51 protein-coding genes (1 of these 51 cut by a window edge) are annotated in these 56,489 nt (G+C 60.6%); 26 read left to right on the forward strand and 25 right to left on the reverse strand.

Annotated features, from left to right (window positions below):
- A protein-coding gene (locus ACJ8HH_RS08420; protein WP_039565964.1) for a carboxypeptidase M32 crosses the window boundary here: on the forward strand, positions 1–738 show its 3' end. It extends 762 nt beyond the left edge of the window; only the last 738 of its 1,500 coding nucleotides appear in the window; its start codon lies beyond the left edge, outside the window; it ends in the stop codon at positions 736–738.
- A 169-nt stretch (positions 739–907) separates the two neighbouring features.
- On the opposite strand, the gene ACJ8HH_RS08425 is transcribed toward ACJ8HH_RS08420, so the two are convergent.
- Positions 908–1,813 carry an alpha/beta fold hydrolase gene (locus ACJ8HH_RS08425; RefSeq protein ID WP_197766209.1) on the reverse strand — a complete coding sequence of 302 codons (906 nt, stop codon included), beginning with the start codon at positions 1,811–1,813 and terminating at the stop codon, positions 908–910.
- Positions 1,814–1,998: 185 nt separating this feature from the next.
- On the opposite strand from ACJ8HH_RS08425, the gene asr reads away from it, so the two are divergent.
- Positions 1,999–2,274 carry an acid resistance repetitive basic protein Asr gene (gene asr / locus ACJ8HH_RS08430; RefSeq protein ID WP_033648431.1) on the forward strand — a complete coding sequence of 92 codons (276 nt, stop codon included), beginning with the start codon at positions 1,999–2,001 and terminating at the stop codon, positions 2,272–2,274.
- A gap of 293 nt (positions 2,275–2,567) precedes the next feature.
- Complete coding sequence (locus tag ACJ8HH_RS08435; protein WP_033634660.1) at positions 2,568–3,380, forward strand: trypsin-like serine peptidase; 813 nt, start codon at positions 2,568–2,570, stop codon at positions 3,378–3,380.
- Between the two features lie 96 nt (positions 3,381–3,476).
- Here the strand turns inward: ACJ8HH_RS08435 and hrpA are convergent, their stop codons facing one another.
- Positions 3,477–7,364 carry an ATP-dependent RNA helicase HrpA gene (hrpA, locus tag ACJ8HH_RS08440; RefSeq protein WP_072274564.1) on the reverse strand — a complete coding sequence of 1,296 codons (3,888 nt, stop codon included), beginning with the start codon at positions 7,362–7,364 and terminating at the stop codon, positions 3,477–3,479.
- 269 nt (positions 7,365–7,633) lie between these two features.
- Here hrpA and azoR point away from each other — a divergent pair, with 269 nt between their 5' ends.
- A complete protein-coding gene (gene azoR, locus ACJ8HH_RS08445; protein WP_033634661.1) occupies positions 7,634–8,239 on the forward strand; it encodes an FMN-dependent NADH-azoreductase in 606 nt (201 codons plus the stop codon).
- Between the two features lie 119 nt (positions 8,240–8,358).
- Here the strand turns inward: azoR and ACJ8HH_RS08450 are convergent, their stop codons facing one another.
- The 4 genes from ACJ8HH_RS08450 to ACJ8HH_RS08465 form a co-directional block, all read right to left on the reverse strand.
- Positions 8,359–8,682 carry a YdbL family protein gene (locus tag ACJ8HH_RS08450; RefSeq protein ID WP_033634662.1) on the reverse strand — a complete coding sequence of 108 codons (324 nt, stop codon included), beginning with the start codon at positions 8,680–8,682 and terminating at the stop codon, positions 8,359–8,361.
- Between the two features lie 8 nt (positions 8,683–8,690).
- Positions 8,691–8,888: a YnbE family lipoprotein gene (locus ACJ8HH_RS08455; protein WP_025302979.1), complete on the reverse strand. Its 198-nt coding sequence runs from the start codon at positions 8,886–8,888 to the stop codon at positions 8,691–8,693.
- Positions 8,888–11,497: a YdbH family protein gene (locus ACJ8HH_RS08460; RefSeq protein WP_060451605.1), complete on the reverse strand. Its 2,610-nt coding sequence runs from the start codon at positions 11,495–11,497 to the stop codon at positions 8,888–8,890. Before ACJ8HH_RS08460 ends, ACJ8HH_RS08455 begins: the two co-directional genes overlap by 1 nt.
- 317 nt (positions 11,498–11,814) lie before the next feature.
- On the reverse strand, positions 11,815–12,645 hold the full coding sequence (locus tag ACJ8HH_RS08465) for a LysR family transcriptional regulator (RefSeq protein ID WP_033648434.1): 831 nt from the start codon (positions 12,643–12,645) through the stop codon (positions 11,815–11,817).
- 139 nt (positions 12,646–12,784) lie between these two features.
- On the opposite strand from ACJ8HH_RS08465, the gene ACJ8HH_RS08470 reads away from it, so the two are divergent.
- The 3 genes from ACJ8HH_RS08470 to hslJ all read left to right on the forward strand — a co-directional run bounded on the left by ACJ8HH_RS08470 (position 12,785) and on the right by hslJ (position 14,686).
- The gene (locus ACJ8HH_RS08470) at positions 12,785–13,075 is read left to right on the forward strand and encodes a putative quinol monooxygenase (protein WP_033648435.1); all 291 of its coding nucleotides are present in this window, start codon (positions 12,785–12,787) and stop codon (positions 13,073–13,075) included.
- Positions 13,076–13,217: 142 nt separating this feature from the next.
- Complete coding sequence (locus ACJ8HH_RS08475; protein ID WP_016927571.1) at positions 13,218–14,210, forward strand: 2-hydroxyacid dehydrogenase; 993 nt, start codon at positions 13,218–13,220, stop codon at positions 14,208–14,210.
- Between the two features lie 47 nt (positions 14,211–14,257).
- Complete coding sequence (hslJ, locus tag ACJ8HH_RS08480) at positions 14,258–14,686, forward strand: heat shock protein HslJ (RefSeq protein ID WP_060451606.1); 429 nt, start codon at positions 14,258–14,260, stop codon at positions 14,684–14,686.
- A 29-nt stretch (positions 14,687–14,715) separates the two neighbouring features.
- On the opposite strand, the gene ACJ8HH_RS08485 is transcribed toward hslJ, so the two are convergent.
- A complete protein-coding gene (locus ACJ8HH_RS08485) occupies positions 14,716–14,970 on the reverse strand; it encodes a DUF333 domain-containing protein (RefSeq protein ID WP_015377999.1) in 255 nt (84 codons plus the stop codon).
- A 499-nt stretch (positions 14,971–15,469) separates the two neighbouring features.
- Positions 15,470–15,802, reverse strand: a complete 333-nt coding sequence (ssmE, locus tag ACJ8HH_RS08490) for a multidrug efflux SMR transporter SsmE (RefSeq protein WP_033634669.1) — start codon at positions 15,800–15,802, stop codon at positions 15,470–15,472.
- A 238-nt stretch (positions 15,803–16,040) separates the two neighbouring features.
- Between ssmE and nifJ the strand changes: the two genes are divergently transcribed.
- From nifJ to ACJ8HH_RS08505, 3 genes are all read left to right on the forward strand, one after another.
- Positions 16,041–19,574 carry a pyruvate:ferredoxin (flavodoxin) oxidoreductase gene (nifJ, locus tag ACJ8HH_RS08495; RefSeq protein WP_442520224.1) on the forward strand — a complete coding sequence of 1,178 codons (3,534 nt, stop codon included), beginning with the start codon at positions 16,041–16,043 and terminating at the stop codon, positions 19,572–19,574.
- 226 nt (positions 19,575–19,800) lie between these two features.
- A complete protein-coding gene (gene ttcA, locus ACJ8HH_RS08500) occupies positions 19,801–20,739 on the forward strand; it encodes a tRNA 2-thiocytidine(32) synthetase TtcA (RefSeq protein WP_033634672.1) in 939 nt (312 codons plus the stop codon).
- 146 nt (positions 20,740–20,885) lie between these two features.
- Positions 20,886–21,284 carry a VOC family protein gene (locus ACJ8HH_RS08505; protein ID WP_033634674.1) on the forward strand — a complete coding sequence of 133 codons (399 nt, stop codon included), beginning with the start codon at positions 20,886–20,888 and terminating at the stop codon, positions 21,282–21,284.
- A 219-nt stretch (positions 21,285–21,503) separates the two neighbouring features.
- Here the strand turns inward: ACJ8HH_RS08505 and zntB are convergent, their stop codons facing one another.
- Entirely contained in the window at positions 21,504–22,487 is a 984-nt protein-coding gene (gene zntB, locus ACJ8HH_RS08510) for a zinc transporter ZntB (RefSeq protein ID WP_033648440.1), read from the reverse strand.
- 155 nt (positions 22,488–22,642) lie between these two features.
- Between zntB and ACJ8HH_RS08515 the strand changes: the two genes are divergently transcribed.
- From ACJ8HH_RS08515 to ACJ8HH_RS08525, 3 genes are all read left to right on the forward strand, one after another.
- Positions 22,643–23,347 (forward strand): hypothetical protein, encoded by a 705-nt coding sequence (locus ACJ8HH_RS08515; RefSeq protein WP_039565944.1) that lies wholly within the window; start codon positions 22,643–22,645, stop codon positions 23,345–23,347.
- A gap of 5 nt (positions 23,348–23,352) precedes the next feature.
- Complete coding sequence (locus ACJ8HH_RS08520; protein WP_060427997.1) at positions 23,353–24,390, forward strand: hypothetical protein; 1,038 nt, start codon at positions 23,353–23,355, stop codon at positions 24,388–24,390.
- Between the two features lie 194 nt (positions 24,391–24,584).
- Positions 24,585–24,833, forward strand: coding sequence for a hypothetical protein (locus ACJ8HH_RS08525; protein ID WP_033648443.1), 249 nt, complete (start codon positions 24,585–24,587; stop codon positions 24,831–24,833).
- Between the two features lie 159 nt (positions 24,834–24,992).
- On the opposite strand, the gene ACJ8HH_RS08530 is transcribed toward ACJ8HH_RS08525, so the two are convergent.
- Complete coding sequence (locus ACJ8HH_RS08530; protein WP_033653056.1) at positions 24,993–26,627, reverse strand: peptide ABC transporter substrate-binding protein; 1,635 nt, start codon at positions 26,625–26,627, stop codon at positions 24,993–24,995.
- A gap of 158 nt (positions 26,628–26,785) precedes the next feature.
- Positions 26,786–27,136 carry a hypothetical protein gene (locus ACJ8HH_RS08535; protein WP_442520225.1) on the reverse strand — a complete coding sequence of 117 codons (351 nt, stop codon included), beginning with the start codon at positions 27,134–27,136 and terminating at the stop codon, positions 26,786–26,788.
- Positions 27,137–27,342: 206 nt separating this feature from the next.
- On the opposite strand from ACJ8HH_RS08535, the gene mpaA reads away from it, so the two are divergent.
- Positions 27,343–28,050, forward strand: a complete 708-nt coding sequence (gene mpaA, locus ACJ8HH_RS08540; protein ID WP_033648445.1) for a murein tripeptide amidase MpaA — start codon at positions 27,343–27,345, stop codon at positions 28,048–28,050.
- Positions 28,051–28,053: 3 nt separating this feature from the next.
- On the opposite strand, the gene ycjG is transcribed toward mpaA, so the two are convergent.
- Entirely contained in the window at positions 28,054–29,028 is a 975-nt protein-coding gene (gene ycjG / locus ACJ8HH_RS08545) for an L-Ala-D/L-Glu epimerase (RefSeq protein ID WP_049234352.1), read from the reverse strand.
- 225 nt (positions 29,029–29,253) lie between these two features.
- Between ycjG and tpx the strand changes: the two genes are divergently transcribed.
- A complete protein-coding gene (gene tpx, locus ACJ8HH_RS08550) occupies positions 29,254–29,757 on the forward strand; it encodes a thiol peroxidase (RefSeq protein ID WP_049234351.1) in 504 nt (167 codons plus the stop codon).
- A 57-nt stretch (positions 29,758–29,814) separates the two neighbouring features.
- On the opposite strand, the gene tyrR is transcribed toward tpx, so the two are convergent.
- From tyrR to pspA, 7 genes are all read right to left on the reverse strand, one after another.
- Positions 29,815–31,386 (reverse strand): transcriptional regulator TyrR, encoded by a 1,572-nt coding sequence (gene tyrR / locus ACJ8HH_RS08555; RefSeq protein WP_033648446.1) that lies wholly within the window; start codon positions 31,384–31,386, stop codon positions 29,815–29,817.
- A 312-nt stretch (positions 31,387–31,698) separates the two neighbouring features.
- A complete protein-coding gene (locus ACJ8HH_RS08560) occupies positions 31,699–32,760 on the reverse strand; it encodes a YcjF family protein (protein ID WP_004930545.1) in 1,062 nt (353 codons plus the stop codon).
- A complete protein-coding gene (locus ACJ8HH_RS08565) occupies positions 32,757–34,154 on the reverse strand; it encodes a YcjX family protein (protein WP_033653054.1) in 1,398 nt (465 codons plus the stop codon). The genes ACJ8HH_RS08560 and ACJ8HH_RS08565 overlap by 4 nt, the downstream gene beginning before the upstream one ends.
- Complete coding sequence (pspD, locus tag ACJ8HH_RS08570) at positions 34,135–34,401, reverse strand: phage shock protein PspD (protein WP_031299672.1); 267 nt, start codon at positions 34,399–34,401, stop codon at positions 34,135–34,137. Before pspD ends, ACJ8HH_RS08565 begins: the two co-directional genes overlap by 20 nt.
- Positions 34,402–34,498: 97 nt before the next feature.
- Positions 34,499–34,858: an envelope stress response membrane protein PspC gene (pspC, locus tag ACJ8HH_RS08575; RefSeq protein WP_033643233.1), complete on the reverse strand. Its 360-nt coding sequence runs from the start codon at positions 34,856–34,858 to the stop codon at positions 34,499–34,501.
- Entirely contained in the window at positions 34,858–35,085 is a 228-nt protein-coding gene (gene pspB / locus ACJ8HH_RS08580; RefSeq protein WP_004930553.1) for an envelope stress response membrane protein PspB, read from the reverse strand. Before pspB ends, pspC begins: the two co-directional genes overlap by 1 nt.
- Positions 35,086–35,148: 63 nt before the next feature.
- Complete coding sequence (gene pspA, locus ACJ8HH_RS08585; protein ID WP_048321633.1) at positions 35,149–35,814, reverse strand: phage shock protein PspA; 666 nt, start codon at positions 35,812–35,814, stop codon at positions 35,149–35,151.
- 184 nt (positions 35,815–35,998) lie between these two features.
- Here pspA and pspF point away from each other — a divergent pair, with 184 nt between their 5' ends.
- Positions 35,999–37,006 carry a phage shock protein operon transcriptional activator gene (gene pspF, locus ACJ8HH_RS08590; protein WP_048321634.1) on the forward strand — a complete coding sequence of 336 codons (1,008 nt, stop codon included), beginning with the start codon at positions 35,999–36,001 and terminating at the stop codon, positions 37,004–37,006.
- A 193-nt stretch (positions 37,007–37,199) separates the two neighbouring features.
- Here pspF and zigA read toward each other — a convergent pair whose 3' ends face one another.
- From zigA to folE2, 3 genes are read right to left on the reverse strand one after another with little or no spacing between them, the layout of a single operon-like run.
- Entirely contained in the window at positions 37,200–38,387 is a 1,188-nt protein-coding gene (gene zigA, locus ACJ8HH_RS08595) for a zinc metallochaperone GTPase ZigA (RefSeq protein WP_048321635.1), read from the reverse strand.
- 10 nt (positions 38,388–38,397) lie between these two features.
- Positions 38,398–38,958 (reverse strand): carbonate dehydratase, encoded by a 561-nt coding sequence (locus ACJ8HH_RS08600; protein WP_048321636.1) that lies wholly within the window; start codon positions 38,956–38,958, stop codon positions 38,398–38,400.
- Positions 38,948–39,874 carry a GTP cyclohydrolase FolE2 gene (gene folE2, locus ACJ8HH_RS08605; protein WP_060425807.1) on the reverse strand — a complete coding sequence of 309 codons (927 nt, stop codon included), beginning with the start codon at positions 39,872–39,874 and terminating at the stop codon, positions 38,948–38,950. Before folE2 ends, ACJ8HH_RS08600 begins: the two co-directional genes overlap by 11 nt.
- Positions 39,875–40,078: 204 nt before the next feature.
- Here folE2 and sapA point away from each other — a divergent pair, with 204 nt between their 5' ends.
- From sapA to ACJ8HH_RS08640, 7 genes are all read left to right on the forward strand, one after another.
- Entirely contained in the window at positions 40,079–41,728 is a 1,650-nt protein-coding gene (sapA, locus tag ACJ8HH_RS08610) for an ABC transporter substrate-binding protein SapA (RefSeq protein ID WP_048321637.1), read from the forward strand.
- Positions 41,725–42,690, forward strand: a complete 966-nt coding sequence (gene sapB / locus ACJ8HH_RS08615; RefSeq protein ID WP_004930575.1) for a putrescine export ABC transporter permease SapB — start codon at positions 41,725–41,727, stop codon at positions 42,688–42,690. The genes sapA and sapB overlap by 4 nt, the downstream gene beginning before the upstream one ends.
- Positions 42,677–43,567 (forward strand): putrescine export ABC transporter permease SapC, encoded by an 891-nt coding sequence (sapC, locus tag ACJ8HH_RS08620; protein ID WP_004930580.1) that lies wholly within the window; start codon positions 42,677–42,679, stop codon positions 43,565–43,567. Before sapB ends, sapC begins: the two co-directional genes overlap by 14 nt.
- Positions 43,567–44,559: a putrescine export ABC transporter ATP-binding protein SapD gene (gene sapD, locus ACJ8HH_RS08625; protein WP_004930587.1), complete on the forward strand. Its 993-nt coding sequence runs from the start codon at positions 43,567–43,569 to the stop codon at positions 44,557–44,559. Before sapC ends, sapD begins: the two co-directional genes overlap by 1 nt.
- A 1-nt stretch (position 44,560) precedes the next feature.
- Entirely contained in the window at positions 44,561–45,373 is an 813-nt protein-coding gene (gene sapF, locus ACJ8HH_RS08630; protein ID WP_033648455.1) for a putrescine export ABC transporter ATP-binding protein SapF, read from the forward strand.
- Between the two features lie 424 nt (positions 45,374–45,797).
- On the forward strand, positions 45,798–46,982 hold the full coding sequence (locus ACJ8HH_RS08635) for a CMD domain-containing protein (RefSeq protein WP_043147536.1): 1,185 nt from the start codon (positions 45,798–45,800) through the stop codon (positions 46,980–46,982).
- A 455-nt stretch (positions 46,983–47,437) separates the two neighbouring features.
- Positions 47,438–47,986, forward strand: coding sequence for an inclusion body family protein (locus ACJ8HH_RS08640; RefSeq protein ID WP_033634697.1), 549 nt, complete (start codon positions 47,438–47,440; stop codon positions 47,984–47,986).
- A gap of 88 nt (positions 47,987–48,074) precedes the next feature.
- On the opposite strand, the gene ACJ8HH_RS08645 is transcribed toward ACJ8HH_RS08640, so the two are convergent.
- Both ACJ8HH_RS08645 and dacD read right to left on the reverse strand, forming a co-directional pair.
- Positions 48,075–48,980, reverse strand: a complete 906-nt coding sequence (locus ACJ8HH_RS08645) for a LysR family transcriptional regulator (protein WP_033648461.1) — start codon at positions 48,978–48,980, stop codon at positions 48,075–48,077.
- Positions 48,981–49,044: 64 nt separating this feature from the next.
- Positions 49,045–50,214 (reverse strand): serine-type D-Ala-D-Ala carboxypeptidase DacD, encoded by a 1,170-nt coding sequence (gene dacD, locus ACJ8HH_RS08650; protein ID WP_048321639.1) that lies wholly within the window; start codon positions 50,212–50,214, stop codon positions 49,045–49,047.
- 282 nt (positions 50,215–50,496) lie between these two features.
- On the opposite strand from dacD, the gene ACJ8HH_RS08655 reads away from it, so the two are divergent.
- The gene (locus ACJ8HH_RS08655) at positions 50,497–52,803 is read left to right on the forward strand and encodes an FdhF/YdeP family oxidoreductase (protein WP_043147538.1); all 2,307 of its coding nucleotides are present in this window, start codon (positions 50,497–50,499) and stop codon (positions 52,801–52,803) included.
- 15 nt (positions 52,804–52,818) lie between these two features.
- Here the strand turns inward: ACJ8HH_RS08655 and ACJ8HH_RS08660 are convergent, their stop codons facing one another.
- Entirely contained in the window at positions 52,819–53,673 is an 855-nt protein-coding gene (locus ACJ8HH_RS08660; RefSeq protein WP_033648464.1) for a LysR family transcriptional regulator, read from the reverse strand.
- Between the two features lie 99 nt (positions 53,674–53,772).
- On the opposite strand from ACJ8HH_RS08660, the gene gloA reads away from it, so the two are divergent.
- Both gloA and ACJ8HH_RS08670 read left to right on the forward strand, forming a co-directional pair.
- Positions 53,773–54,300 carry a lactoylglutathione lyase gene (gene gloA, locus ACJ8HH_RS08665; protein ID WP_004930603.1) on the forward strand — a complete coding sequence of 176 codons (528 nt, stop codon included), beginning with the start codon at positions 53,773–53,775 and terminating at the stop codon, positions 54,298–54,300.
- 187 nt (positions 54,301–54,487) lie between these two features.
- The gene (locus tag ACJ8HH_RS08670) at positions 54,488–56,422 is read left to right on the forward strand and encodes an exoribonuclease II (RefSeq protein WP_060451608.1); all 1,935 of its coding nucleotides are present in this window, start codon (positions 54,488–54,490) and stop codon (positions 56,420–56,422) included.
- Positions 56,423–56,489: the final 67 nt, after the last annotated feature.

The raw sequence follows: 56,489 nt of genomic DNA on the forward strand, positions 1-56,489 counted from the left end.
AACGAGAAAGAGTTTTTGACCGCGCTGCTCGGCATCGTGCACGAAACCGGCCACGCCCGCTACGAGCAGAACCTGCCGCGCGATCTGCTCGGCCAGCCGGTCGCCCTGGCTCGTTCCACCGCTATCCACGAATCGCAAAGCCTGCTGTTCGAAATGCAGCTGGCGCGCGGCAATGAATTCCTGAAGATCTTGCGTCCGTTGGTCACCGCGCAGTTTGGCGAACAGCCGGCGCTGGAAGAGGCCAACTTTATTCGCCTCAACCAGCGCGTTAAACCGGGCCTGATCCGCGTCGACGCCGACGAGGTGAGCTATCCTGCCCACGTCATCCTGCGCTACGAAATTGAAAAAGCGCTGATCGAAGGCGATATCGAGGTGGAAGACATTCCGGCGCTGTGGAATGAGAAGATGCAGGCTTATCTCGGCCTCGACACCATCGGCAACTACCGCAACGGCTGCATGCAGGATATTCACTGGACCGACGGCGCCTTCGGCTACTTCCCGACGTACACCCTCGGCGCGATGTACGCCGCGCAGCTGTTCCAGAGCGTGCGTCAGGCCCTGCCTTCGCTGAGCGAAGATATCGCCGCCGGCAACCTGCAGCCGCTGTTCCACTGGTTGCAGCACAATATTTGGCGCCACGGCAGCCGTTTCCCGACCGAAACGCTGATCGCCAACGCGACCGGCGAAGCGCTCAATCCACGCTACTTCCGTCAGCATTTGGAAACCCGCTACCTGTAATCTCTCCTGGCGCGGCCCCGGCCGCGCCCTTTTCCCGCCTGCATGACCGGATAATGTTTCATAGCGCGCATTCCTTGCCGACAACGCCTTGGCTACAGAGTGGCGGCTGGCTACTCACCATAAGTATGTTGTAACTAAAATAGCAAAAAACGCCGGGCTTTCCGGCCTCTCATCCCAGCGCATGACGGGCGATCATCGCCGCCAGCTGCGGCCTCAATGGCGCGGGCAGGTCATGCCCAATGCCCGGCATGATATGCAATTTGGCGTTGGCGACCGCACGGGCGATCGCAACCCCAGCCGCCTTGCGCACCAGCCGATCGCGATCGCCGTGAATAACCAGCGTCGGCGCGGCTATGCGCCGGCTATAACGACGCAGATCGCCGCTGCCGAGCAACGCGGAAAGTTGCCGCTGCATGCCTTCCGGATCCACGCCCCGCTTCAGCAACCGCGTCACCAGAGTATCCAGCTCCGCCTCCTCCGGCGGATAAAATCGGGTGCCGAGCGCGCGCAGGAAGGTTTTCATCCCCTCGTGGCGCTGCTGCAGCGTCAAATCGGCCGCAGGCCGGCGCACCAACAGCCATAGCAGCGAAGGGGCCGGCGGCGGTAACAGCGGTTGATTGGTGCTGGAGAACAAGATGCATAACGAGGCGACGCGCTGCGGGTATTCGGCGGCCAGCACCTGGGCGATCATCCCCCCCATCGAAGCGCCCAGTACGTGAGCCTGCGGAATGCGTAAATGATCGAGCAGATGCGCCGCGTCCGCCGCCATGTCCGCCAGGGTATAAGGCACCGGCGTTTGCCAACCGAGCTGGGCGCGCAACATCAGCAGCCACAACGGCTGCGTACGTTGTGCCTGCGTTTTGCCGGAAAGGCCGACGTCTCGGTTGTCATAGCGGATCACCCGAAATCCCTTGGCCACCAGGGCGCGGCAGAAGTCGTCAGGCCACAGCAAAAGCTGTGCGCCGATACCCATGATGAGCAGCAGCGGCGGGTGCGCCTCATCGCCCCAGTCCTCATAGGCCAGCGGCACCTCGCCCTGTTCGGTCACGCCACAACGAATTGATATCTCGTTCATGTTAAATCCTTTTTGCTGTGCCTGGCGGTCATTATAACAGCAATCCCACTCCCCACCGCCGCCCTGTACATTAGGTTACATGCCGAAACCAATCACTCACGGAAAGGCGGACGCCGTTTGCCTACTATCATTTCAACGGCCCCGCAGTGGGGTTGATACCCAAAAGCCATATTGAGGATTCTGCGATGAAAAAAGTATTAGCTCTGGTTGTTGCCGCTGCAATGGGTCTGTCTTCCGTAGCTTTCGCTGCCGAGGCTGCCACCACCGCACCTGCGGCTAGCGCAACCACCGCCACCGCTGCGCCGGCTAAAGCCCAGGTGAAACACCACGGCAAGAAAGCCCCGGTTCAGAAAGCTCAGGCGGCCAAAAAGCATCACAAAAAAGCCGGTGCGAAAGCCCCGGCCCAAAAAGCCCAGGCGGCTAAAAAACACCACAAGAAAGCCAGCCACAAAAAGGCGTAACAACGTGAGGATCCCCTCACCGTTTCAGGCTTGACGTGTACAACACCCGGTTCGCCGGGTGTTTTTTCATCGGGGGTTCGCATTGATGCTGCGCCGCTACCTGTTCGAGATCGTTCTGACCGCCCTGATCCTTTGCGGCCTGATCGCCGTCTTTTTTTACCTGTAGCCTGCCGCATCGCCGGCGGGAAATTATTGAAAAATCAATTATTGCCCATCCACACGGATGCTAAATCAGTCTATAGTTAGCATTCAGTGTGTTTATGGATGATCCGTATTTGTCAGGCAAGAGATCTATGCGCAAATCCGTTTTACTGTTGCTGTGCTCACTCCCGCTCATCGCTGCTCAGGCGGCACGTGCCGACGGCCCGTCCAAGGCCGAGCAAACGCGTCTGTTTTTCGGCAAAGATGAACGCATCAAGGTCACGGATACCACCGCCCAGCCCTGGCAGGCCATCGGCCAGGTCGAAACCGCCAGCGGCAATCTGTGTACCGCCACGCTGATCTCCCCACACCTGGCGTTGACCGCCGGCCACTGTGTGCTGGCGCCGCCGGGGCAACTGGATAAAGCCATCGCCCTGCGCTTCGTGGCGGGTGATAAATCCTGGCGGTATCAAACCGACAATATCGAAACTCTGGTCGACAGCAAGCTGGGCAAAAAGCTGAAGCCGGACGGCGATGGCTGGATCGTGCCGCCCGCCGCCGCCGCTTATGACTTTGCGCTGATCCGTCTGAAAGACAAAAAGCCGCTGCCGATCGCACCGTTGCCGCTGTGGCAAGGCGACAGCAAGGCGCTGACCCAGGCCCTGAAACAGGCCAAGCGGTTGATTACTCAGGCGGGTTACCCGGAGGATCATCTGGATGACCTCTACAGCCACCAAAACTGCAAGGTCACCGGCTGGGCCCAGCAAGGCGTACTGTCGCACCAGTGTGATACCCTGCCCGGCGACAGCGGCTCACCGCTGCTGTTGAAAACCGCCGACGGCTGGCAGTTGATCGCCATCCAAAGCTCGGCGCCGGCGGCGAAAGATCGCTACCGCGCCGATAACCGCGCCCTGGCGGTGCCCGGCATCCGCGAAGCGCTAGACGCCCTAGCGGCGGGCAAATAGCTCTCGTAACGGCGCATCAAGCGCCGTTGCTGTTTCTCTGTTCTCTGAATTTCAACTTGCGCTGCGCCGGCCGTTTGCCGGCCGGCGCGCCCGAACTTAGCCCGAAAGCTGCTCGATAGTTTGCATAATGCGCTTGTCGGAGATCGGGTACGGCGTGCCCAGCTGCTGCGCGAACAGGCTGACGCGCAGCTCTTCGATCATCCAGCGCACCGCTTTCACCTCTTCCTCCTGCTGCCGCTTTGGCGGCAGCTTGTTCAGCCACTGCTGCCACGCCTGCTGCACCTGCTCAACCCGCAGCATCTGCGCGCGATCGCGATGCGGATCGATGGCCAGTTTTTCCAATCGGCGTTCGATCGCCTGCAGGTAGCGCAGCGTGTCCGGCAGGCGTTTCCAGCCGTTGCCGGTGACGAAACCGCGGTAAACCAGGCCGCCAAGCTGGGTTTTGATGTCCGACAACGCCAGCGCCAAGGACATGTCCACCCGGCCTTTCAGCCGTTTGTTGATGTTGAAGACCGCCGTCAGGATCTGCTCAACCTGCCTGGCCACCTCGACGACCGTGTCGTTCAGCTCGGCGCGGATCTGCTCCTGCAGGCGCGCAAAGCCTTCCTCTTGCCAGACCGGGCCGCCGTGTTCGGCGATCAGCTTGTCGATACCGCACGAAATGCAATCGTCAATCAGCTCAAGCACCTTGCCGTACGGGTTGAAGTAGAGCCCCAGCTTGGCCTTGTTCGGCAGCTTTTCATGCAGGTATTTGATCGGCGAAGGAATATTCAGCAACAGCAGGCGGCGCGTGCCCTGCCACATCGCCTGTTGCTGCTCGCTTTCGCTGTCGAACAGGCGGATCGCCACGCTGTCCTTTTCATCCACCAACGCCGGGTAAGCCTTCATCGAATAGCCGCCGCGCTTCTGCTCGTAAAACGCCGGCAGTTGGCCAAAGCTCCAGACATGCAGATTGCTCTGCTCAAGCCCATCGTCGGCCACCGCCGACAGCGTCTCCTGCACCTTCTCTTTCAGCTGCAGGCGCAACGCGGCCAGGTCTTTGCCTTCGCGCAGCGTCTGATTTTTCTCGCCCACCACGCGGAAGGTCATCTTCAGGTGATCGGGTACCTGATCCCACTGCCAGTCATCACGTGACACGGTCACGCCAGTCATGCGCCGCAGCTCGCGCTCCAGCGCGTCCAGCAGCGGCAATTCCAGCGCAGTGACGCGGCCAAGGAACGCCTCGGCGTAGTTCGGCGCCGGCACGAAGTTGCGGCGCACCGGTTTCGGCAACGATTTGATCAGCGCAATCACCAGCTCGCGGCGGATGCCGGGGATCTGCCATTCGAAGCCCTGCTCCTCCACCTGGTTGAGGATCGGCAGCGGAATGTGCACCGTCACGCCGTCGGCGTCGGTGCCCGGTTCAAACTGGTAGCTCAGCCGCAGCTTGAGGTTGCCCTGATGCCAAAAGTTCGGGTAATCGAGCGCGCTGATCTTATTGGCGCCGTCCTTGATCAGCATCTCTTTTTCGAAGTTCAGCAGATCCGGCTGCTGTTTGGCCGCGCTCTTCCACCAACTGTCGAAATGACGGCCGGAAACCACGTCGTTGGGGAGACGGCGATCGTAGAAGCCGAACAGCGTTTCGTCATCCACCAGGATGTCGCGGCGGCGTGATTTATGCTCCAGCTCCTCCACTTCGGCGCGCAGCTTTTGGTTGTCGCGGAAGAAGGCGTGGCGCGTCTGCCAGTCGCCCTCCACCAGCGCATGGCGAATAAACAGCTCACGGCACAGCAGCGGATCAATGGAGCCGTAATTGACCTGGCGCGCCGCGACGATCGGCAGGCCGAACAGCGTGACCTTTTCGCTGGCCATCACCGCCCCCTGCGACTTCGACCAGTGCGGTTCGCTGTAGCTGTGTTTCACCAGGTGCTGAGCCAGCGGTTCGATCCATTCCGGTTCGATGCGCGCAGCGATACGCCCCCACAGGCGGCTGGTTTCCACCAGTTCGGCCACCATGGTCCACTTCGGCGGCTTCTTGAACAGGCCGGAGCCGGGGAAGATGGAGAAGCGGGCGTTGCGTGCGCCGGTGTATTCCTGCTTGTCCGCATCCTTCTGACCAATGTGCGACAGCAGGCCGGTCAGCAGCGCGGTGTGCACGCTGCGGTAGTCGGAAGGCGTGCTGTTGATCGGCAGCCCCAGCTCTTTCACCACCTGGCGCAGCTGGGTGTAGATATCCTGCCACTCGCGCACCCGCAGGTAGTTGAGGAAATCGTTGCGGCATAGCCGGCGGAACTGGCTGGAGGAGTTCGCTTTTTGCTGCTCCTGCAGATAATCCCACAGGTTGACGAACGCCAGGAAGTCCGAGTCCTTGTCGGCGAAGCGGCGGTGTTTTTCATCCGAGGCCTGCTGCTTGTCCATCGGGCGCTCACGCGGATCCTGAATCGACAGCGCGGCGGTGATGATCATCACCTCGCGCACGCTGCCGCTCTTCTGCGCTTCCAGCACCATGCGCGCCAGACGCGGGTCGATCGGCAACTGCGCCAGCTGGCGGCCCTGCGGCGTCAGCTGATAGTGGCCGTTGTCGGCGGTGGCGATCGCCCCCAGCTCTTCCAGCAGGCGCACGCCATCCTGAATGTTGCGCTTGTCCGGCGCCTCGACGAACGGAAACGCGGCAATGTCGCCCAGCCCCAGCGAGGTCATCTGCAGAATGACCGAAGCCAGGTTGGTGCGCAGAATTTCCGGATCGGTAAACGCCGGCCGCGACAGGAAATCCTGCTCGGAGTACAGGCGGATGCACACCCCTTCCGATACGCGGCCGCAGCGCCCTTTACGCTGGTTGGCAGAAGCCTGCGACACCGGTTCGATCGGCAGGCGCTGCACCTTGGTGCGGAAGCTGTAGCGGCTGATGCGCGCGGTGCCCGGATCGATGACGTACTTGATGCCCGGCACCGTCAGCGAGGTTTCCGCCACGTTGGTGGCCAGCACGATGCGGCGGCCGTGGTGCGACTGGAACACCCGGTTCTGCTCGCTGTTCGACAGGCGCGCATACAGCGGCAGCACCTCGGTGTGCGGCAAATTGAGGCGGTTCAGGGCGTCGGCGGTATCGCGGATCTCGCGCTCGCCGCTCATGAAGATCAGAATGTCGCCCGGCCCTTCGCGGCCAAGCTCGTCCACCGCATCGAAAATCGCCTGCAGCTGGTCGCGATCGGTATCGTCGCCGTCGTCGACCACCGGGCGGTAGCGCACCTCCACCGGGTAGGTGCGGCCGGAAACCTCGATGATTGGCGCATTGTTGAAATGGCGCGAGAAGCGCTGCGGATCGATGGTCGCCGAGGTGATGATCACCTTGAGATCCGGGCGCTTCGGCAGCAGTTCGCGCAGGTAGCCAAGAATGAAGTCGATGTTGAGGCTGCGCTCGTGCGCTTCATCGATGATCAGCGTGTCGTACTGCATCAGCAGGCGATCCTGCTGAATTTCCGCCAGCAAGATACCGTCGGTCATCAGCTTGACCAGGGTATTTTCTCCTACCTGATCGTTGAAGCGCACCTTGTAGCCGACGCTGCCGCCGAGCGGGGTTTCCAGCTCGTCGGCGATGCGGTTGGCGACGGTGCGGGCCGCCAGGCGGCGCGGCTGGGTATGGCCGATCAGCCCTTTCACCCCGCGCCCCAGTTCCAGGCAGATCTTCGGCAGCTGGGTGGTTTTCCCCGAGCCGGTCTCCCCGGCGACAATCACCACCTGGTGATCGCGGACGGCGTTTAATATGTCCTGTTTTTTTTGGCTGACCGGCAGGCTTTCCGGATAGGTAATGCGCGGGCAAGACGCGGCGCGCGCCTGCACTTTTTGCCGCGCCGCCGCGATGTCGTTTTCTACTTCGGCGGCCACCGCCAGCTGGGCATCGGGATTTTTGATTTTTCGTGCGCCCTGCAGGCGACGACGCAGACGTTGTTGATCGCGGAGCATTAGCTCACCCAGTTGGGCCGGCAGTGCCTCGAGCGGAGATTTCACGTTCGGTGTTCCTTGTTTCTTCGCCGCCAAGGCCAGGCTTGGCAACGGTTTGATGTTTTTTTAGCGATTTTTTTGCTTTAGCCGCACAGCCTATCACAAACGGCTTTCTCCCCCTACTTCCGCGAGTAAAGCCTCGCCATGTCATTCAATAAAATCGAACGAAGATCTCGAAATATTGCGCTATCACTGTTGGAGGAATGTGAATAGCATGTACTCCATGCAAGGGACGCTGAGTCCTGATGTCACTGTCACAACGTAAGGAATTATCGATGAGCAACGTATTGGTTCTGAAATCAAGCATCCTGGCGACCTACTCTCAGTCTAACCAACTGGCCGATTTCTTCGTAGAGCAATGGAGCAACGCCCACAGCGGCGACACCATCACCGTGCGCGATCTGGCCGCACAGCCCATCCCGGTGCTGGACGGTGAACTGGTCGGCGCGCTGCGTCCTTCCGATGCTCCGTTGACCCCGCGTCAACAAGAAGCGCTGGCCCTGTCGGACGAGCTGATCGCCGAGCTGCAGGCCAACGACGTCATCGTGATTGCCGCGCCGATGTACAACTTCAACATCCCGACCCAGCTGAAAAACTATTTCGACCTGGTTGCCCGCGCCGGCGTGACCTTCCGTTACACCGAAAACGGTCCGGAAGGCCTGGTGAAAAACAAACGCGCGGTGATCCTGACCAGCCGCGGTGGCATTCATAAAGGCACCCCGACCGACCTGGTGGAACCTTACCTGCGTCTGTTCCTGGGCTTCATCGGCATCACCGACGTGGAGTTCGTCTTCGCGGAAGGCATCGCCTACGGCCCGGAAGTGGCGACCAAAGCACAGGAAGACGCCAAGGCGGCCCTGTCTCAGGTGGTGTCTGCCTAAGATCCAGCGCAGGGGCGCCGCGCCCCTGCCGGACAAGAAGCAAGTCCTGTCAAACCTGCACTACCCTCATAATAATCATCTATCCGTATCTCTTGGCGCGCCAGACGGCGCGCTTTTTTTTATTTCTTCAGCCACTGGCCGTTGATGCCGCGCACATACTCGCCGCTCTGCGCCCGCGTCACCAGCTTCTGCCCGGCCATGCGCGCCACTTCGTCGACGGCGATATGGTTGCCGTCCGCCACTTCCTGATACTTCTCGGCGCGGCCGGCGTTGATGCGCTTCACCAGCGCCAGCGTTTCCGCGTCCTGCTTCACCGGGGCGATATAGCCGCTCAGGGTTTCGCCCACCCGCCCTTGCTGCTTCGCCTCATCCAGCGTCAACGCCATCGCCACGCCGCTGAACAACCAGGCGGCGCCGGCCAGCCACAAATAACGTTTTTTCATGTCGGCTCCTAGAACAGACCGCTTTGGGTTTTCAGCAGGTTTTCGACGTCCTTATCCACCTTGATATGAATTTCATGCTCGATCTTGACGTTCATATTGATGGTGATCGGATCCTTCGGCGTCGCCACCTCGATGCGCGGCACGCAGCCGCTCAGCAGCGAAACGCACAGCACCGCTGCCAGCGTCGACACACTCATGATTTTCATTATTGCTCCCCAGGTTGTGAGAGGGCCTGCTCCAGCCACTCCTGTAAATTGTCGCCGAAGCGCAAACTGCGCCACAGCTGAAACACGTTTTCCTGATGCCGATAGTTCAGGATCACCTCGCGCTTGGCGTTCTTCTGCGGGTTGATGCCGTCGATACGCGCGCTCAGCGTCAGCTCGCCCAGGTTGTCGAGATCGACCCGGGCGTGCGAACGGTTGATTTCCATGTAGCGCAGCCAGTCGATCGCCGCGCCGGTCGCCAGATTGTTGCTGCCGATGGCGTCGGCCATGTCTTTGTCCAGCCGCAGCGTCAGGGTGCCGGCGTTGGCGATCCAGCCGTTTTGCACCAGCCATTTCGGGTGGTTCAGGAACAGCGGCAGCTCGCCGTCGACCCGGCCGGACATGGCGAACTGCTTCGGCTTCAGGGCGGTAAACAGCGCGCTGAGATCGACCTTGTCCAGCTTCAGCACCGCGGCGTCATGCTGCGGCAACCGCAGCGCCGACAAGCTGATATGCCCGTTGAGCATGTCCACGCCGACGTTGCTCAACGTCAGCGGCTGCCCTTCGCTATAAGGATAGGTGCCCTGCAGATCGGCGGAAATATTCTGCATCTCGAACAGGTTGCTGAAAGACTTGATGCGCAGCGACACCGGCTGTTTGGCCCCCAGCAGCCACTGATGCTGCTTGAACCGGTACGACAGGATAAAGTCCAGGCCGCTCATCTCGCCGTCTTTCAGCCACATGCCGCCGTTTTTCACCACCCAGTGGCCGCCGGCTTCGAAGCCCTGCTCGCGGGCGGCGGAAAACGCCGACTGCGCATAAAACTCGCCGTCGCGCAGCGTGAGATTGAGCTCCGGCGCGAGCAGCGGCTGGAAGACCTTCAGCGACTGTTTCGGCCACCAGGCTTCACCGCGCAGGCGTTCGCCGTCCCAACGGCCGCGCAGCGCGATCGGCCCGATCTGCTGTGCCTGCAGTTTGCCCTGCAGCTGGAAACTGTCCGGCGAAAGGCCGTTCACCTGCAGCGCCAGCACCGGCGCCGGCAGATGGCCGCCGTCGCTGAAGCTGACCTTATCCGCCGCCAGTTGCAGCTCGCCGTTGAACTGCGGGCTTTGTTCATCACGCCGCCAGCGCAGCGGCCGGTTGAGGCTCAGGCGCGGCGCGGCGACCGTCACCAAACCATACTTCAATTTATCGAAACCGGTGGAGAGCTTGTCGAGCACCAGCTCGCTATCCTGCCAGCGCCCGCTGCCGGCGACGTCCCAGGCGGCCTGCAGCGGCGGCAACCGGCCGTTGCCCCAGTAACGCCACTGCCAGTCGCCCTTGTCCGGCCAGAAATCCTGCGCCTGGCCGTCCAGGTGCAGCTTGAAGCGCCCCCAATAGCTGTCGCTGGCGTTCAGAATCGCCTGCAGGCGGCCGGTGATACCGGCGGCGGTCACCTTCACGCCCGCCAGCGGCAAACGCGCCTCTTCCAGCGTCATTTCCGGCGTCACCTTGCCCCACAGGCGCAACAGCGCCCCTGGCTGCAGCACCAGCGTCGGGTTGAGAATGCTGCCGCCGATCACGCCCGGAATCGACGCGGTGGCGGAGAAGTCGGCCAGATTGGCCTGACCGGTCAATTGGAAGCGCAGATCGCTGTCGGTCAACCCTACCTTGCCCGGCCCGAGGGTGAGCACCGCATTGCCCTTGCCGTTGTGGCCGGCGGTGATCACGTTCAGCCGCGCGCTGATCTCCGTTTCATCCCACCCTTTGCTCCAGTCGTGCAGCGCAACGCTCAGGCCGCCGTTCAACGGCTGCCCGCTGTACGGCCAACGCCACTCGCCCTGCCTGATGCTGACCCGCTGCGGCGCGACTTCCCACGGCAGCACCGCCAGCGGCCGATCGTCGCCTTTTTCGCTTACCGTCAACACGCCCTGCCGCTGTTGCCAGCGCATGTCCAGCAATACCGGTTTTTCCAGATAGGCGGTCTGCATTTCCCCCTGCAGCGCGCCCTGCGTCGGCAGGCTGGCCAGATCCAGCGGAATGGTTATCTTGCCGGCGAGACGCAGCGGTTGCGCGCTGTTGGGCGGGACGACGGTCAGGCTCTGCAACGTCAGCTGCTGTTTTTCATCCAGCTGCGCCTCGGCGCTGAGATTCGGCCCCTGATAATGCAGGCGTTGCCCGTCAGGGCCGGAGGAAAGCTGCAGCTTGCCGGCATAGCGCTGCCAGGGAACCAGCGTCAGGTCATTAATGGTGAGATCCAGCGGCGGCAGCTGTTGCTGCAGCTGATCGAGCGCCAGCGGCGCGCTGTTGGCGTCGCCGGCCGGCAGTTTTGACAAACAGGCGCTATCGACGCTGACCTTATCGCTCGACAGCTGCCAGCGGCCCTGGCGGTAAGCCAACCGCGTCGGCCCGACGTTGGCCAGCAGGCAATCTTGCGCGGTGAAACGCGCCCCCGCCAGCGCCAGGCCGCCCTGGCGCCAGTGCAATTTGCCCTGCAACTCCAGGCGGCTTCCCGCCGGCAACCAATGCGATAACACGCCCGGCAGCCAGCGCGGCAAAGTTTGCCACAACGCCAGCACCAGAATTGCGCAGCCCGCCACCGTCCCTATGAATACTTTTAATCGCCTGGTCATTAAATGATTGCTTCGTTCCTGAGTTAGGCATTGGTTAAGTCTATGCCTGAATTGACAATAATGATGGCATGAATTTGACATAGGGTGAAGCTGAGCAGGGTCGCAGCGGCGATTTGCACCTTTTTGGCGCAAACGTGTGCGGAGTTGTAGATTTTCGTTACATATGCATCACATAAACAGGACAGTTTTCAGACTTTTGTTATTGTCGTTGCCATTGATGATTAATAGTCTTGCAACCATTCTAATAAAAGTTCAGCTGCTAGCTAACTGTGTACTAGAGAAGCCATTCCCCACACCCCCGTGGGGATTTTTTTGCCTTAATGCCGAATCACGGCGTCAATAAAATCGTGCAATATGCGGCTGTCGCTCGCTTTACGCCAGATAGCATAAATATCGCTGCGCATTTCATTCCCGCATTCTATGTATGCAACCTTTCGCTGCCGCGCCAGGCTTTCGGGCACAAACGCATAGCCTAATCCCGCTGTTACGCAGGCAAATATCACGTCGTAGCATTCCACCTCCAGCAGCGCGGCGGGGATGACTTGCTGCTTCTGCAGCCAGGCGTCCACCAGATGGCGATAGTGGCATTGCCGCGAATAAACATAGAGATCGCTTTTTGCCAACAACGCCGGCCGACATGCCCCGCCAATGAAGACCAAACGCTCCTGGAAAGCACGCCGACTCTGCATCTGCGGATGTTCGATCGGCCCATCTGAAAACACCACGTCCAGCGCCCCTTTTTGCAGCTGAAACTCCAGATCCAGCGAATATCCCTGCACCACACTCAGCTGAACGCGGCGATTCTGCGCACGGTAATGGGCCAACTTTTGCGGCAAATGATGACTCAAGGCGATATCCAGCGCGCCAAGCCTCAGTTCGCCCTGCACCGGATCCTGTTCAAGCTGCGATCGCGCCCGCTCTTCGATAGCCAAAAAGCGCTTGGCCTTATGGTAAAGCGCCCGGCCTTCCGGCGTGAGCGACAGCCGATTGCGCTCACGCTCGAACAGCGTGACGCCGCACGCCATTTCCAGCTCTTTTAATTTCTTGGTCACGTTAGAGGGCACGCAAAACAGCCGCTCCGCCGCGGCCGTGAGACTCTCCGACTCCACCACCATGCAAAAGGCGGCTAACTGGGCACGTTTAAACATCTTAAGCCTTCACCAAAAGTGAACAATTCACGAACTTTATTTCACTTTTAGTCAGCCATCAAGTCCGTAAAATCCTCGCTGTCAGCACAATGCTGCCCCTGGAGATATCCAGTTTCATTACCGACCGAGGAAATCAATCATGATTACGCTCAACGTCTTTTTTCAGGTCAATCCGGCCAAGCGGCAAGCGTTTCTGAGCCTGCTCAACACCATGGTGCAGGAATCCAATAAAGAAACCGGCTGCTCTTTTTACCAGCTTTGGCAATGCCAGAGCGATGAGAACAGCTACGCGCTGATCGAAAACTGGGACGATAAGGCGGCGCTTTCAGCACACCAGAAAACGCCTCATTGGATCGCCTTTAACGATGTCGTTAACAGTTATTTGACCCATGATTACGATGAGCATCATTACACGGAAATCGCTCGTTAAAACCGCGTGAACCGGCCCAATGCGGGCCGGTTTCACTCCCCTGTCTGATAGAACAAGCCCCGCGCGGGACAAACTGCTAACCAATTGTCGAATTTACTAAAATCTGTTAAATTGATCACAAAATCACGGTGGAGAAACCACGATGAAATTGGCGATATACAGTACCAAACAGTATGACCGTAAATATCTCGAACTGGTGAATCAGCAGTTTGGCTATGAGCTGGAATTCTTCGACTTTTTACTCAGCAAAAAAACCGCCAAAACGGCCGCCGGTTGCAAGGCGGTGTGTATCTTCGTCAACGACGACGGCAGCCGTGAAGTGCTCGAAGAACTGGCGGCGCTGGGCGTCGAAATTCTCGCCCTGCGCTGCGCCGGTTTCAATAATGTCGATCTGGACGCCGCCAAAGAACTGGGCATCAAGGTAGTGCGCGTGCCGGCCTACTCACCGGAAGCCGTGGCGGAGCACGCGGTAGGCATGATGATGTGCCTGAACCGCCGTATTCACCGCGCCTATCAACGCACCCGCGACGCCAATTTCTCGCTGGAAGGGCTGATCGGCTTTAACATGCACAACCGCACCGCCGGCGTGATCGGCACCGGTAAAATCGGCGTGGCGACGATGCGCATTCTGAAAGGCTTCGGTATGAAGCTGCTGGCTTACGATCCGTTCCCGAGCGAACAGGCGCTGGAACTGGGCGCGGAGTATGTCGACCTGAAAACGCTGTACGCGCAGTCCGACGTGATCACCCTGCACTGCCCGCTGACGCCGGAAAACCACCATCTGCTGAATGCCGACGCCTTCGCGATGATGAAAAACGGCGTGATGGTGATCAACACCAGCCGCGGCGCGCTGATCGACTCCACCGCCGCCATCGACGCGCTGAAGCAGCAGAAAATCGGCGCGCTGGGAATGGACGTTTACGAGAACGAACGCGATCTGTTCTTTGAAGACAAGTCTAACGACGTGATTCAGGACGACGTGTTCCGCCGCCTCTCGGCCTGCCACAACGTGCTGTTTACCGGCCATCAGGCCTTCCTGACCGAAGAGGCGCTGACCAGCATTTCGCAAACCACGCTGCAGAACATCAGCCAGTTGGATCGCGGCGAAGCCTGCCCGAACCAGTTGAACGCCTGAGCGTCACCTCGGGGCGCCCCGGCGCCCTGTTTATTTGAGAGAACGCGATGAGAAAAACCACGGTAGCCGTCCTTGCGGCGCTGGCTTTAGCGGGGTGCAGCATGAAACCACATACGGCCGTCACGCCAGGCGATCTGCTGCATCACAACTTCGTGTTGCAGAGCGTGGATGGCGAAACGGCGAAGCCACCGGAGGGCGGCGGCCTGCTCAATCTGGAGTTCGGCGAGAACCTGCATGTCTCCGGTGCGATGTGCAACCGCTTCTTCGGCCAGGGGCAATTACGCGACGGCGTGCTGACGGTGAAACCGCTGGCCACGACGCGCAGACTGTGCCCTGATGAACAGCGCAACCGCTGGGATCAAGTGATCGGCACCGTGCTGGAAAACGGCGCCGAAGTGACGCTAAGCGCCCAGCAGCTGACGCTCAACGGCAGCGGCCACACGCTTATCTATACCCTGCGCGATTGGGTGTATTGATCCTGCACGCTGGGCCTGGCGCTGCGGGCTTACCCGGCGCAGCTGCCCAGGCCCAGCGTGCGTTCTTCGCACTGCTTGCCGTTCGGCATTTGGCACATGCGCAGCGCTTCACCGTTCAGGTTGTGCGCGATGGTGGTGACGCCGCCGACCGCCGCGCAACCGGCGCTGGTCTGCAACGTATTGATTCTGGCACTGTTGCCCTGCTGTACTGGTTCTTCGTTATTGCTGCTGCAGGCGGCTAAAAGCAGCACGGCGCTGGCAAGCAGCCATTTTGATGTCGTCATTATCCCACTCCTGAACCCGGAACTGCGCTGTGTAAAATCGCCATTGCTGATAACGCGCGTCACTTGGCGGACACGTTTCGCTATCTTTGATGCAAACTTGTTTAATCTAGCTCGATATATAAATAATGAAAATATATTCCAGCCATTATTTGTCGTTTTTTTGCGGCGGCCGGACATTTATTTTGTTTGCAGAATATTTCCGCACCGGAACGCGGTGCCAAACGTGACGGCGCCACCCGCTGCCAGGCTTCGGTCGCACGAAGAAAGTGATAACGTCACCGCTGCCGACCAGGAAGTTTTTCCGGCGATATCGCTATTCATTATCTTCGCGTGCTTTCAGTGAAACGACGCATTTTTTGCTACCGGAGAGGACGATATTTGCGTTTATGCTGGCGGCGCTAAGTAATTAGCATTCCACTATTTTCAGTGAGTGATGGCTGAATTCTTCAACCGGCGCGACTCGCTGTCGCGCCGGCCTTTTTTCACATTAAAATAACACTCAGTGCACCGTGGCTTTCGACAGTAAATTAATCACCAGCACGCCGGCAATAATTAATCCCATGCCGACGATCGCCGGCCAATCCAATTTTTGCTGATAAACAAATACCGCGGCGACCGACACCAGCACAATCCCCATGCCTGACCAAATCGCATACACGATGCCCAGCGGCATACTCTTGACCACCATCGACAGCCCCCAAAATGCCACGCCGTAGCCCAGCACCACCAGCAGCGACGGCCACAGGCGGGTAAAGCCCTCGGAGGCTTTCAACATGGTGGTGGCGATCACTTCCGCGACTATCGCCATCGTCAAATACATAAATGCGCTCATGATTTTCTTCTGTCAGTTTGCCGATGCGCAATTATGACGTGCCGGAAATAAATTGTCTTTAAACGGTGAAAACAATTTATTGCCGCCGGCCCCCAATCGACGAGGAAATAGGCCTTTGACGATTTGTCACCCGCCACACAAACACGATAAAGCCGCGTTCAAACCCTCTGTTAGACTTTTTTCCATTACTGCGAAAGTGCGCTTTCGCGGCTTTGAGAGCAATGAAAAGGTAACGCCGATGATAACTACAGATGGTAATAATGCAGTCGCTTCCGTGGCCTATCGCACCAACGAAGTGATTGCCATCTACCCTATCACGCCGAGTTCCACCATGGCGGAGCAGGCGGATGCCTGGTCCGGCGATGGCCGGCAAAACATCTGGGGCGATATCCCCCGGGTAGTGGAAATGCAGTCGGAAGGCGGCGCGATCGCCACCGTGCACGGCGCGTTGCAAACCGGCGCGCTGTCGACCTCGTTCACGTCATCGCAGGGTCTGCTGCTGATGATCCCGACGCTGTACAAACTGGCCGGCGAGCTGACGCCGTTTGTGCTGCACGTGGCCGCGCGCACCGTAGCCACGCACGCGCTGTCCATCTTCGGTGACCACTCGGACGTGATGGCGGTGCGCCAGACCGGCTGCGCCATGCTGTGCGCCGGCAGCGTGCAGGAGGCGCAGGACTTCGCGCTGATCTCGCAGACCGCCACCCTCAACGCGCGCGTGCCGTTTATCCATTTCTTCGACGGCTTCCGCACCTCGCACGAAATCAACAAGATCGTACCGCTCAGCGACGATACGCTGCGGCAAATGCTGCCGCAGGCGGCGATCGACGCTCACCGCAGCCGGGCGCTGTCGCCGGATCATCCGGTGGTGCGCGGCACTTCCGCCAACCCGGACACCTATTTCCAGTCGCGCGAAGCCACCAACCCGTGGTATGACGCCACCGGCCAGCACGTGATCGACGCCATGGCAGCCTTCGCCGCCCTCACCGGCCGCCACTATCGGCCGTTCGACTATTACGGCCACCCGCAGGCCGAACGCGTGGTGGTGGTGATGGGCTCCGCCGCCGGCACCTGCGAAGAGGTGATCGACACCCTGCTGGCCCGCGGCGAGAAAGTCGGCGTGCTGAAAGTCCGGCTGTTCCGGCCGTTCTCCGCCAAATACCTGCTCGACGCGCTGCCGGACAGCGTGCGCAGCGTCGCGGTGCTCGATCGCACCAAAGAACCGGGCGCGCTGGCCGAGCCGCTGTATCTGGACGTGATGACCGCGCTGGCGGAAGCCTACAGCCGGGGTGAGCGCGCCACGCTGCCGCGGGTGATCGGCGGCCGTTACGGCCTGTCGTCGAAAGAGTTCGGCCCCGACTGCGCGCTGGCGGTGTTCCGCGAGCTGGCCCAGCCGCAGCCGCGCCCGCGCTTTACCGTCGGCATCTTCGATGATGTCACCGGGCTTTCGCTGCCGCTGAGCGACGAAATCCTGCCGCAGCGCGCCTCGCTGGAAGCGCTGTTCTACGGTTTGGGCAGCGACGGCTCGGTCTCGGCCACCAAGAACAACATCAAGATCATCGGCAACGCCACGCCGCTGTATGCCCAGGGCTATTTCGTCTACGACTCCAAAAAGGCCGGCGGCCTGACGGTGTCGCACCTGCGCGTCAGCGAACAGCCGATCAACTCGGCCTACCTGGTCAGCCGCGCGGACTTCGTCGGCTGCCACCAGCTGCAGTTTATCGATAAGTACCAAATGGTCGAACGCCTGAAGCCCGGCGGCACCTTCCTGCTCAATACCCCTTACGGCGCCGACGAGGTCTGGTCGCGCCTGCCGCAGGAGGTTCAGGCGCTGTTGCACCAACGCCAGGCGCGTTTCTATATCATCAACGCCGCCAAGCTGGCGCGCGAATGCCGGCTCGGCGCGCGCATCAACACCGTGATGCAGATGGCGTTCTTCCACCTGACGCAGATCCTGCCGAGCGACGTGGCGCTGCAACAGCTGCAGGACGCCATCGCCCGCAGCTACAGCAGCAAGGGCCAGGAGATCGTCGAGCGCAACTGGCAGGCGCTGGGCGCCACCCGGGCCGCGCTGACCGAGATCCCGCTGCAGCCGGTCGACGTCAGCAGCCCGATGCGCCCGCCGGTGGTCTCGGACGCCGCGCCGGACTTCGTCAAAACCGTCACCGCCGCGATGCTGGCCGGGCTGGGCGATGCGCTGCCGGTTTCCGCCTTCCCACCGGACGGCACCTGGCCGGTGGGCACCACCCAATGGGAAAAGCGCAACATCGCCGAAGCGATCCCGATCTGGCAGCCCGACCTGTGTACCCAGTGCAACCACTGCGTCGCCGCCTGCCCGCACTCCGCCATTCGCGCCAAGGTGGTTCAGCCGGCGGAGATGGAGCACGCCCCCGCCTCCCTGCAGTCGCTGGATGTCAAAGCGCGCGATATGCGCGGCCAGAAATACGTGCTGCAGGTAGCGCCGGAGGATTGCACCGGCTGTAACCTGTGCGTCGAGGTCTGCCCGGCGAAAGATCGCCAGAACCCGGAGATCAAGGCCATCAACATGGCTTCGCGCCTCGATAATCTGACGGCGGAGAAAGACAACTACGACTTCTTCCTGCAGCTGCCGGAAATCGATCCGGCGCAGCTGGAGCGCATCGACATTCGCACTTCGCAGCTGATCACGCCGCTGTTCGAGTACTCCGGCGCCTGCTCCGGCTGCGGCGAAACGCCGTACATCAAGCTGTTGACCCAGCTCTATGGCGACCGCTTGCTGATCGCCAACGCCACCGGCTGCTCGTCGATCTACGGCGGCAACCTGCCGACCACGCCGTACACCACCAACGCCGAAGGGCGCGGCCCGGCGTGGGCCAACTCGCTGTTCGAAGACAACGCCGAATTCGGCCTGGGCTTCCGTTTAACGGTCGATCAACATCGCGCGCGAGTGCTGCGCCTGCTGAATGCTCTGGCGCCGCAGCTGCCGGAGCGGTTGGTCAATGCCCTGCAGATGGGCGACGTGGCGCCGGAGCCGCGCCGTAAGCAGATCGCCGAACTGCGCACGCTGTTGGCCAATCTCGAAGGCGAAGACGCGCGCCAGCTGGCGGCCGGCGCCGACTACCTGGTGGATAAATCCATCTGGCTGATCGGCGGTGACGGTTGGGCCTACGACATCGGCTTCGGCGGTTTGGATCACGTCCTCAGCCTGACGGAGAACGTCAACGTGCTGGTGCTCGACACCCAGTGCTACTCCAACACCGGCGGCCAGCAGTCGAAGGCCACGCCGCTCGGCGCGGTGACCAAGTTCGGCGAACACGGCAAGCGCAAGGCGCGCAAGGATTTGGGCGTCAGCATGATGATGTACGGCCATGTCTACGTGGCGCAGATCTCGCTGGGGGCGCAGCTCAACCAAACGGTGAAAGCAATTCAGGAGGCCGAGGCCTATCCGGGGCCGTCGCTGATCATCGCCTACAGCCCGTGCGAAGAGCACGGCTACGATCTGGCGCTCAGCCACGATCAGATGAAACAGCTGACCGCCACCTGCTTCTGGCCACTGTACCGCTTCGATCCGCGCCGCAGCGCCGAGGGCAAGGCCGCATTGGCGCTGGATTCGCGGCCGCCGAACAGCAGCCTGTCGGAAACGCTGCTGAAAGAACAGCGTTTCCGCCGCCTGAACGCGCAGCAGCCGGAAGTGGCCAGCGCGCTGTATCAGGCCGCCGAGAAAGAGCTGCAGGAGAAATACGATTTCCTCAGCCTGCTGGCCGGCAAGGCGGAAAAATCCGCCGCAGAGTAACCTCCCTCAGGGCGCGAGCGATTCGCGCCCTGTTCTTTTACCGCCGGCGTCAGCCGCAGCAAAAACCCGCTGGCATTCCTGCGCGCAATCCGTACCATACAGGCCTCGCGTCGGGCGCGTGGCAGCAGGATGATGAATAATGATCAAAAGCGGCCGGTTGAATGGTAAACTCGCGGCTACAACGCCATGCCCCTAGTGCCCCCCATTGAGAATGAGCACGATTTAAATGTCAGAAAAGCAATCCGTTAGCCAAAAAGAGCAGTACAACCTCAACAAATTGCAAAAGCGCCTGCGCCGCAACGTGGGCGAAGCGATCGCCGATTTCAATATGATTGAAGAAGGCGACCGCATCATGGTCTGTCTGTCCGGCGGTAAAGACAGCTACACCATGCTGGAGATCCTGCGCAATCTGCAGCAGAGCGCGCCGGTCAACTTCTCCCTGGTGGCGGTGAACCTCGATCAGAAGCAGCCCGGCTTCCCGGAGCATATTCTGCCCGCCTACCTGGAAAGCCTGGGGGTGGAGTACAAGATCGTCGAAGAGAACACCTACAGCATCGTTAAAGACAAGATCCCGGAAGGCAAAACCACCTGTTCACTGTGCTCGCGCCTGCGCCGCGGCATTTTGTACCGCACCGCCACCGAACTGGGTGCCACCAAGATCGCGCTGGGCCACCACCGCGACGACATTCTGCAGACGCTGTTCCTCAACATGTTCTACGGCGGCAAGATGAAAGGCATGCCGCCCAAGCTGATGAGCGACGACGGCAAGCACGTGGTGATCCGCCCGCTGGCCTACTGCCGCGAGAAAGACATCGAACGCTTCTCGATCGCCAAGGAATTCCCAATCATCCCATGCAACCTGTGCGGCTCGCAGCCTAACCTGCAGCGCCAGGTGATCGGCGATATGCTGCGCGACTGGGACAAGCGTTACCCTGGCCGGTTGGAAACCATGTTCAGCGCCATGCAAAACGTGGTGCCTTCGCACCTGAGCGACATCAATCTGTTCGATTTCAAAGGCATTCACCACGGTAGCGCCGTGGTGGACGGCGGCGATTTGGCCTTCGATCGCGAAGACATCCCGATGCAGCCCGTCGGTTGGCAGCCGGAAGATTCGGACGACGCGGTGCCTGCGCCAGAGCGTTTGAACGTGCTGGAAATCAAATAAGCCCCTCTCGCCGCTTGCCCTCTGCAAGCGGCGACATTCCCCTCTCTCGACGATCTCGATCCTGTTCACAGTTTGCGCAAAATTTACTGGGCGGTGCCGTTTTTACCCTATACTGTTTATTTATACAGTCATATGGAGATCGCGCAATGAATATCACCCCCTGCCTGTCCCACGTCTCGCTGGGCTCCAACGATTTCGAGGCCGCCGCCGCCTTTTACGATCGCACGCTGGCCGCCTTGGGTTGCCGACGCGTGCTGGAGCATCCCGGCGCCATCGGTTACGGCCGCGACTATCCGGAGTTTTGGCTGCAGGTGCCGATCGACGGCCGGCCGGCCTCGCCCGGCAACGGCACGCACGTCGGTTTTTTCGCCACCAGCAAGCAACAGGTGGATGAATTCCATCGCCAGGCGCTGCTGGCCGGCGCCGCCGATGAAGGCGCGCCCGGTTCGCGGCCGCACTACGGCGAGGCTTACTACGGCTGCTTTGTCCGTGATTTGGATGGGCACAAGATTGAAGCCAGCTTCTGGGATGAAAGCGCGGCCTGAAGAAAAGAGGAAAGCCGAATAAAAAAATGCCGGTGATTAAACCGGCATTGTACGAATCAAATGTGCTATGCAGTAATTCAAAAATAAGAAAGTAAGACAATTATGGAGCGCAACGCCCATCGCTTGACGTTGCATTCACCTGCGAGAGAGATCATGCCCCATTTCCCCCGGCTAAATGTTGATATTGCTCAATGTTAACCGGGTTTTCGTCATTTTTGCCTACAGCCAGCGGCTGCGCTTCAGCCACCAGGCGACGCCAAGCACCAACCCTCCCAGCATCAGGCAAAACGCCGCAAAACCGAGAGGATTGCCGCCGCCCGGAATGCCGCCAAGGTTGACCCCGAACAGCCCGGTCAGGAAGGTGGTAGGCAGAAATACCATCGCCAACAATGACATGGTGTAAGTGCGGCGATTCATCGCATCGGCCATCACCGTGGTGATTTCGTCGGACAAGATGGCGGTGCGCGCGATGCTGCCGTCCAGATCGTCCAATCCCCGCCCCAGGCGATCGGCGATGTCCTGCATGCGGCGGCGATCGTCGTCGCTCATCCACGGCAGACGGTCGCTGGCCAGCCGCGCGAAGACGTCGCGCTGCGGCGCCATATAGCGGCGCAGCACGATCAGCTGTTTACGGATCAGCGCCAGCTGGCCGCGCTCCGGCACCTGCTGCTCCAGCAAGGCGTCCTCCAGATCGATGATCTTGTCGTGCAGATCCTCGATAAATTCGCTGGTGTGATCGGTCAACGCATCGGAAATTTCCACCAGCCAGCTGCCGCTGTTGGTCGGCCCGGCGCCGCTTTGCAGATCGTTCACCACCTGATCGATGGAATACACCTTGCGGTGTCGGGTAGAGACAATCAGTTTATCGGTGATGTACACGCGAATGGTGACCAGCTGGTCCGGCCGGGAATTGGCGTTGAAGTTGATGCTGCGCAGGGTGATCATGGTGCCTTCGCCCTGGCGGCTGACGCGCGGCCGTGAGCTTTCGCCGGAGAGCGCTTCGCGCACCGAGTCCGGCAGCAGCGGCGTGGTGCTCAGCCATTCGGCGCTGGCCGGGTGCGCGTAATCAAGATGCAGCCAGCACGGCGCGTCGCAGGTGATCGTGTCATCCTGCTCGATCGGCGTGACGCCGCCCTTGCCGTCCAACTGGTAGGCGTAAACCGCATCGGCGATCTGCAGCTCGCTCCCCTCAATCACATCCATTCATTTATCCCCTCAGTCTTGCTTATGTTGCTGAGTCTAGCGTTAACGCCTTGGAGATCAAAGGCCAAGCTGTAACGCCAGTTTTCACGTTGTCCTATAAGCGTGGTCTATACTTCTGCCGCAAGGAACGCAAGACAGCCCGAGAGGAGACTCGCATGTTACAAATCAGCGCCGCAGATATTTTGAAAATCGTCTTACCGACCGTCATTACGCTGTTTATCGCCGTCGTCAAAACCCCTTTTCGCATTCGGCGGGAAAACCGCGATAAGCTGCTGAACCTGCTCGAATCCGTCGAGAAGCGCCAGAGCGCCCCCATACGCCTGTTGCGATTTCGCGACTATCTCGGCAACAGCAGCGCCGGCCTTACTGCGCTGCAACTGCTGCTGGCATTGCCGGACAGCGTAGCGGCGCTGGAACGTTATCGCTTCACCGGTGGCCGCCAGCAAATCTTGCGCGCCACGTCCGCGGGCTTCGTTTTGCGGCCAAGCGCCAATAACGCTTTCAAACGTTTCCTGCTTTCGTGTCGCTATTTTTTGCTGTATTTGCTGTTCGTCACGCTGCTGGTACTACTCCCCGCGTTGACTCAATGGGGACTGCAACAGTTAGGGGTATTGATTACGCCCCATTCACTCAGCTATCTGCCTAATGCGCGCATCACCGACGGCTGGCAGCTGCTGTTCCCCGGCTTATTATTTATTATCATTATGTTCAGCCTGGCATACCTGACCTTCAGACAGCTGGCACGCGCGGGTAACCTCAGCTCGGAACGCGCCTTTTATCGCTACTACCAACGAGCGCGTGAGGAACAACGATGCCGGGAAGTCCTGAGACAAATGCGCACTGCGCTGCGCCGAGCCTGACGAGAATGCGCTGCCTGCGGTGCATCGCAATGGCCGCCCTGCTGCTGTTCGGCCAATCGGTTCGTGCAGAGCCGGTGTTGGAGCGCCTCGCCACGCCCTATCGCGCGCCGACGGCGGCCGGTTCCCTGCCTTATTTTGTCGCTCACGCCCGCTCCCCCCAGCCGCGTAGCGCACTGGTGGTGATGCACGGCCATCCACGCGACGCCGCCAGGACGTTGCAAGCGGCGATCGACGCCGCGCAGGGAGCAGGAGACAGCAGCTTGCTGGTCGCCCCGCTGTTTCAGGTACCGGTAAAACTCGCCGCCCACTGCCATTCCGCCGGTCTGCCCCAGCCGCAAGACGGCGACGCCCTGTGGCGCTGCGGCTCCTGGGTCGAGGGCGGCTTGGATAATGGCGGGAAGACCGGTTCGTTCAACGCCATGGATAACCTGCTGGCCGATTTGAAACGGCGCTGGCCGTCGCTGCAGTCGATAACCGTGGCCGGTTTTTCCGCCGGCGCCCAGTTCGTGCAGCATTATGTCGGCTTTGCCCAGCCGCCACGCGGAGTGCGTCTGCGCTATGTGGTGGCCGATCCCGGCAGCTGGCTCTATTTTGATCGCCTGCGCCCTCTGCCCACCAGTTGGGGAAACTGCAGCAGTGAAGAAACCTGCCGTTTTCGCTGGCAAACGCTGGACGCCGGCCATTGTCCGCAGGCCAACCGATGGAAATACGGTCTGGAAGCGTTTCCCGCTCACCTGCAGCGCACCGCCGACGCGGCCCGCCGGCGTTACGCCGCCGCCGATATCACCTATCTGGCCGCCGCCGAGGATACCGGCGCCGCGCCGGGCGCCTACTATCGGATACTCGACAAATCCTGCGCCGCCCAGTTGCAGGGCCCCTATCGATTGCAGCGCGCCCTGGCCTACGCCGACTACGATCGGCATTACCTGGCGCCGGAGAAGCCGCATCGGTTAACGATCGTTCCCGGCTGCGGGCACAACGTCGCCTGCGTATTTTCAGCCCCGGCGGCCAGGCAGGCGCTTTTCCCCATTAATGCAGACTAATAATAACGGCAATGAAATAAACCTTTGCCGACAAATCAGGCAATATCGCTGATAAAGCGCTGGCAATGCCGTTATTATTATGACTTAACATATTGCTATCATTTTTAATTCAAAATGATAATAATAAATCAACACAAAGCTGTTTCAGCGCAAATTTTAGGGGCATATACTTTTCTCACTACGAGGAGGTAGTTATGTTACGCGACCATTTAAAAATAAACGCCAGCGATACGCTGGAAAAAATCAGCAATATCCATTTGCAAAACCAGGGCCAGGAAGAGATCAGTGAGTTTGTGGTGAAAAACGCCGCCGGCCTGCAGATTGGCAAGGTCTCCGTCCACGATCGTTTCAGCACCCGACGCTCGTACCCCACCAGTTACCGCATCACTCAAACCGACATGAACGGCCGGGTGGTGGTGGATGCCATGCGGGACTGTCTATAAGCGTAACCATTCTCTGAAATAGCGAAAATACTGTGATGATGGCAACCCTGTTTATTATTAAACGGGGTTTATCGCGTGAAATAATTAATTATCTTCTTAGTTTCATCGTCGAAAAAAAATAAAGCCCCCGCATCAAGCGAGGGCGATAATTAAAGCGACTCAGTGTTTGATGATATACATCGTCTGGCTGTAGGCCACGTCTTCCGGATTGGTGATCGGGTAGCCTTTTACCCACGGCTTAATCAGGCGGCCGTTGGTGTACTGGTAAATCGGCGCGATCGGCGCCTGATCGGCAATGATCTGCTCCATCTTGTTGTAATCGGCGGTCACCGCCGCCGGATTGGTTTCCCGCCCCGCCTGCGCCAGCAGCTTGTCATAGTCCGCGTTCTTGAACTTGGCGATGTTGCCGCTGTGGGTCGAGGTCAGCAGCGACAGGAAGGTCGACGCTTCGTTATAGTCACCTACCCAGGAGGCGCGGATCACGTCGAAATTGCCGGTGTTGCGGCTGTCGATGTAGGTTTTCCATTCCTGGTTCTGCAGCTTGACGTCAATCCCCAGCTTCTTCTTCCACATCGAGGCCACGGCGATGGCGATCTTCTGGTGGCTTTCCGAGGTGTTATACAGCAGCGTCAGCTTCAGCGGGTTGTTCGGGCCGTAACCGGCCGCCTGCAGCAACGCCTTGGCCTGCGCGTCCAACTCCGCCTGCGATTGCTGTTGCAGCAAGCTCACTTCCGGTTTAAACCCGGCTGTCACGTCCGGCGTGAAGTGATAGGCCGGTTTTTCGCCGGTGCCCAGCACTTTTTCGGCAATAATCTTGCGATCGATGGCATAGGACAAGGCCTGGCGCACCCGCACGTCGTTGGTCGGCGCGCGCTGGGTGTTGAACGCGTAGTAATAGGTGCCGAGCTGATCCGGCGTATACACCTGCCCCGGAATGTCTTTCAGCAGCTTCTGATACATGTTTTTCGGGAAGGATTCGGTGATATCGATGTCACCTGCCAGGTAACGCTTGGTAGCGTTGGATTCCTGGTTGATGGGTACGAAGGTCACTTTGGTCAGCACGGTATGCGCATGATCCCAGTAATGATCGTTAGGCGTCAGTACCAGCTTCTCGTTCACCACCCGCTCCTGCAGTTTGAACGCGCCGTTTCCCACCAGATTGCCGACCTTGGTCCAGTCGTTGCCGTATTTTTCCACCACCGCCTTATTCACCGGGAACAGGCTGAAGTTGGCCGTCAGGCTGACGAAGTACGGCACCGGCTTGTCCAGCTGCACTTTGAGCGTGTAGTCGTCCGGCGCCGACACGCCCAAGCGATCGGCCGGCAATTTGCCGCTGATGATCTGCTCGGCGTTCTGGATCCCCGCCAGCTGCGCGAACCAGGCGAACGGCGACAGGTTTTTCGGCTCGACCAGCCGCTGCCAGCTGTAGACGAAATCCTTCGCCGTGACAGGGTCACCGTTTGACCACCGCGCGTCTTTACGCAGATGGAAAATGTAAGTCTGGTTGTCGCTGGTCTGCCAGCGCGTGGCGACGCCAGGGATCACTTTCCCGTTGGCGTCCTGATTGACCAGCCCTTCGAACAGATCGCGCGCCAGCTGGGCCTCCGGCAGGCCAACCGCTTTGATCGGATCGAGCGAGGCCGGTTCGTCTTTAATGTGGCGCACGATTTCCTGTTTGGCCGCCAGCGCGGTGCCCGGGGGAACCTGCGCCGCCATGGCGCTGCTCATACAGGCGCCGATCGCCGCCGCGCAAAGCGCCAAACGAAAACCCCGTTGCATTTTTCTTCCCGTCATTATGATGTTCCCCCGTTAACCATCTGAATTTTTTATCATATAGCACAAGATCCGTCCGGCCTAGCGCTCACGGCCGAGAAGTTGCAAAAAGTGCGATTCAGGCGATAAAAAACCCGTGCGGCGCAGGGCGGCACGGGCGGTGTTTGCAGCAGCGACCGTCAGTCGTACAGGTGGATGCTGTTGATGCGGTAGCTGAACTCTTCGCCTTCTTCTTCATCGAACACGGTGAAAAAGCCTTTCTCGGCCAGCGGACGGGCCGAAATATCGGTTTTTTGCAGCTGGCGCGCGTCGGCGTCGGCGTAGCCGTAATCGAGGTAGAAGGCATCTTTCTGGTAATCGATATGCAGGGTGAACGGATAGTTCGATTCATCCCCGCGCCCGTCGTCGTTTTTCACCACGCCGAACCACTCCCCCTGGCGGATCTGGTTTTCAGCGTCCACGCCGCACAGCAGCGTGATGGTGTCATTTTCATTTTCGCTATAGCTGGCGATGATTCTGGCTACTGGCATGTTAAATCCTCTTGCGGGTGATTGGCTTAGCACTGCCGTTAGTATAACAACAGCGTCAGGCCAGGTGCGGTTTAATTGGCGTTTTCGCCGCCGCCGCGTCACAGATCGCGCAAACGCCGCACAATTGCGATGGGAAAGATGTCTCAAAGCGTAATACACTGAATAAAATGACAATGACTCTCGACCTTTAATCCAGGGACAACACCATGACCGAACATCGACCACGCAGTGAACGTGGCCAGTTGGCCATCGCAGGAGAGAACTACGGCAGCTCGCTGCTGGGTGCGCCGCTGCTCTATTTCCCGGCGGCGAGCAGCGGCCCGCAGACCGGGCTGATCATCGCCGGCACCCACGGCGATGAGAGCGCCGCCATCGTGACCCTGTCCTGCGCGCTGCGCAGCATCGCCCCCGAGCGGCTGCGGCACCACGTGGTGCTGGCGGTCAACCCCGATGGCTGCCAGTTGGGGTTGCGCGCCAATGCCAACGGCGTCGATCTGAACCGCAACTTCCCGGCCGCCAACTGGCGTTCCGGCGACACCGTCTACCGCTGGAACAGCGCGGCGCCGGTGCGCGACGTCAAGCTCTCCACCGGCGGGCGCCCCGGTTCCGAACCGGAAACCCAGGCGCTGTGTCACCTGATCCATCGCCTGAAGCCCCACTGGGTGGTGTCGTTCCATGAGCCGCTGGCCTGCATCGAAGATCCCGCCAGCTCGCGGCTCGGCGTTTGGCTGGCGCACAAGTTCGAACTGCCGCTGGTGACCAGCGTCGGTTATGAAACGCCCGGTTCGTTCGGCAGCTGGTGCGCGGATCTGTCGCTGCCGTGCATCACCGCCGAATTCCCGCCGATCTCCGCCGATGCCGCCAGCGAGCGCTACATCGACGCGATGACCGAGCTGCTGACCTACCCGAATTAATCCTTACGGGGCGATATCGACGATCGCCCCGCATTCGAACGCCAGGCCTGGCTCGACGTCACGCGCCAGCCAGGTCGGGCCGTCCAGATCGACGAAGCGCGCCGCCGGCGCCAGCGGCAAGGCGGCGGATATCGCCCGCGACGTGCACAACATGCAGCCGAGCATGATGTCGAACCCTTGTTCGCGCGCGGCCTGCGCCAGCGCCAACGCCTCGGTCAAGCCGCCGGTTTTGTCCAGTTTGATATTGATCATCTGATAGCGCTGCGCCAGCCGCGGCAGATCGGCGCGGGTGTGGCAGCTTTCATCGGCGCAGATCGGCAGCGGATGAATAAAGTGCTCCAGCGCGGCGTCGTCACCGGCCGGCAGCGGCTGTTCCAGCATCGCCACGCCGAGATCGGCCAGCAGCTGGCAGCGCGCCGCCAGCCCTTCCGCCTGCCAGGACTCATTGGCGTCGACGATCAGCGTCGCCTGCGGCACCGCAGCGCGGATCGCCACCAGTCGTTCGCTGATATAGTGATCGTCGAGTTTGATCTTCAGCAGCGTGGCACCCTGCCGCTCCAGTTCGCGCGCGGCGAAGGCCATCGCTTCCGGCGTGCCGATGCTGACGGTCTGCGCCATACGGATATGCGCCGGAGCCGCCACGCCGCTGCGCTGCCACAGGCTCTGCCCGTGCAGGCGGCACTCCAGATCCCACAGTGCCGAATCCAGCGCGTTGCGGGCGGCGCCCGCCGGCATCTGCGCCAGCAGCTGCTCGCGGGTTATGCCTTGTGCGATCGCCGGCGCCATCTCTGCCAGCTGCGCCATCACCGATTCCTCGCTCTCGCCGTAACGCGGGTACGGCGTGCATTCACCGGTGCCGCGCACGCCCTGCTGTTCGATTTCGACCACCACCACCCGGGCTTCGGTGCGGCTGCCGCGCGCAATCACGAAGGCGGTATGCAGCGGCCAGGCTTCCGGGTAAAAACGCATGTCTCTCATAACGGCTCCTGAGCGAAAACTGCGCATTCAGCCAGGCTGATGCGCCGGTGATGTTTTATAGAACAGCCTAATATATACAACTATTTAGCAAACTTTGATATCCAATCCGCCCCGGTTGTCATAAACTGGCGCCAGGGTGTGAACCTGATGTTAAATGCCGTTGCCGGTGCGCCGTTTCATCAGGTTCATACCCTTTGTATAAACACCTGTAAAAGGAATCTAGCAATGACTCAGACAGTACATTTTCAAGGCAATCCGGTCAGCGTAGCGGGCAAACTGCCACAGCAGGGCGAACAGGCCAAGGCCTTCTCACTGGTTGCCAAAGACCTGTCAGACGTAGCGCTGAGCAGCTTCGCGGGTAAACGCAAAGTCCTGAACATCTTCCCAAGCATCGATACCGGCGTCTGCGCGACGTCGGTGCGTAAATTCAACCAGCTGGCCAGCGGCCTGGATAACACCGTGGTGCTGTGCATCTCCGCCGATCTGCCGTTCGCGCAGTCTCGCTTCTGCGGCGCGGAAGGCCTGAGCAACGTGGTCACCCTGTCCACCCTGCGCGGCGCCGATTTCAAGCAGGCGTACGGCGTCGAAATCGCCGAAGGCCCGTTGGCAGGCCTGACCGCGCGTGCGGTCGTGGTGCTGGATGGCCAGGACAACGTCCTGTACAGCGAGCTGGTGAACGAAATCACCACCGAGCCGGACTACGACGCAGCGCTGGCTGCGCTGAAATAACAAAGCCGGCGAACGCCGGCTTTGGAAATCCGTTAAAGGCGCCGCAAGGCGCCTTTCTTATTCCTCGCCCTCGGCGCCGCCTTTACGGCTGCTCAGGCCATACTCGCGCAGCTTGTTGGCGATGGCGGTATGGGAAACGCCCAGGCGCTTCGCCAGCTTGCGGGTGCTGGGATAGGTGCGATACAGGCGCGTCAGCACCGAGCGCTCGAAACGCTTGCTGATGTCGTCCAGCGAGCCGTCCAGCACCTCGTCGCCCAGCGACATCTCCACCTCGAACTCCGGCAACACGATATCCTGCGGCCGCAGCTCATAGCCTTCGGTTTGCGTCAGCGCGCGGTAGATGGCGTTTTTAAGCTGGCGCACGTTGCCCGGCCAGCCGTACTTGCTGAGGAAGCCGCCCAGATCGCTCGCCAGCTTGGGCCGCGCCACACCCTGCTCATCGGCGAAGCGCGCCACGAACAGCTCAGTCAGCGGCATGATGTCCTGCGGACGCTCGCGCAGCGGCGGGATGGTGATGGTCAGCACGTTGAGGCGGTAATAGAGGTCTTCGCGGAATTCGCCGCGCTGCACCAGCTCGGTGAGGTTTTTCTGGGTGGCGCAGATCACGCGCACGTCGACGTGCACCTCATGCTCTTCGCCGACCCGGCGGAAGGTGCCGTCGTTGAGGAAACGCAGCAGTTTGGTCTGCATACGCGGCGACATTTCGCCGATCTCATCCAGCAGCACCGAGCCGCCGTTGGCCTGCTCGAAGAAGCCCTTCTTGCCTTCCAGCGCGTTGGGATAAGCGCCCGGCGCATGGCCGAACAGCTCGCTCTCCACCACGTCATCCGGCAGTGCGGCGCAGTTCAGCGCCAGGAACGGCTGTTTGCCGCGCGGGCTGCGCAAATGGCAGGCGCGGGCCAGAATATCTTTGCCGGTACCGGTATCGCCGACGATCAGCAGCGGCGCATCGAGCATCGCCAGCTTGCGCGCCTGCTCCAGCACGTGACGCATCTTGGCGCTTACCGCCACGATGTGGTCGAATTCGGTATCGTCGTTCACCGACAGATTTTGCAGCTGGCGGCCCATGCGCGCGGTGGACTTCAGCATCACCACCGCGCCGACCGCGGCCGGCTGCTGCTGTTCGTCTTCCAGATAGATGGGCGTGATGTCCATCAGGAAGTCCTGGCTGCGGATCACCACCCGCTCGGAGTGCGGCGCCGTATGCTCGCTCTCCAGCCAGCGGCTGAAGTTATAGCCGCCGATCAGCGCCCCGGCGGTCTGGTTGCGGATCTTGTCTTCGTTCAGGCTGAACAGCGCCTGCGCCGCCGGGTTGGCCAGCTCGACCTTGCCCTTCATGTCGATCGAGAACACCGGTTCCGGCATCGATTCCAGCAGCGCGCGCAGCGCGCGGTGCTCGCGTTCGGAAGGCATAAAGCTGACGGTGCGCACGTCGGTCACGCCGGCGATGCGGCGGATCTCCGCCATCAGCGCGCGGAAAGTATCGAACTCCAGCTGGGAGAAATTGAGGTAAATGCGGCCGATGGGATCGATCTCGATGCCACGTAAGTCAATGCTGCGCGATACCAAAAGATCGAGTAATTCTCGAGTGAGACCGAGGCGGTCTTCGCAAAATACTTCCAAACGCATCAGTGTTGGCCTTATCTCTGCAGGTGCGGGGATCGTTGACGATGATGATACTCCCTCGCACCGGGCGGTAGAAGCGATCTGTCAGCAAAAGTTGACAGAACTCTGATTTATTGCCGTGGTTGCTGATTTTAAACGCAAGCGAATAACAGCATCGGCGTCATTTTAGACTACAAACAGAGAGTTATCACAACCAGAATTAATTTTGCAGAGATTTATCACGCACTCGCAGGGGGATCGACTGTCGTCAAGTCTCGATTACGTCCGGCGTCGGCGCCGTTGAGAAAGCGGCGCTCCTCAGAGCGCCGTGCGGGATTATTTGGCCTTGCCGTCGCTCTTTTTCAGCGTGTCTTTCAACTGGCCGATCAGCTGGCTGCGGAAATCGCCAAGCTTTGGCTTTTCCCCTTCCAGCCACGGCAGCGGGCGGCACAGTTCCATCGCCTTGATGCCCAGCCGCGCGGTCAGCAAGCCGGCGCCGATGCCCTGCGCCGCGCGCGCCGACAGCCGCGCTGCCAGATCCTGCGACATCCAGTCCATGCCCACTTCGCGCACCAGTTCGGAAGCACCGGCGAAGGCGATGTTCAACAGCACCAGCCGGAACAGACGAATGCGGCTGAAGTAGCCCAGCTCGATGCCGTATAGCGCGGCGATACGGTTGATCAAACGGATGTTGCGCCAGGCGATAAACGCCATATCCACCAGCGCCAACGGGCTGACGGCGATCATCAGCGTCGATTCGGCGGCGGAGCGGCTGATTTCGCGCCGCGCCTGGTTGTCGAGCACCGGCTGCACCAGTTTGGCGTACAGCTCCACCACTTCACGATCGTTTTGCGTTTCATGCAGCGAGGCCTGCCAGCGCTGCAGCGCCGGATGCCCCTGATCCAGCCCGGCCTGACGCGCCAGCTTCTCGCAGAATTCGCGCCCCTGGCCCAGCCCGTGACTGTGCAACAGCTCGCGCGCCACGTCGCGCTCTTCCGCGCGCTGGCGCAGCCGATACAAACGCCGCCACTCGGTGACCACCGAACCGACGCCGGCGAACACGATCAGGCCGCCGGCCACGCCGCCGCCCATGGCGATCCAGTCCTGCTGCACCCAGGCGGTATGCACCCACTGCACGCCCTGTGCCACCACGCTGACGCCGAACAGCGCCAGGCCGGCGGTGACCATTTTGCGCCACAGGCTGCGTTTCGGTTTCAGCGCGGCGTTAATGATGCCTTCGGCGCGCCCTTCTTCCTCTTCCTGCTGCAGCTCCGGCGCAGCCGGGAAAAAGCTTTCCGCCTGTTCGGCATCGAACGCGACGCCGGCGCGCAACGCCGGCTCCTGCGGCGGCTGCAGCGGCTCGTCAAAATCGATACGCGGTTTGATCGGCTCGCTCATCGCAATTTGTCTCCCAATAAAAACTCCATCACCGCATCCAGACGGATGTGCGGCAACGGACTGTCCACGCTCATGGCGCGTGGACGAAATTCATCGAAGTGGAACCCCTGGCTCTGCCAGAACGCCGGCCCCGGCAGGCGCGCGGGCACTTCGCCGGGGAACACCGTCAGCGGCGCGCCGTCACCGAGGCGGTTGCCCTTCAGCGCTGGAATGCGTTGCCCCTGATGATCGACGATGCCGCTCTCGGTCGCCTGCACCGAGGCCAGGCCGACGCAATCCATGCTGATGCCCTCGAACGCCGCATTCTGCCACGCCTCCTGCACCAGCTGTTGCAGCAACGACACCAGATTGGCGTGCTGATCGGCGGTGATATGATCCGCCTTGGTGGCGGCAAACATCAGTTTGTCGATGGTCGGCGAGAACAAGCGGCGAAACAGCGTGCGCTTGCCGTAATGGAAGCTCTGCATCAGTTGGGTCAGCGCCAGACGCATGTCGTTGAACGCCTGCGGGCCGCTGTTGAGCGGCTGTAGACAGTCGACCAGCACGATTTGCCGATCGAAACGGACGAAATGTTCTTTGTAGAAGTTTTTGACGATCGACTGGCAATAGTAGTTGAAGCGAGCGCGCAACATGCCGATGTTGGTGTGTTTGTCGGCCTGCGCCAGCTTAGATTCGCCGATCGCGGCCACGTCGGGCCACGGGAAAAACTGCAGCGCCGGCGCGCCGGCCATGTCGCCCGGCAGCACGAAACGCCCCGGCTGAATGAAGTGCAGCCCTTCGCTTTTGCAGCGCAGCAGATAATCGGTGTAGGCCTGGGCGATCGCCGCCAGGCGGTTTTCGTCGGCCGGGGCCAGCGGATCGCAGGCTTTGCACAACTCAAGCCAGGGCTTGGCCCATTCTGCGCGTTCGCCCTGCAGCAGCCCGGCCATCTGGCGCGACCAGGCCAGGTAGTCCTGCTCGAGCATCGGCAGATCCAGCAACCATTCTCCGGGATAATCGACGATCTCCAGGTACAGCGTGGAGGTGTCTTTAAAGTGGCGCAGCAGCGAGTCGTTGGAGCGGTAGCGCAGCGCCAAACGGATTTCGCTGACGCCGCGCGTCGGCGTCGGCCAGGCCGGCGGCGTGCCGTAAAGCTGCGCCAGCCCTTCGTCATAGGTGAAACGCTGGATGCCGAGATCGCGCTGCGGGATGCGTTTGACGCCCAGCAGGCGCTCTTCGCGCGCCGGTGAAAACAGCGGCATGCGCGCGCCGCTGTGCACATGCAGCAGTTGGTTGACGAAGGCGGTGATAAAGGCGGTTTTGCCGCTGCGGCTCAGGCCGGTCACCGCCAGGCGCAGATGGCGATCCATTCCGCGGTTGACCAGCGAGGTTAACTCATTTTGCAGTCGTTTCATTGCTCTCCTTGACGTAACGCCCGAATGCCTTGTTCAGGCCTTTACGGAACAGCGGTTCCAGCACCAGCGCCAGCACGAAGCGCACCGGTTTGCGGCCGACGGTCTTCAACAGCCAGCCGGCGGCGCCCGCCGGGCCATAGTTCAATAACGCTATGATGATGACTTTAGCCAATGTCTTCAACATTGCCGCCGCTCCTCGTTTAAATCCACCCGTTCTGGCGGTGTTCGCAACATCGATTTTATTCATGACAATGCCCTCCGGCACAAGACGATTAATTTCACATTCAACGGGATAACGGCGGCGAAGATGCCCGGCCTGCGCAGGCCGGGCATCGCAAGAAGGGTTACAGCTTGCGGAAACGGCTCTGTACGCCGAAGGTATCGGACGTTACGTAGCGCTCGACCTGACGCAGCTGCTGCTCGCCGCTGCCCAACTCATATTCCAGCTGATCGAGCAGCTGGCGCGGCGTCTTCTGATGCTCGCCTTCGAAACGGCTGGCCGGCGCTTCGTCCAACACGAACACCAGCGCGATATAGGCCACCAGCGTGAAGAAAAACAGCCCGAAGAACAGCGACAGCACCACCATCACGCGGATCAGGCGCACCGGCACGTCGAAATAGTGGGCCAAACCGGCGCAGACGCCTTTCACCATGCCTTCTTCGGGAACGCGATAAAGCTTTTTACTGCCCAGCGTCATGCTCATCAGGACTGTCTCCAGTTCGGGTGTTCCGCATCAAGGATCTCTTCCAGCGCCTGAATGCGTTCACGCATGCGTTTGGCGTCTTCCGCCAGCTGCGCCAGGCGCTGCATTTCTTGCTGACTCAGCTGGATGCCGGTCTGTTGCCGATTGCTGTAATGCAGCCAAAGCCAAATCGGCGCGACAAACAGCACGAAAATTGTCAGCGGAATGGCAAGTAATAAAGCACTCATTGTTATTCCTTCTTATCGGGTCCTGGATAGGCGGCCACCTCCGACGTGTGGCCGCGGTTCGCCTTACTCTGAGCGGTTCATCTTGGCTTTCAGCGCCGCCAGTTGCTCACTGATGGCGTCGTCGGCTTTCAGCTCGGCAAACTCTTGGTCCAGCGACTTCTTTTTACCGATGCTGATGCTTTCCGCCTCGGCTTCCATGTGGTCGATGCGGCGCTCGAACTGTTCGAAACGCGCCATCGCTTCATCCAGCTTGCCGCTGTCGAGCTGGCGGCGCACGTCACGGGAGGAAGACGCGGCCTGATGACGCAGCGCCAACGCCTGCTGCCGCGCACGGGTTTCGGTCAGCTTGTTTTCCAGCTCGCCGATTTCGCTCTTCATGCGCGCCAGCGTTTCTTCTACGGTCGCCACTTCTTGCGTCAGCGTGGCGATCAGATCGGCCACCTTTTGTTTTTCGATCAGCGCCGCACGGGCCAAATCTTCTTTATCTTTGCGCAGCGCCAGTTCGGCTTTTTCCTGCCAGTCGCCTACCTGGCTTTCGCCCTGCTCGATGCGACGCAGCAGCTGCTTTTTCTCCGCCAGCGCACGCGCCGACGTAGAGCGAACTTCAACCAGCGTGTCTTCCATCTCTTGGATCATCAACCGCACCAGCTTCTGCGGATCTTCCGCCTTGTCCAGCAGGGTGTTGATGTTGGCGTTCACGATGTCGGCAAAACGAGAAAAAATACCCATAATTCACTTCCTCTTGGTTCTGATGGCGTCTGAAGCGCCGCGTTAAGTCGTACAGCTTGCCTGAAGATATAATCAAAACCCGTGCCAACTTTTATATCATTGATAAATAATGGATATTATTTTTTGACTCTCTGCGTGCTTGCTGTAGAGTGATTATTTTCACCAAACATTGGCGAATTTCATCATGAACGAGCAGCCAGAGAATTTGTTGGGCGAGGCAAACGCCTTTGTCGACGTATTGGAGCAAGTCTCCCAGGTGGCAAAGTTGAACAAACCGGTGCTGGTGATCGGCGAGCGCGGTACCGGCAAGGAGCTGATCGCCCACCGCCTGCACTACCTTTCCAACCGCTGGCAAGGGCCGTTCATCTCGCTCAACTGCGCGGCGCTGAATGAAAACCTGCTGGATTCCGAACTGTTCGGCCACGAGGCCGGCGCCTTTACCGGCGCCCAAAAGCGCCATCTGGGGCGCTTCGAGCGCGCCGACGGCGGCACGCTGTTTCTCGATGAGCTGGCTACCGCGCCGATGCTGGTGCAGGAGAAGCTGCTGCGGGTGATCGAATACGGCCAGCTGGAGCGCGTGGGCGGCAGCCAGCCGCTGCGGGTGGATGTGCGCCTGGTGTGCGCTACCAACGACGATCTGCCGGCGCTGGCGGCGGCGGGCAAATTCCGCGCCGATCTGCTGGATCGGCTGGCGTTCGACGTGGTGCAGCTGCCGCCGCTGCGCCAACGGCGGCCCGATATCATGCTGCTGGCCGAGCATTTCGCCATTCAAATGTGCCGCGAACTGGCGCTGCCGCTGTTTCCCGGCTTTACCGAACGCGCCAGGCAAACGTTGCTCGAATATGGCTGGCCGGGCAACGTGCGTGAACTGAAAAACGTGGTCGAACGTTCGGTCTATCGTCACGGCGACAGCGACAGCCCGCTTGACGAAATCATCATCAACCCGTTTGCGCCGCGTGAGGCGGCGCCGGTCGCGCCCGCCCCTGAAGGCGCCGGCGCGTTACCGGCGCTGCCGCTGGATTTGAAAAACTGGCAGCTGGAGCAGGAGAAGGTATTGATCGAAGCGGCGCTGCAGCAGGGGCGTTTCAATCAGCGCAAGGCGGCGCAGTTGCTGGGGCTCACCTATCATCAGCTGCGCGGCATGCTGAAAAAACATGCGCTGCTGCAAAACGGCGAAGCGGACGATGAATAACAGGCAAAAAAAAAGCCAGCACCCGAGCTGGCTTAAAAAACACTGGAAGCAATGTGAGCAATGTCGTGCCTTCCACATCAGAGCCGCAAACTGTGGCCTTCCGTGAACTGCCAGGCGATGATAATAGTTATCAGTATCGTCTGTAAAGCACTTTGTTGAGAATTTTTCTCATTTCCACACGAAGATTGCGCAATTACCACTCAGGGAACGGGTCAGCCATGTCCAGCCAGTAGTCCACGCCGGCGGCCATTTCATCGTCGCTCAGCAGGCATTCGTCCAGCAAACGCACGATCGTCGCCTGCTGCAAATGCTGGCCGATAAACACCAGCTCCTGGCGCATGTCGCCGAACGGCTCCACCCATTTTTCCTGAATGTGCGCCCGCGCTTCGGGATCCTGCGGCCAGTTCTTTTGCGGGATGGCGCGCCAAAAGGTGCCCGCCAGGCCGTAGTGGGCGATGCCCCCTGCCTGGCTCCACTGCCCGGCCTGCCGCGGCCGCGTCGCCAGCCAGAAAAAGCCTTTCGAGCGCAGCAGCTTGCCGCCGCCCCAGTCGCCGTTGATCACGCGGTAAAACTTGTCAGGCGCAAACGGCCGCCGCGCCTGATAGACGAAGCTGCTGATGCCGTAGTTTTCCGTTTCCGGTACGTGTTCGCCGCGCAGCTCTTTCAGCCAGCCGGGCGCCTGCTGCGCCTTTTCAAAGCTGAAGCTGCCGGTATTCAGCACCGCCTCCAGCGGCAGCTTACCCAGCGCGATCGGCACAATGCGGGCATCGGGGTTCAGGCTGGCCAACAGCGCCATCACTTCGCCCTGCTGGGCTGGCGTCAACAGATCGGTCTTGCTGACCAGCATCACGTCGCAAAATTCAATTTGCTCAATCAACAGATCCGCCACGCTGCGCAGATCGTCCTCGCCCAGGCTTTGGCCGGCCTCCTGCAGGCTTTGCGCCCGTTGGTACTGCTGAATGAAATTCACCCCGTCGACCACCGTCACCAGAGTATCCAGCCGGGCGAACTGCGACAGGCTTTCCCCTTGTTCATCCTCGAAGGTAAAGGTTTCCGCCACCGGCAGCGGCTCGGAGATGCCGCTCGATTCGATCAACAGATAATCGAAGCGCCCGTCCTGCGCCAGCTCGCGCACCGATACCAGCAGGTCTTCGCGCAGCGTGCAGCAAATGCAGCCGTTGCTCATCTCTACCAGCTTCTCTTCCTGGCGATCGAGATGCACCGCATTTTCCACCAGCGCGGCGTCGATGTTCACTTCGCTCATGTCGTTGACGATCACCGCCACGCGCATGCCCTGCCGGTTGTTCAGGATGTGGTTCAGCACCGTAGTCTTGCCGGCGCCGAGAAAGCCGGAAAGCACGGTCACGGGAAGTTGTTTCATGGGAGCCTCATTAAAATTCATTGCGTAATGCCTGATAGCCGCGCACCAGCTCGACGTTGGTGGCGGCCACTTCTTCCGAAAACTGCAGCGCGCCGCGATCGACCTGGCGATAGCACGACAGGTCGCTGTCCGGCCCTACGCGCTCGGTCGAGGGGATATAGCGGTTTTCCGGCAGCGTCACGCCGTCCACCACCGCGTTGTAACGCACCACGCAGCCGGACTGGATGTGGCAGTTGAACAGCACGCTGTTGAAACCGATAAACACCCGATCGTCGATGCGACACGGGCCGTGGACAATGGCGCGGTGGGCGATCGAGCTGTAACGGCCAATGATGACCGCCGCCCCGCTCTTGGAGTGGATCACCACGCCGTCCTGAATATTGGAGTGCGAGCCGATGACGATCGGTTCCATGTCGCCGGCGGCGTTCAACTCGTCGGCGCGGATCACCGCATACGGGCCGACGTAGACGAAATCTTCGACGATCACCCGGCCGCAGATAATGGCGGTGGGATCGATGTAGGCCAGCGGCGAGACCTGCGGCAGGTGGCCGCTGGGATTTTTACGCAGCATGATTTTCTCCCCGCCAGCTCAGCTCCGCCACCGCATTGTGGGCATGCAGGCTCTCCTGATGCTCGACGCGCAGCGAGAAGGCGCGGTAATCGCACTGGCTGCACAGCATGCGATACAGACGGCGCGCCGCATCTTCGCAAAACATCAGGTTCTGACCGTTGGCCAGCGCGAAGGCCTGCTCGTCGCGGCGTTTCACCAGCGTTTGTACCGGCGTGCCCAGCGCGTGTTCGATGCGGTCGATCAATTTCACCGGTTCGAACGCCCGTTCATTCTCGGGCGTCACGGTGACCCAGGCCCAACTGCGCTGGCTGTGAGGGGTGGCCGGCATTCCCTGCTCCAACAGCCACTCGCTCACCTGCCGTTGGCTGATCCGCTCCGCCGCCTGTTCAAAATCAAACTGAAACTGTTGCTGCGCCAACTGACGGCTGAGCGCCGCCGAACTCGGGCAGGTCGAGGAGTAAGGCACGCCGACGGTCAGCGCCAGCGTCAACCTGTCCGTCAGGGTGGCCTCGATGCGCAGCGGGTAAGCCTTCCAGCCGCGCTGCGGCGACAGCAACGCCGGGCGCGACAGCAGCAACTCGCCGCTGAGCGTCAGGCTGGCGCGATCGCTGTGTTCCGGCTGCGAATCCAGAAAGGCCTGCAGCGTTCGGCCGAGGCGCTGCGGCGTCAGCTCGCCCTGCGTCAATTCGTCCAGCGCCAGATACAGCCGCGACATGTGAATGCCGCGTTCGCCCGCCGCTTCGGCACGCAGGTTGATGCCGGCGTCGACCTTGGCCATCAGTGGCTTGCCGGCCAGCTCCAGCGGCAGCGCGATCCCTTGCATCCCGACCCAATCGAGCCCGACATCACTCATTTCGCCGCGCCATGCCTGAGCGTCCGGCAGCGAACGGCGTGGTGGAAGTGCAACTTCGTTCATACATCCCCTTGCGTTATTGTGACTTTGCCGGGGAACGGTATCATGATTTTGTAATGTTATAACATATCAAATAAGATTTTTTTCACGATCGCGAACGACCTGATTAATCAAGTCGCAGAAAACTCAGTGATTTTGCTCAATGGATTGGGCTGCCGGTCAGAGTGCGATACACTAACGCTATTGCTGATTAACCCATGAGCCTCTATGCGTGGTTTACCCCTTTGGATAGTGTCGTTGTGCTTTACCGGCTCCGCCCTGGCCACAACAACACCGCCCGCGCCCGCCGCGGCGCCGCTGCCGGACATTCGCCAGAGCGGCTTTGTCTATTGCGTCAGCGGCATACTGAATACCTTCAACCCGCAAATGGCCAGCAGCGGCCTGACGGTGGATACCCTGGCCGCCCAGCTGTACGATCGCCTGCTGGATGTCGATCCCTACACCTACCGGCTGATCCCCGAGCTGGCGCAAAGCTGGGAAGTGCTGGACAACGGCGCCACCTACCGCTTCCATCTGCGCAAGGACGTGCCGTTCCAGACCACCGCCTGGTTCACCCCCACCCGCAAGATGAACGCCGACGACGTAGTGTTCAGCTTCGCGCGCGTATTTGACCAAAAACACCCTTATCACGACGTCAACGGCGGCGAATACCCCTATTTCGACAGCCTGCAGTTCGGCGATTCGGTGCAGAGCGTGAGAAAGCTCGACGACTACACGGTGGAGATCCGCCTGCAGTCGCCGGACGCCTCGTTCCTGTGGCACCTGGCGACCCACTACGCGCCGGTGCTGTCCGCCGAATACGCCGACACGCTGACGCGCGAAGGCCATCAGGAGCTGATCGACCGAGAGCCGGTCGGCAGCGGCCCGTTCCTGCTCAACGAATACCGCTCGGGGCAATATATTCGCCTGGCGCGCAACGCCGCCTACTGGAAAGGCCTGCCGCGCATGCCGCAGGTGGTGATCGATCTGGGCGCCGGCGGCACCGGCCGCCTCTCCAAACTGCTGACCGGCGAGTGCGACGTGCTGGCCTATCCGGCGGCGAGCCAGCTGTCTATCCTGCGCGACGATCCGCGCCTGCGCCTGACGCTGCGCCCGGGGATGAACATCGCCTATCTGGCGTTCAACACCCGCAAGCCGCCGCTCGACAACCTCAACGTGCGCCAGGCGATCTCGCTGGCGATCAACAACCAGCGGTTGATGCAATCGATCTATTACGGCACTGCGGAAACCGCCGCCTCGATCCTGCCGCGCGCCTCCTGGGCCTACGACAACGACGCGCACGTCACCGAGTACGATCCGGCCAAATCGCGCGAAATGCTGCGGCAGGCCGGCGTCGGCCAGCTGAACCTAAAGCTGTGGGTGCCGACCGCCTCGCAGTCTTACAACCCGAGCCCGCTGAAGACCGCCGAGCTGATCCAGGCCGATCTCGGCCAGGTGGGCATCAACGTCACCATTGTGCCGGTGGAAGGCCGCTTCCAGGAAGCGCGCCTGATGGAGATGAACCACGATCTGACCCTGACCGGCTGGGCCACCGACAGCAACGACCCGGACAGCTTCTTCCGGCCGTTGCTGAGCTGCGCGGCAATCCGTTCGCAAACCAACTATGCTCACTGGTGTGACCCGGGCTTCGACGAGGTGTTGCAGAACGCGCTGCTGTCGCAGCAGCTGTCTCAGCGCATCGACAACTACCGCAAGGCGCAGAAAATCCTCGAGCAGCAACTGCCGGTGCTGCCGCTGGCCTCTTCTTTGCGTCTGCAGGCCTACCGCTACGACATCAAGGGATTGGTGCTGAGCCCGTTCGGCAACGCCTCGTTCGCCGGGGTGTACCGTGAATCCGCGCCGGAGGTGAACAAGTGATTATCTTTACCCTGCGCCGCATTCTGCTGCTGCTGATCACGCTGTTCTTCCTGACGCTGGTCAGCTTCAGCCTGAGCTATTTCACGCCGCGCGCGCCGCTGAACGGCGCCGCCCTGTTGGACGCCTATCAGTTCTACTTCGTCAGCCTGCTGCACTGGGACTTCGGCGTTTCCAGCATCAACGGCCAGGCGATCAGCGAACAGCTGCGCGAAGTGTTCCCGGCTACCATGGAGCTATGCCTGTTGGCCTTCGCCCTGGCGCTGTTTATCGGCATTCCGCTGGGCATCATCGCCGGCGTGCTGCGCGGCAAGTGGCAGGACACCGCCATCAGCACCTTCGCGCTGCTGGGCTTTTCGATGCCGGTGTTCTGGCTGGCGCTGCTGCTGATGCTGTTCTTCTCGCTGCATCTGGGCTGGCTGCCGGTATCCGGCCGTTTCGACCTGCTGTATCAGGTGAAGCCGATCACCGGTTTCGCGCTGATCGACGCCTGGCTGTCGGACTCGCCGTACCGCGCCGAGATGATCGGCAGCGCCCTGCGCCACATGATCCTGCCGATCGCCGCGCTGGCGGTGGCGCCCACCACCGAAGTGGTGCGCCTGATGCGCATCAGCACCGACGACGTGCTGAGCCAAAACTACATCAAGGCCGCCGCCACCCGCGGTCTGTCGCGCTTCACCATCATTCGCCGCCACGTGTTGCACAACGCGCTGCCGCCGATCGTGCCCAAGCTGGGGCTGCAGTTCTCCACCATGCTCACGCTGGCGATGATCACCGAAGTGGTGTTCAGCTGGCCGGGCCTCGGCCGCTGGCTGATCAACGCCATTCGCCAGCAGGACTATGCGGCGATCTCCGCCGGTGTCATGGTGGTCGGCACGCTGGTGATCACCATTAACGTCCTGGCCGATATTCTGGGTGCGGCAACCAACCCGCTGAAACATAAGGAATGGTATGCCCTTCGATAACGTATACCGCGAGAAAAAAATGCCGAGCCCGCTGCGCTACACCTGGCGGATTTTCTACGGCGACGCGCTGGCGATGATCGGTTTTTACGGGGTGATCGCCCTGCTGCTGCTGTCGCTGTTCGGTAGCCTGCTGGCGCCCTACGCGCTGGATCAGCAATTCCTCGGCTATCAGCTGCTGCCGCCTTCCTGGTCGCGCTACGGCAACGTGTCGTTCTTTCTCGGCACCGACGATCTCGGGCGCGACATCCTCAGCCGCCTGTTGACCGGCACTGCCGCCACCTTCGGCTCGGCGCTGGCGGTGACGCTGGCCGCGGCGTTCTGCGGAGTGATCCTCGGCGTGTTCGCCGGCGTCACTCACGGGCTGCGCTCGGCGGTGCTCAACCACATTCTTGATACCCTGCTGTCCATTCCCTCGCTGCTGCTGGCGATCGTGGTGGTGGCGTTTATCGGCCCCAAACTTGAACACGCCATGCTGGCGGTGTGGCTCGCCTTGCTGCCGCGCATGGTGCGCACCATCTACAGCGCGGTGCACGACGAGCTGGAGAAAGAGTACGTGGTGGCGGCGCGGCTCGACGGCGCTTCCACGCTGCAGATCCTGTGGTACGCCGTCATGCCGAACATCGCCGCGGTGCTGGTGACCGAATTCACCCGCGCGCTGTCGATGGCCATTTTGGACATCGCCGCGCTCGGCTTCCTCGATCTCGGCGCGCAGCTGCCTTCGCCGGAATGGGGAGCGATGCTCGGCGATTCGCTCGAGCTGGTGTACGTCGCCCCCTGGACGGTGATGCTGCCCGGCGCGGCCATCCTCGTCAGCGTGCTGCTGGTTAACCTGTTAGGCGACGGTATGCGCCGCGCAATCAATGCCGGGGTGGAATAATGCCGTTACTCGATATCCGCAATCTGACGATTGAATTTATGACCGCCGAAGGGCCGGTCAAGGCGGTCGATCGCGTCAGCATGACGCTGACCGAGGGCGAGGTGCGCGGCCTGGTGGGTGAATCGGGCTCCGGCAAGAGCCTGATCGCCAAGGCCATCTGCGGCGTAACCAAAGACAACTGGCGCGTCACCGCCGACCGTTTCCGCTTCGACGACATCGATCTGCTGCAGCTGAGCCCGCGCGAGCGGCGCAGGCTGGTGGGCCACAACGTCTCGATGATTTTCCAGGAGCCGCAGTCCTGTCTCGATCCTTCCGAGAGCATCGGCCGCCAGCTGGCGCAGGCGATCCCGGGCTGGACTTATAAAGGCCACTGGTGGCAGCGCTTCAACTGGCGCAAACGCCGCGCCATCGAATTGCTGCACCGCGTCGGCATCAAGGATCACGACGACATCATGGGCAGCTTCCCGTACGAGCTGACCGAAGGCGAGTGTCAGAAAGTTATGATCGCCATCGCGCTGGCCAACCAGCCGCGCCTGCTGATCGCCGATGAGCCGACTAACGCCATGGAGCCGACCACCCAGGCGCAGATTTTCCGCCTGTTGGCGCGCCTCAATCAGAACAACAACACCACCATCCTGCTGATCAGCCATGATTTGCAGATGATGAGTAAATGGGCCGACCGGGTGAACGTGCTGTACTGCGGGCAAACGGTGGAAAGCGCCCAGTGCGAAGAGCTGCTGGCGGCGCCGCACCACCCTTACACCCAGGCGCTGATCCGCGCCATGCCGGACTTCGGCCGCTCGCTGCCGCACAAGAGCCGGTTGAACACGCTGCCGGGCGCCATTCCTTCGCTGGAACACCTGCCGATCGGCTGCCGTCTGGGGCCGCGCTGCCCTTACGCGCAGAAGAAGTGTATCGAAACGCCGCGCCTGCGCCCGGTCAAAAACCACTTCTTCGCCTGCCACTTCCCGCTGAACATGGAGGAGCAATAACATGGAAACGCTGTTGGAAGTGCGCAACCTGAGCAAAACCTACCGCTATCGCACCGGGCTGTTTCGCCGTCAGCACGTCGAGGCGGTGAAATCCGTCAGCTTTACCCTGCGCGAAGGCCAGACGCTGGCGGTGATCGGCGAGAACGGCTCCGGCAAATCCACGTTGGCGAAGATGCTCTCAGGCATGGTGGAACCGACCGCCGGCGAACTGCTGATCGACGATCATCCGCTGGAATTCGGCGATTATCGCTACCGTAGCCAGCGCATTCGCATGATTTTTCAGGATCCGAGCACCTCGCTCAACCCGCGCCAGCGCATCGGCCAGCTGCTGGACGCGCCGCTGCGGCTGAACACCAGTCTGGAACCCGCCGAACGCGAGCAGCGCATCAACCAGACGCTGCGCCAGGTCGGCATGCTGCCGGATCACGCCTACTACTATCCGCACATGCTGGCTTCCGGGCAGAAACAGCGCGTCGCATTGGCGCGTGCGCTGATCCTGCAGCCGAAGGTGATCGTCGCCGATGAGGCGCTGGCCTCGCTGGACATGTCGATGCGCTCGCAAATCATCAACCTGATGCTGGAACTGCAGGAAAAACACGGTATTTCCTATATCTACGTCACTCAGCACCTCGGCATGATGAAGCATATCAGCGACCAGGTGTTGGTGATGCACGAAGGAGAAATCGTCGAACGCGGCAGCACCGCCGAGGTGTTGGCGGCGCCGCTGCACGAATTGACCAAGCGCCTTATCGCCAGCCACTTCGGCGAGGCGCTGACCGCCGACGCCTGGCGGCGCGACGGCGGCCGTTTTTGAGGCCCGTCCTGGCCTGCAACAAACCCGCTGCGGCGGGTTTTTTATTGCCGCACGCGCCTGCCGCTACGCCAGAAAACGCAAATACAAATTACATTCTTGTTATATATCCTTATATTTTATTCCTTTCAGTTATTGATTAGTCCGTAACATTATTTTATCTCGCCAGGGCGATCGGTGAGGATATCCCCTACGTTGAGCCTCTCATACGACAGGATATCGCACTGATGAACAGCCTTCGCCATCGCCGTCTCACGCAGTTTCTGCTCACGCTGGCCGCCGGTTTCTCTGTTTACGGCCACGCGCTGTGCTGCGATGAGCTGCGCTAAATCTGCCTTTCGCCCCGCCTGCGGGCATGTTGACTCTTTGTCCAGCCGCCGCTGCCGCACGCACCGGTGGCTGTTGCTCATGATTAAGGATTGACCCTATGGAACGACTCCGTCGACAACATAATGCCCAGTGGTATCACGAAACCCAAAGCAGCGTGCGGGGCGATGCGCCGCTGGAGCCGCAGGCGGCTACCCTACGCGATCGTTTTCTGCTGGGGCTGGGCGCCTTCGCCGACGAAGCGCTAAATGCAGCGCTCAGCGCCCGCGCCGGGGTATTCAACGCCTCGCTGGCCGGTTACCACACGCTGTTTCCCGACCAGGTGTCGCTGTCACGATACGTGACATTGTCACCATACGATCGCCTTAGCACCGCGTTGACCGTCGCTCAGGTGACGGGCGTGCAATCGCTTTGTAGCCACTACGCCGCCCGCCTCGCCCCGCTGCACAGCCCGGACGCCTCCCGGGAAAGCAATATCCGTCTTGCTCAAATCACCCAATATGCCCGCCAGCTTGCCAGCCAGCCCACGCTGATTTGCCGCAGGGCGCTGCAACAGCTCGGCGACGTCGGGCTGAGCCCGGCGGATATCGTAACCTTCTCTCAGACGATCGGTTTTGTCAGCTATCAGGCGCGCGTAGTGGCGGGCGTCGCGGCGTTGGCCGGCCGCCCGGCGGTGGTGGTGCCCGGCTTCCCGAACGTCGAAGACGCCGATGGCGTCGATTTCAGTGCCGACGAGTTGAGCTGGACTGCTCGTCTGCCGACAATCGACACGGAAGCCGCCGCCGCCGAACAGCTTGACGTGCTGGATCAGAGCCACCCGCAGGCGCGCGCCGAATCTTATTATTTGCTGTTGGCGCACGATGCCGCCGCGCTGCGCGAGCGTAACGGCGTGTTTAACGGCATCAATGCCGAAGGATACGGGTTATCGGGCCGATTGAAAGCGCTGGCGACGCTGGCGGTCTCGCGCATCAACGGCAGCCGCTACTGCGCGGCTACGGTGGCGCATGAATTGCAGGATGACGGACTGACGCAGGCGCTGTTCGCCGGGCTGCCTCAGGGGTTGGCGCATACCGACGATACGGTCAAACGTGCAGTGATCCACACCGCCGCCGAGCTGACGCGCGCTCCGGAGAAATTCACCCCGCAGAGCGTGCAGCCGTTGTTCAACAGCGGCCTGAATCAGGCGCAGGCGCTGGAAGTGATCCTCACCGCCGCGCTCTACGCCTGGGAAAACCGCCTGCGCCAAACGCTGGGCGATGCAGAGCCGGCACAGCCGGCGCAATGACCTATCACTGAGTTGACGGCTAATTTCGCCGTTAACTCTCTTTGGTCTATTTTGGCTAAAAACTTCAGCAAAAGATGAACTGATAAAGTATAAATCCGAAAAAATAGTACTTATCAGAATTATGATTCGTTTTTTCCTGCCGTTCGCGAAAATAACGACTCGTCAAAATTATGTCTGCAAACAAAGCAATAGAAAGATTGCGCCCTCGCTCAATTATGTAACCGTTCTCATCGCAGAAGCAGTAAAACAAGGTTTTAACCCTGCTAATTAATAGAGAAACACATTAACGCCTCTAACTTTTCAGCAGTGGTGGGCTTGCTGTTTAGTTTCTATGATTAAGCCGATAGCGACGTTGTGATTTCCATTTCAAATATTCACTAAAAATAAACGCTCGCCGTCAACCCCATTATTTTTTGATTTTCCATCACAGCAAAAAAATATTGTGAGGTAACCCCATGTCTGAGCAAGAACTTAAATCCAGCAACAGTATCGTTAACGTGATTGTCGTCATCGATACCGATGCTCTGATAGAAGCATTCGAGAATAACAACCCCAGTCAGGACTCCGGCAACCCAACAGGTATCGGGCATCAATACGCTTATATGGTCGTCACCTCCGAGCAGGTGATCGGCGGTTCCGGCACGGCGGACCTGAACTTTAAAGCCAATGTCGGCGACGTCATTCGCTGGACCGGCACCTCAGAATCCGCCAATTTCGACGCCGGCGTGCTGATCTACGGGCTGCCGCAGTTCGGCAGCGGCACCCAGGTCTTTTCCAACCCGACCTTCAAAATGTACACCCGCAGCTCGATGATGCCGGCGCAAAATACCGTGTTCCCCGTCACCTTCACCAACCAAACCTATTGGTTCATCCAGGCGGACATCAGCAATACCGGCACGGAAAATTATTGCATCCAATTTGGCCTCTATTATCGGCCAAATGGCGGCGATCAGAAATTACTGGGTTATTTCTATTGGGATCCGACCATTACCATCAGCAATTAACCTTATTCCGTCGACCGTTAGGCACCACATGATTATGGCCCCTCGGGGCCATAATCGTTGCGGAAACATCGGGTAAACTTAAAGGTCTCTATTCATTTTGCCGACGCAGCCACTCGCTGGCGGCGTCGAAGAATTTTTGCGCCAACGGCGTGGCGCGCTCCGCCATATCGACCACCACCGCCGCATGACGCGGCATGGCGCCGATGGCCACCGGGCGCCGCTGCAACGCCGGCATCAGCGGCGATTGCAGTTGGCCGCGCGGGAACAGCCCGCAGCCCAGGCCGACGAAAATCCCCTCCAGCAGTTGGAAGATCGAGGCCGTCTCCAGCCGTGTGTGCAGCGTCAACCCGGCGTCGCGGAAGTGTTGATCGAGATAGCGGCGGAAATAACGCGTCGGCTCGGCCAGGCACAGCGGCAAAGCGGCCACCGCTTCCAGCGGCAACGGCGTGTCGCCCACCAGCTTCGGGAAGTGTTGCGGATGAAATACCAGCTCGACGCCGGTTTCCACCAGCGGTTGCGATTGGAAATGCAGCTCCTTTAAGGTCGACAGCTCGAAAAAGCCGATGCCGATGTCGACGGTATGCGCCGTCAGCGCCTCCAGCAGTTGATCGGCGCTCAGCACCGCCAGCCGGTAATCGAGATGCGGGTAACGCGCGCTGACCGCCTTGAGCATTTCCGATACCGAAATACTGCACTGCGGCACCACGCCAAGGCGCAGCGTGCCGTGCAAGCCGTGCTTGAGCGACTCCACCTCCAGCTTCAGCCCCTGGTAGATCGAGACGATCTCACGCGCCCACGCCAGCACCCGCTCACCTTCGGCGGTAAAACCACCGAAATGGTTGCCGCGGTTAATCAGCGAAACGCCCAGCTCTTTCTCCAGATTTTTCAAGCGCATGGACAGGGTCGGCTGGCTGACGAAGCTGGCCTCCGCCGCCCGGCCGAAGTGGCGTTCTCGTTCTAAATTACACAAATAAATCAGTTGTTTAATATCCATAGCGCGGCTCAATGATCGGCATTCACACCAGTATACCACCGGGCGCCTTCGCCCGCCCGGCGAGTCAGAGCTTCAGCTTCACGTAATCCGCCAGGCGCGAGAACACGCCGCCCTGCGGCACCGCCTGCAGCGCCACCAGCGGCAGGGTTTTCACCACCTGGCCATTGTCGCTGATGCGGATCTCGCCGACGGTCTGCCCTTTGCCTATCGGCGCTTCCAGCCGTGCGGCAGTGATTACGTACTGCGCCTTCAGCTTGCCCGCTTCGTTTTTCGGCAGGCTGAGCGACTGGTTCTGCGCGCTGCCGACCGGCAAGCGGTGATTCTTGCCGTACCAGACCGGCTCTTCCCCCAGGCTCTGGCCGGCGTTGAACAGGTGTACCGTGGTAAAATCGCGCAGCCCCCAGTTCAGCAGCTTACGCGCCTGTTCCTCGCGGCCTTTGGAACTTTTACCGCCCATCACCACGGCGATCAGGCGGCGATCCCCTTCGGTGGCGGAGGCGATGATGTTGAAGCCGGCCGAGGCGGTGTGCCCGGTTTTCAGACCGTCGACGTGCAACGTCTTATCCCACAGCAGGCCATTGCGGTTCTGCTGCGTGATGCCGTTCCAGGTCAGCGACTTCTCGCTGTACATATGGTATTCCGCCGGCTCGCTCATGATGATGGCGCGTGCAATCACCGCCAGATCGCCGGCGGTGGTGAACTGCCCCGGCGCATCCAGCCCGTGTACCGTTTCGAAATGGGTGTTCTGCAGGCCCAGTTGCGCGCTCTTCTCGTTCATCAGCTTGACGAAGTTAGCCTGGCTGCCCGCCACATAGTCCGCCATCGCCACGCAGGCGTCGTTGCCGGAATCGATGATAATACCGCGGCTGAGATCGCGCACCGTGACCCTGTCACCTGGCTTCAGGAACATCAGCGAAGACCCCTTGAACACCGGGTTGCCCTGCGCCCAGGCGTCTTTCCCCACGGTGACGACATCGTCGAGGCCAATCTTGTGCTGATCGAGCGCGTGGTCGATCACCAACCCGGTCATGAGTTTGGTCAGGCTGGCCGGGTTGCGCCGTTCGTCGGCATTGCCGGCGGCCAACACCTGGCCGGTGGCGTAATCCATCAAAACGTAAGAGGCGGCGTCTATCGCCGGCGGGGTCACGGTAGGAAAATTGGGCGTCGTTTTCGCCGCCTGCGCCGCTAAAGGCAGCAATATGCCGCCGATCACCACTGATACTGAACGCTTCACGCTGTGTTCCTCAGGCCCGCAGGCTGAATAAAATGCCAATATAATCCGCGAGATAGACTGCATGAATTCACTTTCAGACGAAACCATTACTCTTTTGCAGCGGGTGTCTTTATGCAACCATTTGTTTACGGTACCGCCCGCCGGCGATAGATGCGCTCTATGCCGCCATTGCCCCATTCGATTAGACGCCACCCGGCAGCGCCCCTAAACTTGTGACATAAATACGCAAGACGCATAAAAAAGCGTTTACTTTTTAGCTACAACCACCTGCGAAGTGTCACCATGAAATTCAAACCGTCAATCAAGCCTTATACCGGCCCAGCGGGCGGCTGGGGTTCGCTTGAAGCCACCACCCGCTTTGTCCTCGACAGTAAACAAACGCTAAAAAACATGCGCAACCTGATGCGCGTCAACAAGGCACGCGGCTTCGACTGCCCCGGTTGCGCCTGGGGCGACGACAACCACAGCACCTTCAGCTTCTGCGAAAACGGCGCCAAAGCGGTCAGTTGGGAAGCGACGCGCAGCGCCGTCGAGCCAGAGTTCTTCGCCGCCCACAGCGTCAGCACCCTGCAGCAGCAGAGCGACTATTTCCTCGAGTATCAGGGTCGCCTCACCCATCCGATGCGCTACAACGCCGAAACCGACCACTATGAGCCTATCCATTGGCCGGATGCGCTGGCGCTGATCGCCAAGCACATCAACGGCATGGACAACCCGAACCAGATCGAGCTGTATACTTCGGGCCGCGCCAGCAACGAAGCGTCGTACCTTTATCAGCTGTTCGGCCGCATGCTCGGCACCAGCAATTTCCCCGACTGTTCCAATATGTGCCACGAGGCGAGCGGCGTTGGGCTGAAGCAGAGCATCGGCGTCGGCAAAGGCACCATCCGCATCGATGACTTCGAAAAGGCCGATGCCATCTTCGTGTTCGGTCAAAACCCCGGCACCAACCACCCGCGCATGCTGCACAGCCTGAAAAACGCCGCCCGACGCGGCGCGCGCATCGTCAGCTTCAACACCCTGCGCGAACGTGGGCTGGAAAGGTTCGCCGATCCGCAGGATCCGGTACAGATGCTGACGCCAAAATCCTCGCCGATCAGCTCTTCCTATTACCAACCGAATCTGGGCGGTGATATGGCGGCGGTGCGCGGCATGGTGAAAGCCCTGCTGGAAACCCACCGCCAGCGTCTGGCCGCCGGCGAGCCCGCCCTGTTCGACCTGGCGTTTATCGAGCGGCACAGCGTTGGCGTAGAGGCTTATCTGGCGCAGGTGGACGCCACCGAGTGGCAGACCATTACCGCGCAGTCGGGCCTGAGCGAGGTGCAGCTGCGCCAGGCGGCGGCCACCTATCAGGGCGCCGAACGGGTGATCTGCACCTGGGCGATGGGCGTGACGCAGCATAAACACTCTATTGCGACGGTGCGTGAAATCACCAACCTGCAGCTGCTGTTCGGGCAACTGGGCAAACCGGGCGCCGGCCTGTGCCCGGTACGCGGCCACAGCAACGTCCAGGGTAACCGCACCATGGGGATCGACGAGAAGTCGCCCAAAGCGCTGCTCGACAGCCTGGAGCGCCACTTTAACTTTACCGCCAACCGCGCGCTGGGCCACAACACGGTGGAAGCGATCGAAGCGATGCTGCGCGGCGAAGTGAAAGTGCTGATCGCGCTGGGCGGCAACCTGGCCGCCGCGGCGCCGGACACCGAGCGCACCGCCCGCGCCCTGCGCAACTGCGATTTGACGGTGCATATCAGCACCAAGCTTAACCGCAGCCATCTGGTGACCGGCAAAGACGCGCTGATCCTGCCGACGCTCGGCCGCACCGAACTGGACATGCAGGCCAGCGGCTCGCAGTACATTACGGTCGAGGATTCGTTCAGCATGGTGCACGCCTCGGAAGGCATCGGCAAACCGCTGGCGGAGACCCAACGTTCGGAGACGGCGATCGTCTGCGGCATCGCCGACGCGGTGCTGGGCACCCAGCAGTTGGACTGGCTGGAACTGGCCGACGACTACTCGCTGATCCGCGATCATATCGCCGCCACCATTCCCGGCTTCGAGGATTTCAACCGGCGCTGCGACCAGCCCGGCGGTTTCTACCTGGGCAATGCCGCCGCCGAACTGCGCTTCGCCACGCCAAGCGGCAAGGCAGAATTCAGCGCCGCCGCGCTGCCGACCACCCTGTTCCCGCAGCTGGGTGGCGAGCAAGCGCCGTTTACCCTGCAGACGCTGCGCTCGCACGATCAGTACAACACCACCATCTATGGTCTGGATGACCGTTATCGCGGCGTTTACGGCCAACGCGAAGTGTTGTTCATCCATCCGGAGGATCTGGCGGCGCTGGGCCTGCAGGATGGCGAACGGGTAGAGATTGAAACCCTGTGGAACGATGGCGTGGTGCGTAAAGTAGACGGGTTCAAGCTGGTGAGTTACGACATTCCGCGTGGCAACCTGGCGGCCTACTACCCGGAAACCAACCCGCTGGTGCCGCTGGCCAGCTTCGGCGACGGTACCGGCACGCCGACTTCGAAGTCGATTCCGGTGGTGATCCGCCGCAGCGAACAGCAACCTTCGCTGCGCATCGCCTGAAAACGCGCGCCCGGTTCACCCCGGGCGCGCCAATATCGCCAGGATGGTCTGCAACTCGTCGGACAGCTGATGCCGTCGCCAGACGAAATACAGGTCGCTCACCCCCTCCTCACCCATTTCCACCACCTTCAGCCCCGGCGCCGGCAAGATCAGCGGCAGCAACGAACCGGGTACGCAGGCGACGCCACAACCGGCCTGCACGCAGGCCGCCATCGCGGCATAAGACTCCATTTCCAGCGTCATGCGCGGTTTCAGCCCGCGCGAGGCCAGCCAGTGATCGACCTTCAGGCGAAACGAACATTCGCGGCTGAAGGTGTAAAACTCCAGCGGCGCCAGCGTGGCGGCGTCGGGTTCCCCGGCATCGGCCGGCATCAGCAATACCAGCCGTTCGTCGAATGCCTTTTGGCTGGCCAGCAGCGGATGTTCTATCGGGCCGTCGGTGATCGCCAGATCGAGATCGCTGTCGATCAACATGCGTTCCAGCACCAGCGAGTCGCGGCTCAGCACGTTGATGTGCAGATGAGGCTGTAAACGGCGCAGCCGGGCAATGCGCGCCGGCAAATGGCTGACCAGCGAGAAATCCAGCGCCCCGAGGTTCAGCAGCCCATGTTGGTGCTCGCCGGCGAACAGCTGCTTGCTGCGCTCCGCCTGCGCCACAATGTCGCGCGCCTGCTGGTAGAACAGCCGCCCTTTGGGATTGACGTACAGCCGGTTCTTGTCGCGGAAAAACAGCTCGCCGCCCAGCGACTCCTCCAGCTCGCGCAGCCGCAGCGTGACGTTGGAAGGCACGCAGTGCAGCTCGCGCGCGGCGGCGGCGATGGTTTTATGTTCCACCACGGTGCAGAAAAACTTCAGCTGGCTCAGCTTCATCTATCATTCACTTTTAGTTAGTGTTTTAGTTAAAAACAATCACTTTAGATTAGCATCGATTTCACCTACAGTCTGCCGACACCCTGAGGAGGATCTCTGATGCCACTGAATGACCTACTGACGCTGCCCGGCGTGGCGGCCCAACCGGATGCGGTAACCGACGGTTACGTGTTCAACCACACCATGATCCGCGTGAAGGATCTGACCAAGGCGCTGGATTTCTACACCCGCGTGCTGGGCTTTACCCCGGTTTATCTGGAAACGTTCGAAGAAGCCGCCTTCACCATCTGCTACCTGACGCGCAGCCCGCGTGAACAGATCCCGCAGGACGACGACGAACGCAAGCGCTGGGCGCTGAGCCAGCCGGGAATTCTCGAGCTGACCCATAACCACGGCACCGAAAATCAGGCGGATTTCCACTATCACAACGGCAACGGCGAGCCACGCGGCTTTGGCCACCTGTGCGTCACGGTGCCGGACGTGCGCGCCGCCTGCGAGCGGTTTGAGCGCCTCGGCGTCACCTTCCAGAAACGCCTGCATGAAGGCCGCATGAACTACGTGGCGTTCATTCGCGATCCGGACGATTACTGGATTGAAATCCTGCAGCCGACGCCGCTGCAAGACTGACGGTCACCCGCCCTCCACCCCGGCCCTCGCGCCGGGGTTTTTCATCGATAGCGTTTCGATTGACCAATCTTGCGCAAAATCGCGCGGCAACGCGGGGTTCAGTGACGTTAGGCTTGCTCGCAGCGGGTGATTCGCGTAAAACTGTCAGCCGCAAATCTTGCCACTCACAACCCATTCACTGGACGATATGTTTCAAGATAACCCGCTGCTGGCGCAGCTTAAACAGCAACTTCACTCTCAAACCCCGCGCGTTGAAGGCGTCGTGAAAGGGACTGAGAAAGGCTTTGGCTTTCTTGAAGTAGACGGTCAAAAAAGTTACTTCATTCCGCCGCCGTACATGAAGAAAGTCATGCACGGGGATCGCATTATCGCCACCCTGCACACCGAGAAAGAGCGCGAAATCGCCGAGCCGGAAACCCTGGTCGAGCCGTTCCTGTCGCGCTTTGTCGGCCGCGTGCAAAAGCGCGACGACCGTCTGTCCATCGTGCCCGATCATCCGTTGCTGAAAGAGGCGATTCCGTGCCGCCCGGGGCGTGAATTGACCCACAACTTCCAGGCCGGCGACTGGGCGGTGGCGGAAATGCGCCGTCATCCGCTGAAAGGCGATCGCGGCTTCAACGCCGATCTGACCCAGTTTATCACCAACGGTGAAGACCATTTCGCCCCGTGGTGGGTGACGCTGGCGCGTCACAACCTGGAAAAAGAGGCGCCGGAGATGCTGGCTCTCAGCGAACCGGCCGCCGCGTCGGCGCGTGAAGATCTGACCGCGCTCGAATTCGTTACCATCGACAGCGTCAGCACCGAAGACATGGACGATGCGCTGTACGTGACCGACAACGGTGACGGTTCGCTGCAGTTGACCATTGCCATCGCCGATCCGACCGCCTACGTCGAACAAGGCAGCAAGCTGGACGATATCGCCCGCGTGCGCGCCTTCACCAACTACCTGCCTGGCTTCAACATCCCGATGTTGCCGCGCGATCTGTCGGACAACCTGTGCTCGCTGCGCCCTAACGAGCGCCGCCAGGTGCTGGCTTGCCGCGTGACCATCGCCGCCGACGGCGCACTGGGCGAAGATATTCAGTTCTTCGCCGCCGAGATCGAATCCAAAGCCAAACTGGTGTACGACGAAGTGTCCGACTGGCTGGAAGGCATTGCCGGCTGGCAGCCGCCGAGCGACGCCATCGCGCAACAAATCACCCTGCTGAAACGCGTTTGCGACGCGCGCAACGCCTGGCGCCACCAACATGCGCTGGTGTTTAAAGATCGCCCGGACTACCGCTTCGTGCTGGGTGAAAAAGGCGACGTGCTGGAGATCGTTACCGAACAGCGCCGCAGCGCTAACCGCATCGTTGAAGAGTGCATGATCGCCGCCAACGTCTGCGCCGCCATCGTGCTGCGCGATCGCCTGGGCTTCGGCGTGTACAACGTGCACACCGGTTTCGATCCTGCGCTGGTCGAGCAAGCGGTCACCGTATTGCAGGCCAACGGCGTGGAAGCCGAAGCCGACAAGCTGCTGACCCTCGACGGTTTCTGCGAACTGCGCCGCCACCTGGACGCGCAGCCGACCCAGTTCCTCGACAGCCGCATCCGCCGCTTCCAGACCTTCGCGGAGATCAGCACCACGCCGGGGCCACACTTCGGTCTGGGGCTGGAGGCTTACGCCACCTGGACATCACCGATCCGTAAGTACGGCGATATGGTCAACCATCGCCTGCTGAAGGCGATCATCAACCAGCAGCCGGCGGAAAAACCGCAGGATGACGTGACGGTACAGCTGGCGGAGCGCCGCCGCCTCAACCGCATGGCGGAGCGCGACGTCGGCGACTGGCTGTACGCTCGCTTCCTGCAGGACAAGGCCGGTACCGATACCCGCTTCAACGCCGAGATCATCGACGTGACCCGCGGCGGCCTGCGCGTGCGCCTGCTGGACAACGGCGCCGTTGCCTTCATCCCGGCACCGTTTATTCACGCGGTGCGCGACGAGATGCAGTGCAGCCAGGAAACCGGCACTGTACAGATCAAGGGTGAAGTGGTTTACCGCCAGAGCGACACCTTGCAGGTCACCATCGCCGAAGTGCGCATGGAAACCCGCAGCGTGATCGCCCGCCCTGCGGCCTGAACGCCAACCTGAAACGGTAGCAGCGCCAAACGCCGACGGTGAAAACCGCCGGCGTTTTTTTTCGCCT

The organism is Serratia sp. CY32780 (assembly GCF_052169135.1).
Classification (GTDB): domain Bacteria; phylum Pseudomonadota; class Gammaproteobacteria; order Enterobacterales; family Enterobacteriaceae; genus Serratia; species Serratia sarumanii.

What these genes read in the sequence shown, in the direction of transcription:
- ACJ8HH_RS08425 (WP_197766209.1), bottom strand. Translation starts at nt 1,813, where the DNA reads ATGAACGAGATATCAATTCGTTGTGGCGTGACCGAACAGGGCGAGGTG.
- asr (WP_033648431.1), top strand. Translation starts at nt 1,999, where the DNA reads ATGAAAAAAGTATTAGCTCTGGTTGTTGCCGCTGCAATGGGTCTGTCT.
- ACJ8HH_RS08435 (WP_033634660.1), top strand. Translation starts at nt 2,568, where the DNA reads ATGCGCAAATCCGTTTTACTGTTGCTGTGCTCACTCCCGCTCATCGCT.
- azoR (WP_033634661.1), top strand. Translation starts at nt 7,634, where the DNA reads ATGAGCAACGTATTGGTTCTGAAATCAAGCATCCTGGCGACCTACTCT.
- ACJ8HH_RS08450 (WP_033634662.1), bottom strand. Translation starts at nt 8,682, where the DNA reads ATGAAAAAACGTTATTTGTGGCTGGCCGGCGCCGCCTGGTTGTTCAGC.
- ACJ8HH_RS08455 (WP_025302979.1), bottom strand. Translation starts at nt 8,888, where the DNA reads ATGAAAATCATGAGTGTGTCGACGCTGGCAGCGGTGCTGTGCGTTTCG.
- ACJ8HH_RS08460 (WP_060451605.1), bottom strand. Translation starts at nt 11,497, where the DNA reads ATGACCAGGCGATTAAAAGTATTCATAGGGACGGTGGCGGGCTGCGCA.
- ACJ8HH_RS08465 (WP_033648434.1), bottom strand. Translation starts at nt 12,645, where the DNA reads ATGTTTAAACGTGCCCAGTTAGCCGCCTTTTGCATGGTGGTGGAGTCG.
- ACJ8HH_RS08470 (WP_033648435.1), top strand. Translation starts at nt 12,785, where the DNA reads ATGATTACGCTCAACGTCTTTTTTCAGGTCAATCCGGCCAAGCGGCAA.
- ACJ8HH_RS08475 (WP_016927571.1), top strand. Translation starts at nt 13,218, where the DNA reads ATGAAATTGGCGATATACAGTACCAAACAGTATGACCGTAAATATCTC.
- hslJ (WP_060451606.1), top strand. Translation starts at nt 14,258, where the DNA reads ATGAGAAAAACCACGGTAGCCGTCCTTGCGGCGCTGGCTTTAGCGGGG.
- ACJ8HH_RS08485 (WP_015377999.1), bottom strand. Translation starts at nt 14,970, where the DNA reads ATGACGACATCAAAATGGCTGCTTGCCAGCGCCGTGCTGCTTTTAGCC.
- ssmE (WP_033634669.1), bottom strand. Translation starts at nt 15,802, where the DNA reads ATGAGCGCATTTATGTATTTGACGATGGCGATAGTCGCGGAAGTGATC.
- nifJ (WP_442520224.1), top strand. Translation starts at nt 16,041, where the DNA reads ATGATAACTACAGATGGTAATAATGCAGTCGCTTCCGTGGCCTATCGC.
- ttcA (WP_033634672.1), top strand. Translation starts at nt 19,801, where the DNA reads ATGTCAGAAAAGCAATCCGTTAGCCAAAAAGAGCAGTACAACCTCAAC.
- ACJ8HH_RS08505 (WP_033634674.1), top strand. Translation starts at nt 20,886, where the DNA reads ATGAATATCACCCCCTGCCTGTCCCACGTCTCGCTGGGCTCCAACGAT.
- zntB (WP_033648440.1), bottom strand. Translation starts at nt 22,487, where the DNA reads ATGGATGTGATTGAGGGGAGCGAGCTGCAGATCGCCGATGCGGTTTAC.
- ACJ8HH_RS08515 (WP_039565944.1), top strand. Translation starts at nt 22,643, where the DNA reads ATGTTACAAATCAGCGCCGCAGATATTTTGAAAATCGTCTTACCGACC.
- ACJ8HH_RS08520 (WP_060427997.1), top strand. Translation starts at nt 23,353, where the DNA reads ATGCGCTGCCTGCGGTGCATCGCAATGGCCGCCCTGCTGCTGTTCGGC.
- ACJ8HH_RS08525 (WP_033648443.1), top strand. Translation starts at nt 24,585, where the DNA reads ATGTTACGCGACCATTTAAAAATAAACGCCAGCGATACGCTGGAAAAA.
- ACJ8HH_RS08530 (WP_033653056.1), bottom strand. Translation starts at nt 26,627, where the DNA reads ATGACGGGAAGAAAAATGCAACGGGGTTTTCGTTTGGCGCTTTGCGCG.
- ACJ8HH_RS08535 (WP_442520225.1), bottom strand. Translation starts at nt 27,136, where the DNA reads ATGCCAGTAGCCAGAATCATCGCCAGCTATAGCGAAAATGAAAATGAC.
- mpaA (WP_033648445.1), top strand. Translation starts at nt 27,343, where the DNA reads ATGACCGAACATCGACCACGCAGTGAACGTGGCCAGTTGGCCATCGCA.
- ycjG (WP_049234352.1), bottom strand. Translation starts at nt 29,028, where the DNA reads ATGAGAGACATGCGTTTTTACCCGGAAGCCTGGCCGCTGCATACCGCC.
- tpx (WP_049234351.1), top strand. Translation starts at nt 29,254, where the DNA reads ATGACTCAGACAGTACATTTTCAAGGCAATCCGGTCAGCGTAGCGGGC.
- tyrR (WP_033648446.1), bottom strand. Translation starts at nt 31,386, where the DNA reads ATGCGTTTGGAAGTATTTTGCGAAGACCGCCTCGGTCTCACTCGAGAA.
- ACJ8HH_RS08560 (WP_004930545.1), bottom strand. Translation starts at nt 32,760, where the DNA reads ATGAGCGAGCCGATCAAACCGCGTATCGATTTTGACGAGCCGCTGCAG.
- ACJ8HH_RS08565 (WP_033653054.1), bottom strand. Translation starts at nt 34,154, where the DNA reads ATGAAACGACTGCAAAATGAGTTAACCTCGCTGGTCAACCGCGGAATG.
- pspD (WP_031299672.1), bottom strand. Translation starts at nt 34,401, where the DNA reads ATGAATAAAATCGATGTTGCGAACACCGCCAGAACGGGTGGATTTAAA.
- pspC (WP_033643233.1), bottom strand. Translation starts at nt 34,858, where the DNA reads ATGAGCATGACGCTGGGCAGTAAAAAGCTTTATCGCGTTCCCGAAGAA.
- pspB (WP_004930553.1), bottom strand. Translation starts at nt 35,085, where the DNA reads ATGAGTGCTTTATTACTTGCCATTCCGCTGACAATTTTCGTGCTGTTT.
- pspA (WP_048321633.1), bottom strand. Translation starts at nt 35,814, where the DNA reads ATGGGTATTTTTTCTCGTTTTGCCGACATCGTGAACGCCAACATCAAC.
- pspF (WP_048321634.1), top strand. Translation starts at nt 35,999, where the DNA reads ATGAACGAGCAGCCAGAGAATTTGTTGGGCGAGGCAAACGCCTTTGTC.
- zigA (WP_048321635.1), bottom strand. Translation starts at nt 38,387, where the DNA reads ATGAAACAACTTCCCGTGACCGTGCTTTCCGGCTTTCTCGGCGCCGGC.
- ACJ8HH_RS08600 (WP_048321636.1), bottom strand. Translation starts at nt 38,958, where the DNA reads ATGCTGCGTAAAAATCCCAGCGGCCACCTGCCGCAGGTCTCGCCGCTG.
- folE2 (WP_060425807.1), bottom strand. Translation starts at nt 39,874, where the DNA reads ATGAACGAAGTTGCACTTCCACCACGCCGTTCGCTGCCGGACGCTCAG.
- sapA (WP_048321637.1), top strand. Translation starts at nt 40,079, where the DNA reads ATGCGTGGTTTACCCCTTTGGATAGTGTCGTTGTGCTTTACCGGCTCC.
- sapC (WP_004930580.1), top strand. Translation starts at nt 42,677, where the DNA reads ATGCCCTTCGATAACGTATACCGCGAGAAAAAAATGCCGAGCCCGCTG.
- sapD (WP_004930587.1), top strand. Translation starts at nt 43,567, where the DNA reads ATGCCGTTACTCGATATCCGCAATCTGACGATTGAATTTATGACCGCC.
- sapF (WP_033648455.1), top strand. Translation starts at nt 44,561, where the DNA reads ATGGAAACGCTGTTGGAAGTGCGCAACCTGAGCAAAACCTACCGCTAT.
- ACJ8HH_RS08635 (WP_043147536.1), top strand. Translation starts at nt 45,798, where the DNA reads ATGGAACGACTCCGTCGACAACATAATGCCCAGTGGTATCACGAAACC.
- ACJ8HH_RS08640 (WP_033634697.1), top strand. Translation starts at nt 47,438, where the DNA reads ATGTCTGAGCAAGAACTTAAATCCAGCAACAGTATCGTTAACGTGATT.
- ACJ8HH_RS08645 (WP_033648461.1), bottom strand. Translation starts at nt 48,980, where the DNA reads ATGGATATTAAACAACTGATTTATTTGTGTAATTTAGAACGAGAACGC.
- ACJ8HH_RS08655 (WP_043147538.1), top strand. Translation starts at nt 50,497, where the DNA reads ATGAAATTCAAACCGTCAATCAAGCCTTATACCGGCCCAGCGGGCGGC.
- ACJ8HH_RS08660 (WP_033648464.1), bottom strand. Translation starts at nt 53,673, where the DNA reads ATGAAGCTGAGCCAGCTGAAGTTTTTCTGCACCGTGGTGGAACATAAA.
- gloA (WP_004930603.1), top strand. Translation starts at nt 53,773, where the DNA reads ATGCCACTGAATGACCTACTGACGCTGCCCGGCGTGGCGGCCCAACCG.
- ACJ8HH_RS08670 (WP_060451608.1), top strand. Translation starts at nt 54,488, where the DNA reads ATGTTTCAAGATAACCCGCTGCTGGCGCAGCTTAAACAGCAACTTCAC.